Genomic DNA, 55,374 nt, shown 5'->3' with positions numbered 1-55,374 from the left:
TGGCCGTCCACCCTCTCAGGCCGGCTACCCATCGTCGCCTTGGGGGTCTCTTACACCTCCAACTAGCTAATGGGACGCGGACCCATCTTAATGCGGATTGCTCCTTTCCTCACCCAAACATGTGTTCTGGGTGAGCGTATCCGGTATTAGCGCCAGTTTCCCGGCGTTATCCCGGTCATTAAGGCAGGTTATCCACGCGTTACTCACCCGTCCGCCGCTATGAGAAGTGAGATGTGAGAAGTTGGATGTGAGATTTTTATCGTTGCAATTCGGCTTGCCGAATTGCTTCTTATTCTCACTTCTAACCTCTCAACTCTCACCTCTCACCGCACGACTTGCATGTGTTAAGCACGCCGCCAGCGTTCGTCCTGAGCCAGGATCAAACTCTCCATTTATATCTGAATAATTTGATCTCGCTCGTTAATTTAGTCGCAAGCCGTAGGTCGTAAGTCGTAGGCTCCCGGTATTCCTCTTGGGTCTTTTTGGAACCTTTGAGTTTCCTTTCTTCCTCCGCCTTACTTCTTCGCCTTACGTCTGTTTGGAATACTGCTCGTTTTGCTTTCGCTTTGACGAGAGTCATGTGTTGGTCGTTTGCCGTAAGTTGTCGACCGTAAGCTTTCGTTCTTTTCTTACGCCCTACGCCTTACGCCTTACGCCCTATTTTCCATCCATCCACTGTTTAGTTTTCAAAGACCGTGTCGCCCTTTGGCGCGACGCAAACGTTATCCTATCATTTCTGCCGGCCCTGTGTCAACTGGTATTTTCTGGCCGGATTCGCGCCTTGCGTCGTAAAACCGACGTATATTTGCTGTCCCGGATTCTAATATTATCATGTTTATGTGTCTTTTGTCAAGTTGATTGAGCTTAAATTGTCGCCGCATATAAAACATTCCCGGAAGCAGGTACGTCCGGGAATGATACAAAAATTTTCAACTATGCTTGCTCGCGTGGTTTCATCAGTGGGAACAGCAAAACGTCGCGTATGGAGGATGAATTGGTCAACAGCATCACCAACCTGTCGATCCCTATGCCCATGCCGCCTGCCGGGGGCATCCCATATTCCAGAGCATTTATGTAGTCTTCATCCATCATATGCGCCTCATCATCACCCGCTTTGCGCTTCTCAACCTGCTTTAAAAACCTGCCTTTTTGGTCAATGGGGTCATTTAGCTCGGAAAAAGCGTTGGCCATCTCGCGGCCATAGATAAACAGCTCAAAGCGATCGGTCAAATCCGGGTTTTCTGCCTTGCGTTTGGCCAGTGGAGATATCTCGACAGGATAGTCCATAATAAAGGTGGGCTGGATCAGTTTGGGCTCAACGACCTCATCGAAGACCTTGTTCAGTACCGAACCCCAGGTGTCCGTCCCGTCCAGTTCTATTCCCAACCGGGCCTGTTTCGCCGCGCTGCGCGCCTCCGCGTCATCCTTAATCATATGGAAATCCAGCCCGGAGTGCAGCTTAACTGCTTCAAGCATGGGAATCCTTGTCCACCCCGGAGACAGGTCGATGACCGTGCCCTCGTACTCAACCTTTGTTGTTCCCATAACCTCTGCGGCAACAGTTGAGACCAGCTCTTCGGCAAGGTCCATCATGACGTGGTAATCGGCATAGGCCTGGTAGAGTTCGAGCATGGTAAACTCGGGATTATGCTTGGTCGAAATCCCCTCGTTGCGGAAGTTGCGGTTTATTTCGTAGACTTTTTCAAAGCCCCCCACCAGCAGGCGCTTTAAGTATAATTCGGGAGCGATCCGCAAGTACAGGTTGATGTCCAGCGCGTTGTGGTGGGTTATAAAAGGACGCGCCTCCGCGCCCCCGGCGATCGTCTGCATCATCGGGGTCTCAACTTCCAGGAAACCCTTGCGATCCATAAAAACGCGTATAGCCCGGATGATTTTACTCCTGGCTTCGAAAACTTCTTTTACGTTTGGATTTACAATCAGGTCAACGTAACGCTGCCGGTAGCGCAGGTCGACATCCTTTAAGCCGTGCCATTTCTCCGGCAACGGCCTTAATGACTTGGACAATAGCGTAAATTGCTCCACTGCTATAGTAATCTCGCCCATACGCGTCTTGAAGACCTTGCCGCTCACTCCGATAATATCGCCAATGTCCAACTTGCCGAAAAGCTCGTAAGCTTCCGGCCCGATATCATTTAATCGCAGATATACCTGTATTTTTCTGGAGCCGTCCTGGATGTGGGCAAACGTGGCCTTGCCCATACCCCGCCGGGACATAATACGCCCTGCCAAAACTACACTCTGGTCTTCAAACTCAGCAAAATGGTCGAGGATTTCGCCTGCCTGGTGCGTGCGTAGGAAACGGCCACCATAAGGTTCTATGCCTTTGGCGCGGATCTCGGCAAGTTTCTCACGGCGTACCTGCATTAATTCATTCAAATCCTCTTCCGGTTTCTCAAGCGCCTCACACATATCCTTTTTTTGTTCCGACATATATTAAAATCCCCCGGTTCCTAACGCAAAATGTCCACAATTTGGTATTTCAACTGACCTGCCGGTACGCTAACCTCTACGATATGGTCTTTGGGTTGCCCCAGGATGGCCTTGCCAACCGGAGACTCGTTTGATATTTTATTGGCGCCGGGATTGGCCTCAACTGAACCGACGATGGTATAGGTAAATTCGTCCCCACTCTCAAGGTCTTTTAAAAGCACTGTGGATCCGATCGATACCACTCTGGTATCCAGGTTTTCATCATCAATAATTTTCGCGTTGCGCAGCATTTTTTCCAGGGTCAGTATGCTGCCTTCGATGAACGCCTGCTCATTTTTGGCGTCCTCGTACTCTGAATTCTCGCTGATGTCCCCGAAGCCAATGGCCTGTTTAATTCTCTCGGCAACCTCTCTCCTCTTTACTGATTTGAGCTGTTCCAGTTCATCCTCCAGTTTTTTAAGACCTTCCACCGTGAGGATAACTTCCTTTTCCTTCATAAACATTATCTCCTTATTCATGTATTAAGGCATGATAAAACAAATATATGTTTAAACCCTTTATTTATGCGATACCATACAAAAAGGCCTATACTACACTCAAAGCACTGCAAAAGAAAATATCCTGCAGTGCTTGCTATGTACCGGAACAAATACCCACTACCCCAATCCCCGTGGCCCAAGTGTGTCCGGGTTCTGTGTTAATTTTGTCCAACCTATTCCGGCATCGATATAAAAATAAAAACAATGAAAAACCATTGCTAGAAAAAACAGTTTATATTGGGACCCCCCCCGGAGCCTTTTCCTAAACATTATAAAAAGACAGACCTGCTTTGTCAAGGCCATCTCGCTCTATATGAATTTATTTTGCCCGGCACGCTGTTTAATTTGTTCTATTTCCTGGTTGGTCATGGCCCGGCCAAAGCTGCGAAAGCCGCCCAGTTTAAACCCGTGTTTCCTGGCTAAGACATCAATTTCTTCAACCTGCTCGATCGTAAGTTCACGGCCCAGGGTATAGCTCTCATAACGCTTTTCAAGAGACAAAATCATGGTCTCGGCCATACAGGCGTAGGCCGTGCGGGGTGGAAAACCAAAGTTGAGGTTGAACTCCACATCTCCGGGAATCTCAACTACACCGCCCTCTATGACCAGGACATCATCCCTGAGTTCGGCCACCCGCGCCGAGACATCACGGGGTCTGGCCACGTCGCAGACCACCGCTCCGGGCTTGAGGTCCTCCGGCTCGATTACCGTGTCAATAGAGCTGGTTACCGTAATGATAACATCGGCGGAGCGAAGAGCTTTGCTGGTATCCGAGGTCACCTTCACAGCCAGGCCCGTGTCGTAAAGGATTTTACCGGCCAGTTCCTCCAGCTTGCGCTCATTCCTGGCCACCAGGGTCATGCTTTTGGCATCCCTGGCCAGGATCAGGGCGCAAATCCGGCCGATAGCGCCGGTGGCCCCCAGAATTACCACGTTAGAGCTTTTTAAATCATGGCCCATGGCTTGAGCCGCCGACCTGGTGGACTCAATGGCCGTAGCTACGGTGTAGCTGTTCCCGGTAGTAACCGGTATCTTCAGCTCTTTGGCCACTGTCACGCCGGCGTCTCCCACCACCTTGGTGAAAGCGCCCAAACCCAGGATCTTGGCGCCCAGTTTTTCCGCTACGTGCCCCCCCTGGATAATCTTTTTTAACACATATGCCTGGGGAAGTCTCATCATCAGGTCTGCTGTGAGGGGACAGGCGATGAACCAGCCTTCCGTTTCAGCCAAAGAAGAGCGTACACCTGTGATATGGGCTACATTCATCGACGGGAGCATGGCAAATGCCCGTTCAATAACCCGGTCGGGAACAAACCTGGCAAATTTAAATTTTCTGCTGACATCTCCCGCGTGCATAGGGTGAATCATAAAAGCGAAGTTCTGCAGGTGGGTCCCCTCCTATCCTTTAATTGCCCGAACCAGTTCAATTATGTTTTCTGTTTCAACATACTTATCTTCCTGGATGGGCGACTCGCCAATCTCAAAGCCCACCACTTCCTTGTCCAGGACCGCTTCGATGATCTTGATCCTTTTGTTGGAGCCGATCATCACAACCTGGTCAAAGGAATGCAGCATAGCTATCGTTTCCATGATTGAGTCAAAAAGGGTTAACCCGCTCTTATCTCTTAGATACTCCCAGCGCTCCTTTTCGGACATGAGAAAGATAAGATCTACACCTTCCCCTTCCAGCGCCTCACGGACTTCCTCCTTGTTTAAAATTGGAAAGCCAACCACGGCCAGGCTGCGGCCCTTCCTGATTTCGCCCAGACTCTCAAGGCGGGATACAAGGGTCCGGTCCACCCCCAGGCGGGTTGCCACCTCAGTCTGTGATAGACCCTTTGCCCTCATTATGAGGATTTCATTCACAGCCTGGTCAATCTTGCGCCGGCTGAGTATTTTCTCTCCCAAGCGGATTAAATCCAAAGCTTATCACCTGATTTGGTCGTGAGTCGTGGGACGTGGGACGTGGGTATATACTGCATTTCTTCAGGGTCAAAGATTACTGCATTCCTTTAGTGCCATATGTAATGAATTCGAACCTTCAAAGAAACACCTTAATAATATACCATCCGGGGTGGATTCATGTGCACAAAATTGTGTACATACTAGATTTTAACAGAAAAATAAGCCCTCTCGCAAGGGCTGACAAAAATTTTATCTTTTTTTTTTGAAAATAATTCATTAATTATCGACATTTTCCTCGAATAAGACAAGAATACTGCTGATTTCCTCCCGGGACCCGGCCTTATTTATCAAATCTCTCAACCTGGCTGAACCGCGCATTCCTCGTGTATACCAGGCAGCGTGCTTGCGCATCTCCCAGACTGCCACCCTCTCCCCCTTGAACTGAACGAGAAGGTCCAAGTGCCTCTGCGCCATGGCGACCTTCTCTTCAGGTTTTGGCTCGGGCAGCAGCTCACCGTATTTTAAAAAGTGCACAGTGCGCGAGAACATCCAGGGATTGCCGAGGGCGGCCCGGCCGATCATAACCGCGTCGCACCCTGTCTCTTCCATCATGGCCAGGGCATCTATCGGGGACCAAATGTCCCCGTTGCCGATAACCGGGACCTTGACTGCCTTTTTAACCGCGGCAATTGCTCCCCAGTCAGCCTTTCCGCTGTAGAACTGGGAACGGGTCCGCCCGTGTACGGTTACTGCCGCGGCCCCCGCGTCAACCACCGCCCGCGCCAGTTCCACCGCGTTAACCGATTTTTCGTCCCAGCCCTTGCGCATTTTAACAGTAACAGGAACTTGCACTTTATCTACCACCGACTTGACAATTTTCGCAGCCTTTTCTACGTCCTTCATCAGGGCGGAGCCTTCTCCGTTCCGGACGATTTTGGGTGTCGGGCAGCCCATGTTGATATCTATCAAAGAGGCCCCGCAACTCTCAACGATTTCCGCGGAGCCGGCCATATAGGCGGGGTCGGAGCCGAATATCTGAATGCTTACCGGCCTGGACTCCCCGGCAATATTAAGGATGGCGCCGGTTTTAACGTTTCCATACAAAAGCGCCTGGTCACTCACCATTTCGGTGCAGACCAGGCCGCAACCAGCCTCTTTAGCTAAGATGCGATAAGCTTTGTCGGTAATACCTGCCATTGGCGCCGATATAACCGGGTTCTCCAGTTGAACGGAACCGATTTTCACCGCGTTGTCAAATTCCTCTCATAAATTAAGATCAAGCCGGTCAGGGTCAGGAAAGAATCTACTTTTTCAATGGTTGCGCTGGACTCGGCAATGAGTGGAGCCAAACCCCCGGTAGCAATAACCATAGTATTTTCACCAAGTTCCTTTTTCATCCGTCTGGTAATCTCGTCGACCTGGCCGACAAAACCGTAATATATGCCGGCCTGCATGCTGCTGACGGTGTTTCTGCCAATTAAAGCGGACGGCTTTGCTATTTCTACCCGGGGTAGTTTGGCGGCTCTCGCAAAGAGGGCTTCCGTTGAAATGCCGATACCTGGCGCTATAGCTCCACCCAGGTATTCCCCCCTGGCGTTAATAGCGCAGAAGGTCGTGGCCGTCCCAAAGTCGACGATAATCAAAGGGCATCCGTATTTTTCAATCCCGGCCACGGCATTGACAATGCGGTCGGCGCCCACTTCCCTGGGGTTTTCGTATTTCACCGGAAGGCCGGTCTTAATGCCCGGCCCTACCACCAGGGGGCTTATGTTGAAAAATTTCCGGCACATTTTTTCCAGGGTATAGGTCAGAGGAGGCACCACGGTGGAAATAACCATGGCGTGAATCGATTTCATTTCCAGCCCTGCGATGTCAAACAGCTCTTTGAGCATAACCCCGTACTCGTCCGAGGTGCGATGGCGGTTAGTGGACAGCCGCCAGTTTGCTACGAGTTCACGATCCTTATAGACACCCAAAACAATATTGGTATTACCCACATCAAAAACCAGGACCATACCTGTCCCCCTCCCCGGTACATCTTAACCAATTTTAGCAGAGAGCCCGGCTGCGGCGCAAGAAGCTCCAGGCGCAAATATCAAATATAATACATATCCGCCTCTTTAGAACGGCGTATGCGCTCCGCATCATTGCACAAATCAGCCAGGTTGATCTGAGTAAGCACGTCTCTCAAAGCATCCCGCACCCTTTGCCACAAAACACGTGTTACGCAGGTATTCGACCAGTCGCATAATACCTGCTCATCCTCGTTAACGCATTCGGTTAGGTCCAGCGGCCCCTCTACGAGCCGGATGATGTCCCAAGCCGTTATCTTGTCAGGTTCTTGACTCAGCAGGTAACCGCCCTGAGCGCCGCGGACGCTGCGCACCAGTCCACCTTTCCTCAGGGAAGTCATCAACTGCTCCAGGTATCCTTCCGATATACCCTGATTTTCGGCCACCTTAATGAGCGGAACCGGCTCTCCCCTCTCGTAATGCCGGGCAAGTTCCACCATGGCCCTCAGGCCGTAACGGGCCCGGGTTGAAAATCTCATGTCGCACCCCTCCGTCATCATTCCCGACCTTGCTGATTATATCTATTAACATGTTTCATCTTTGTTCGGATTTAGTAGTAATTTGCAGGTAAAGGTCGTAAGGCGTAGGTCGTAAGGCGTAAAATATATTTAATATATAGCTTGTCGTGAGGCCTTACAACGGCCTGCGACAGCTATTGCTCCCGCCGGCGCCGCTTCATGCAAGTAATGCCTAAAAAGGTGAAGCGGAACGCAACTCTTCTATGATCGGGCCAATGGTCGCCAGAAAATATTCAACGTCCTCCTCCGCATTATCCCGTCCCAGTGTCAAACGCAGGGAACCATATGCCAGATGAGGCGGAATACCCATGGCCAGCAGCACATGTGACGGCTCCAGGGAACCCGAAGTGCACGCCGACCCGCTGGAGGCGGCGATCCCTTTCAGGTCCAGGTTGTGCAGCATGGACTCGGCCTCAATATGTTCAAAACAAAAGCTGGCATGGGTGGGCAGTCGCAGCACAGGGTGTCCGGTAAGTTGAACTTCCTCAACACTACCGGTTACACCGCTGATCAACCTGTCCCGTAGTGCTTTTAGACGGTTGCTCTCTATTGCCTGGTCCGCTACAGCCAGTTCAACCGCCTTGCCCAGGCCGATGATGCCGGGGATGTTTTCGGTGCCGGCCCGCCGCAGCCGCTCCTGCGCTCCGCCGTGCAGGAGCGTTTGCTTCCAGAGGGTCCCCTTGCGGATATACAGCGCTCCAATACCCTTGGGCCCGTATATCTTGTGAGCGGATATTGTCAGCAGGTCGCAGTTCAGGTCGTTGACATCGACCGGTATTTTACCGAAGCTCTGCACGGCGTCAATGTGAAAGATAATACCCCGCTCCCTGGCAATTTTACCGATTTCAGCCGCAGGCATAATGGAGCCTACTTCGTTGTTGGCGTGCATGATAGTAATCAGGGTGGTCTTGTCGGTAATGGCGTCCCTTACTGCTTCCACACTGACCATACCGTAGCGGTCAACGGGCAGAATCGTAGTCTCAAAGCCCTGCTTGCCCAGCGCCTTGACGGTGTTGAGCACGGCGTGATGTTCAACGGCGCTGGTAATAATATGGTTGCCTTTTTTGAAGTTGGTAGCAGCTGCCCCGTGTATGGCCAGGTTGTCGGCTTCGGTCCCCCCGCTGGTAAAGACAATTTCCTCACGGTCGGCGCCGAGGGCATGCGCTACCTTTTCCCTGGCCTCTTCAACCGCTTTTTTGGCGGCGTAGCCGAAAAAATGGTGGCTGGATGGATTGCCGAAGTTGTCACCAGTTAAGAAGCGGTATATCTCATCGGCGACACGCCGGTCAACAGGTGTGGTACCGCTGTGGTCAAGATAGATCCTGGGCAATGGATGACCCCCTCCGATACTAAGACTGAAGTCTTTAAGGCAGAATTAGCCCAATAATATCAGATTTTTTATATTTCAATCACCTGAAACCGTATCACATTACTAGGGTATTGTCAACCAAGGCCATAAAAAAAGCGGGTGCGATTTTAAGCCCGCCCGCTTTTTTTGGGGAAGCGCTCTATGTGCGCTATCCGGACAGGCCATCCGGGTATTTTTCGGCTCTTATCAGTTATTCCCGGCCATGCCGTAAGCTTTTAACCTGCGGGAAACGGCCCTGGCCAGGATCGCGGCCATGGCCGCCTTAACCAAATCCAGGGCTATAAATGGGGTAAAGCCCATGGTTAAGACCTGGGCCACGGAAACCGTTTTGCCCATATAAAACGTTAAAATTGCGTAGAGATAGGGCAAACCGACCAGGTAATACACAACTATGCCTGCGGTCATGGAGAGGAAGTAGCGTAAAAAACCACTCTCCTCCTTGTTTCTGAGCAGTATCCCGATAACGTAGGCACACCCGGCAAATCCCGGCAGGAAGCCGAAGGTGGGCTGCAGTACATAGGCCGGCCCGCCAAAGGGGGGGGTGGCAAAAACAGGCGCCCCGATTAAACCCAACAGGATATATACAACCATACTCAGCGCTCCCAGCTTGGGACCCAATAGCCCGCCGGCCAGCATAGCCATCAAAGGCATAAGGCTGAAGGGGACTACTGAACCGGCGTAGCGCACCAGCATGGCCGCCACCACGGCCAGAGCGGCAAATACGGCAGTCATGGTAATGTCACGCGCGGAAAACTTGGACATCGGCACTCAACTCCTAAATTAATTGGTTGATAAAGGTTCAAAGCGTCGTAGGGCGTAAGTGGGACGTGAGACGTGAGACGTTGGTATGTGCTGCATTCCTTTGGGGGCTTCTGTTATTTGAGGAAATATGCTATATTACACCCTGCGGCCCGGGACATCTGATCTTAGCATGTTAAATCAAGGGGCTGTGCTTTGAATAACATTTCAGGAATAACATTTCAGAAAATCGTTAACCTATTATTATTCATTGGTTTACCAAATGTATAAAAATTTTTTTATGTTATCCTTAGCGACACCTCCCCTGACACCAGCCTTTGAATTTCTCCGTTGGGGAGGCGCAGGAGCAGGGCTCCATCCACGTCGATATCCTCCGCCCAGCCTTCCCATGATTTGTTTAAAGTATGGATGCGCACAGGACAGTTCAGCGAAACCGACATCTCCTTCCAGGATGACAATACCGGCCCAAAACCCTCGTCCAACCATAGAGTATACCAGTGTTCAAAGGATTCCAGGCAGGCGCGTGTCAACTTAGCGCGATCTACCGGGCGCCCGGTCTCAATTTTCAGCGAGGTAGCAGTATCTCTAAGCTCAACCGGGAAATCCTCCAGCTGCTGGTTGGCGTTGATGCCCGCCCCCAGGACCAGGTAGTTGACACGGTCCATCTCCGCGTTTAAATCAGCTGAGATCCCGCACACTTTTTTGCCGTGCGCCAGCAGGTCATTGGGCCATTTGATGCCCGCCACAACCCCGGTTTCCGTCCTGATCGCCATAGCCAGCGCGACAGAGGCCACCATGGTTACCTGGGCAACCTGAGCAGGGTTGACCAGAGGCCTCAGAACCAGCGATAAAAAAATCCCCTTGTACCTGGGCGAAGACCAGACCCTGCCCAACCTGCCCCTGCCGCCGGTCTGTTCCTCGGCTACCACCAACGTTCCTTCCGCACAGCCTCTTTGACCTTCTTCCTGGGCAATCTTGTTGGTGGAGGAAATGGTGGAGTAGTAAAATATTTTGTTTTGGCCCATAATCCTGGTTGAGAGTCCTTCCTTGATTTCCTCCGGATTGAGCCGGTCAGGCGTACCGGTCAACTGGTAGCCGACTCGCGGCCGTGCCTCAATCTCATAACCGTCTTCCCGCAAGGCCTGGATGTGCTTCCAAATAGCCGTACGCGTAACCTGCAGGCTTTTGCATATTTCTTCACCTGAGACATACGCGCCGCAATTTTTTTTCAGTAAACGCAAGACAGCCTCTTTCAATGGTACACCTCCATATAGTCGTGGGACGTGGGTCGTGAGACGAGGGTATGTTTTAGCTAAAATATAAGCTGTCGTAGGGCGTAGCTTATGCCGCATTCCTGAGGGCAATGTGCGAATGAGTTCGCTCCTGCACTGGATGTATTACCTGTGTACATTAATTCTCATGTATGTAGTTTAACCTACATACATCCAAACGTCAACCGCAGGGAGTATATTGGTTTACCTTTGCCGTTTAACCATTCTACCCCGAAAATGCAGGTGCGAATTCATTCGTAGAAAAGTTACTATAGATGCCCAAGTTCGACGCTGGCACGCCGTGTGCGATTAATGGCGCCCGCGTCCCCAAGTTTTTACCCGCTACCGGCGCCACGTCAGCGGCGTGGATATCTAACTGTCAACAGCTTTTACCTCGTGCAGGTCCAGGCTGATGTCCAGGGCTTTTACCGAATGGGTCAGCGCCCCCACTGAAATCAGGTCAACGCCGGCAGCTGCCGCGGCCCTGACATTTTCCTCGCTGATCCCGCCGGAGGCCTCGACCAGAGCCCGTCCGGCAATGATTTTGACGGCCTCCTTCATTTTCTCCGGCCCCATATTGTCAAGCAAAATGATATCCGCTCCTGCTGTCAGGGCTTCGCGGACACCGGCCAGGTCCTCTACCTCAACCTCAATCTTGACAGTATGGGGACTGCCCAACCTGGCGGCTTTTACAGCAGGCCCGATACCTCCCGCCACTTTAAGGTGATTGTCTTTAATCAGGACGCCGTCGTAAAGACCAACACGGTGGTTATAACCGCCTCCGGCCCTTACAGCATACTTCTCAATGGCCCGCAAGCCAGGAGTTGTCTTTCTGGTATCTACAATACGGGCGGAGGTTCCCTCCACAAGGCTAACCAGGCCGGCCGTCCTGGTCGCTATACCTGACATGTGCCGCAGAAAATTCAGAGCCAGACGCTCACCGGTGAGTATCGCCCTGGCCTGCCCGGCAATTTCAGCAAGTATACTGCCCGGTCTCACCTTATCGCCGTCGCGCGCCAGAGCCTTAAACTCAAAAGCCGGATCGAAACGGCGGAAGACCAGCTCCGCAATCGGCAGTCCGGCGACCACCCCGCCTTCTTTAGCCATAATGTAACCGTAAGTCGCGGCATCCGGGGCAACGATGCTGTTGGTGGTCAGGTCGCCGGCGCCAATGTCTTCACGCAGGCTGCGATCAATCAGTTCCTCCAGATCAAACAGGTTAAGTTCCAATTTTACGTCTCTCCTTAAATCTGGTATCTTTGTTTTAAGAATTTAACCGTAAAGTCCTCCAGAGATGTTTTCTGGGGGTCAAAACCGGCGACCAGGGCTTGCGCGTATTCATGGTCGAAAATATAAACACCTTCCCCCACATCCCTGGTAATCCCCTTGCGAACACTGAGGTACCGGGCAAAACCCTCCGTGAGGTTCTCTTCAATCCAACCATCCCAGGTATAAGGGACATCCTCCTTGAATCTCGTCATCAGCTTCTCATCTTTTTTCAGTTTTGCATTCAAGTATTTGAAGGTCATATTCCCGGTAAAGGTCCGGAAGTAGGGAGTTGAGAACTCGTGAAACGGCACCGACCAGGTTTTCTCGGGCGGGCTGTTCCACTGGATGGTGGTAAGTGAGTCTTTATCACGATAAAAACCGGCGCCGCCGTAAATCCGCATATTCATAAGCAGCTCGATGTTTTCAGGCTTTTTCTTGAGCTTAATGCCGGTTTCCTTTTCCATAAAGGCGATAACGTCAAAATCCTTTTCCACCAGGCTGTTCGTCTTCTGGGCTTTCCGCTGAAGCAGCGGCTTGACCTGCTCGTAGTGAGGCAAGGCATAGTTGGCGCCGTACCAGCTATAAAAATCGACCAGGGTATTCCTGTTTTTGCTGAAATAGCGGTCCTCTTTGATAAATTTAAGGATCTCTTCCAGGTCCGCTCCCTGCTTGCCCTTCTGGATCAGCCTGTCGGCCATGGGCTGGGGATGGTAATCATCCATGATTTCTTTGAGTTGGGCACGGCGGCGTTCATCCATGCTTTTGTAAGTGCTATAAAGCCAGTTGTAGTGCGACGCGTAATCGGAGTCGCGGTTCGCCTGTTCCTTCAGGCCTGCCCACATGGCGGGGTCCTTGACGTTGGCCCGGTAAATCTCCTCCGAAGACTCAAAAATGAAGATACTGAAATCTTCAGGTTTAATCACCAAGGAGCGTACCGATTCCGTATCCGAATCCCAGAGGTCACATCCGGGCATAAGCAACAAGGCCGTACCGCAGAAAATCAGCATTCCCAGGACCTTTAGAATCCTTAGCTTCACGACAATCACCTGCTCTAGTGCAAAGTTGTCCCCACAGTCGTACCAGCATGTCTCTCTTTGGTTATTTTACCCATTAAAGATATCGATCATATACTGTTTGGTAATATTCCCAATAAAGGCTTTTATTTTAGCGGGGGATTCTATACAATTTTACCAGACTTACCAGGCAATAAATAGTATCAACTTAACTGCGCTTGCGTTAATAATTATTTTCGCCGGAGGCCTAAAGGATATCAACCTGCATCTAAAGAATTAGCATTCCATTGCTGTTTGGCGGCGGCAGAATAAGAACAGTTTAACTGAAAGGAAGCTCGTATCTGTGATTAAATTAAGGGAGTTATTGATGCTGGCCGGGATTATGAGTGAAAGGCTGCGGGACCAGAAACCTGATCAAGCGCTCCTATTGCGCTGTCTGGAGCCGCTTTGGCCGTATATTTATCCTTATGGGACGATATCCTACCTGAAGAAACATACCGGCTGCAGCACCGGGGAAATTGACCAAAGACGAACAAAAAAGATGTTAAGAGCTCTAAACGGCTCCAGGCGCATATGGCAAAGTTTTATTATCGGCCTTTGTTACACCTACCGGGAGCGGCACAGCCTGGGGAGGAACCGCGCCCGCCTGGCTCAAAAGGCGATCCGTCTGGAAAAGGCCGTGTCCGCCAGAGAATTGGGAGAGCTGGCCGAGCAGTTTCGCCGGCAGGCGCAGCAATACGCCCGGGTCGTGCAAGAGACTCCCCCCGGGCTTTTTGACCCGGCAGAGGCGGACAACCGGATCAGGCTGGCCAAAACTATCTGCAACGAAGAGAACATACCCCGGTTTCTACTCCTTTGCCGCAGCCTTGATTGTGAAAAACTGCTGAAGTTGGCTTCTCCGGATATACTGAAAACACTGAAGGGCAGGTATGACAACCCAACCCCCCTGACCCTGGCCTTCGACTTACTCCAGGAGCATATCGCTTTAAACGATGGACTCTGGAAACAATTCAAGGCAGTATTGGCAAGCGCAGGCAAGCATAACGCCAATTAATAGGGAAAAATCAAGAAGGCCCCCTTGAGCGAATCTCAAGAGGGCCTTCTTGATTTTTCATCCCCTGCTGATAAACATCGCGGCAATAGCGTCTATTAAACGTCTATGGTAACATTCACCTCTGAAGTAAGGCCTGTTTTGCCGGTGACAGTGATTGATATTTGGCTTGTTCCAAGCAAGCTCAATATCGTTTTTAACCCGCCAAGGCTAATATCCTGTTCTCCAACCAGTTCGTCAACTGAGACGGAGGCAACCCCCTGGTTGAAAGTTATTGTTTTGGTAACTCCCAGCAAACTGAGGCGGGCTTTATCAGCGTCACTGGAAGCGTTAACAGTTATTTCGGTGAATTTGGAAGCATCGGTATAACTGCCGCCGGTCAGGTTAATGTTGAAGCTGTTGTTGGCGCCGGTTACGGTAACCGGGCTGCCGTCCACCACAAAAGTTACCGATTCGACTACCGGAGCTTCATCTGCGCCACCGCCGCCGGCGCCGCCCCCGCCACCGGCGGCAGGCTGCTCAGCGCTGGTTTCGGTGGCTAAAGGTACGTTATGCGGCCCGGCATGGCCCACTGATAAATTATCCTCGATTTTGACCGTTTCACTACCTTCCTCGCCCGAAACAAAGCGTACCAGGTAGTTCCGGTCGGGTACCAGCGCTACCGAGTATTGGCCGTTAACATTTGTACTTGTAATGAAGGTGGGGTTGGTGGTAAAAGTCAGAGTAGCGTTTTTCACGGGGTTACCGTCCTTATCCTTCAACTCGCCGGTCAGCACGGCAGCGGCCTGCAGTTCAAGATTAACGACGGTAACTTGATCTTCATACACCTGCACATCACTCCGGTAGGCGACTTCCTGATCGGTAACTGCAGTCAAATCGTAGGAGCCCGGTTCCAGATCCAATTTAAAAGTACCGCCGGTATCAGTTTTTGCTATTTCCAATACTTCATAACCGCCGGCAGCATAAACTCTTACGACCGCATTTTGCACGGCCGCATTTTTATAAACCGCCTGGCCTTCAATACCGGTTTCTTGAACCGGTGGAGTAAATTCCAGCGCCCGCTCCAGGGAGACAACCGCTTCAGCCCTGCTGATATTTTTTTGCGGCTGGAAAGTGTGATCCGGCATACCAACCATCAACCCGTCCCGGACAACCGCGCCTACGCTGCCGTGGGCCCACTGTGCAATCAGGCCGGCGTCCTTGATTTGATCAAGTTCCCCGGCAGCCGGCGCAAGTTTTAATAATCTCACTAAAATAGCGGCCGCCTCCTGGCGGGTGATGCTGAGCCCGGGTCCAAAGCTGCCGTCGGGATAACCGGAGATATACCCTGCGGCGGCTGCGGCGGCCACTTCACCGTAATACCAGGTTCCAGGCTGAACATCCGCAAACCGCAGGCCGGAGGCCGCCGGCTCCACGGCGAAAGAGCGGTTGACCAGCGCCACAAATTCCGCCCGGGTAATCTGCCGGTCGGGCTTGAATGTCCCGTCTTCATAGCCTGCGACCAGGCCCTGCTCAACCCATTTGTTTATTTGCCCTGCGGCCCAGTGGCCCTGCAGGTCGGAAAACCCGGCCGCAAAGGCGTAACCGCCGGCGGTAAAAAGCAATAATAATGTAACTATTGCCACACTTGCAGCCTTTTTGCCCATTATTACAGTACCTCCTAATTTATATTCGCAATGCTGGTGGTATCTATTATCGGGCCGCGTGCAAAAGCCGGGAAAAAAACCGCGACCGCCTTAATGGCGTGCGGTTTTCTTCCTCAAAAAGAAGCTATTTGCTAATGTTAATATGTTTCATCTATTTTAGCGCGTTGACGATTACCGTGACCGCCTCCGCCCTGGTGGCATTGGCCTGAGGTTTAAAGGTGTTATCCGGATATCCCTGGATGATGCCTGCTTCCACTGCCGCGGCGACCGCATCCTTCGCCCAGTCGGAAATGCTTGCGGCGTCACCAAAAGGTGTTCCGTCGGATACAGCGGCAAGTTGCGCCGCTCTGGCGATCATGACCGCCATCTGCTCACGGGTAATTAAATCGTCCGGGCCAAAGGCGACATCATTATAACCTTTGATGATCCCGTAAGAAGCTGCCGTTGCAATGAAGTCCTTCGCCCAATGGCTGCCGGTATCGGTAAAGACTTTGCCGCTCTGCGGAGCCAGGCCGAACGCTTTTACCAGCACGGTTGCAAACTCAGCCCTGGTAATATTATTGTCCGGCTTAAAGCTGCCGTCGGGATAGCCGGTAATGGCGTCCCTGGCCACCAACTGTTTGATGTTATCCTCCGCCCAGTGGCCGGCAATATCGTTCAGGGATACGACAGGCGGTTCTTCTTCTTCTTCCTCCTGCATAGCCAGCACCGCGAACTTGGTGAAGTGGTCTATGGTTACCGAGATGGTATTGTCGGAAACGTCGCCGCCCAAGTCGACCCAACTGCCTGCTGTTTCATCGTAGTATGCCGCTATCGGTTTTTCGCCCGGGTCCAGAGCGGCCGGATCGAATGTGAAGGTGAGTGTAACGCCCGGCTCATTGAACGTGTAGTTCGACTTTCCGTCTATGCTCAACGCGTATACATCACCAAGCAGCCTGAATCCGGAGGGAACCGCCGGTGGTGTTGTGACTACTCTTTCCAATAAGACTTTTACAGTTGCTGTGCCCTTCAGGGCGCCGGCAGGAATTTCCAGTTTCACCGCGTCGGCCAGTTCCACCGTGCCTCCTTTAGAGGGAACGATACTAACGCCGGGGAGAGTGCCGCCGCCACCGCCACCGCCAACGCCACCGCCGCCTCCTCCGGAACTGGTGGGTTTGTACACTATAAATGTGGTGAAGTGCTTGGTCCAGATCACCAGGTCGGCTCCGACGTCCAGCTTGCCGTCTTCTTCGTCGCCCAGTTCTGCATTGGCTGCCGCCTGTGAGTCGGCGCTGATTATTCTGGTGATGGGTACGGGAGCATTATTGCCCCGTTTATAAGCTACCGATTTTCCGGCTTGCCCCGGGATAAGGAGCCTTACCGCCTGATCAAAAGTCAATATGCCGTCGGGCAGGCCTATTTCCACCACCGCATTGACAGTACCGTTGCTGATGCTTTCGCTGCTGTTGAGCTTAACTGTAGGCAAGGTGATACTGCCGTCCCAGCCGGCAGGTCCTTTTAAAACCGTACCTTGCGGGATCTGCATGGCTATAGTGCCTTGTACAGCGCCCTGCATATTTGATATGACCTGCGCCTGCACAAAGGGGAAGATAGCTTCATTGGTGGCCGGATCAACACTGGCCGCCTGTATTTTCGCACCGGTGACTCCTGCGGGAACAGTAATGGATACAGGTGTAGTGGCATCCTCCAAGGTTATTGTTCCGCCGGTTGCCGGTGCGGGTAAACCTTTGGGTCTGATTACTGTCAGGGTGTAACCTTTTTCAGTTTCACTTTGCGCGGTTACCGCAACAGTGATCACAGTACTGGAACCCTCGCTCAGCGAAACATCCCCTGAGGCAGTCCCGCTCGCTACAACGGTACCGTTGACCTTAATCACGGCAGCGGCGTCAGCCGCCGTTGGGGTCACGTTAATCCTATCGACACTGCTGTCCACAACAACCGTATACGCGGTGACGGCCGGGGCAAAGGCCGGATCTAATTTGCCGCTGCTTACTGTAAGCTCGCTCAAGTCGGCGTTATCGCTTACATTTCCGATGGTAACAAGGATATCTATCAGCTGCTCCTTCTCTTGAAGGGTCAGGCTATCCCTTAGCGCTTCAACATTAGCCCAATTCAACCCGTATCTGGCCGCAGTTTCAGCAGATATTCCCGTATCTTCGGTGAAAATTGCCTCGAGCTCTGCTTTGGGAATGTCGCCGAACGGGTTAAACGACAATTCCGCAACATCCAATGCGGTCTTAACGACATCAAAGACTGTAAGTCCTTTAGCCACAAGAGCGCTCTTTAATTCTTGACTAAAACTAGCTTCAACTGTATTGCAAAAACTCACCAGCTTGGGTATTCCACCGGTTTGCAGTTCTTTGATTTTTTCCGGAGTATTTAGTTGCGTCATCACGCTGGTGTAGGCGGATACAATCTGTGCGTTCGTCAGACCCAGGTTTCTGAGCAGTTGTTTCTGTTCGCTATTAAGTATATCCGGTATCGTGCTGCTGTCGATGATGATCCTCTTACCGATATCCAGCGCATCTTGCACCTGCTGCGTACTCAATTTCTGAAATTTAGCGATAAGCGCAGCAATGTCTCCCAAATCGTCTTCGCCAATTGCAGCGTTTGCGACAGGGACATTGCATGTTATCACCGTGCTCAGAAAAAAGATACTCGCCAAAACAAACGATAAGAACTTGAGCTGAACTTTTCTCAATTTACAAACCTCCTTTGAAAAATTTATAGCTATCAGCCCACAATCTTCTATAAGTAACAAATCCTGATGCTATACAACCACCACGTTGTAATTGTCGTACTGTTGGGAGTGGTTGTCATGGTCACTTTGGCTCAGATGGCCTCCCCCCTTTCATATCCACACTTTAAATTGATACAACTATATGGTAAAATATTGAAAAACTACGGTAATCAAGCTGCCGTAGCTAAATGCTTTAGGCTCACAGAGCTGCATCCCTGAATTTCAAAAATATTTATCTATGTGAATCATTTAGTAATTCAACATTAAGAGATAATTTCCCTTCCCTAACTTTAATTTTCGTAATGTATTTTGCAAGCGCATAATTATCCTTTTAAAAAACAAGTCCCTCCCCGGCAGTGGACGGGAAAGGCGCCGGCAAGGGATTTTAACATTCAAGGGATATTATAGTAATCCTAAACCGATTGGAGGGTGGTCAAAGTGGCTGACGCGATAGACAAACTGGTACAGGTTGCCGCACTCTTTGACCTTGCGGAGGCACATATACTGAAAGGGCTGCTTGAGAGTGAAGGGTTGGAAGTTTTTCTGTTCGACGAGCAAGCGGCCGCCTTTACCCCCATTGTGGTCGGGGGTGTGAGGCTGATGGTGAGGGAACCGGATCTGGAACGGGCGAGGGAATTGCTTAAAACCAGACAACAATAAAAACCACAAGCGTTCTGTATGTATTTTCAGGTAGTTGCCCACACCTCCGGCGGCGCCACGTATTATGAAAACACCAGCCGATGTAGGCGCCATTTCAATCGCACACGGCGCTCGCGCCGGACTTGTGTGGCTAATGTGTAGGTTGAACACTGTACAGTGATTTTCAGGATAAGTGTTGTGCTGCGCCCCGGCGCTGCTGTCTACTGCTGAGCCGGCGCCGGTTCTTCAGGGTTTCTTGACCTGGGCGGACGGGGTCCGTAGTACTGGTAGTAGTGACATTCAATCCGCCCGTTGTACAGTTTTCGCTTTTTATCGGCCCTTTTGCCAAAAAACCGTTCAAAGCCGGGGTGGGCTGTAAGCACATAGCAAGACCAGGTATCCATCTTTTTGAAGGAGTTACCCAGGTCGCGATAGAGTCCCTCAATCTCGCCCTTGTCCCCCATGCGTTCGCCGTAGGGGGGATTGCAGATCACACACCCGTAAGGCTTGCTGGAACGTAGTTCGGCGGCCGCCAGTTTTTGAAAGAAGACCTTGCCCTCCAGGCCCGCCTGCCGGGCGTGAAAGCGGGCCAAACCCAGTACTTTGCTGTCGATATCAGAGCCAAGTATGTGTAAGGAGCGATCTGGAGCCGCCAGGTCACGGGCCTCCTCTCTGGCTTTATTCCAAAGGGCGGCTGGTACAACAGGCCATTTTTCAGCAGCAAACCGCCTCCCCAGCCCCGGCGCGGCGTTCAGGCCGATCAGCGCCGCTTCGATCGGTATGGTGCCGGAACCACAGAAAGGGTCGATCAGGGTCCTCCCCGGTTCCCAGTAACTCAAGAGAACCATTGCCGCCGCCAGGGTTTCCTTGAGGGGAGCCTGGCTGCCGAGCGTCCGGTAACCCCGTTTGTGCAGCCCGGCCCCGCTGGTGTCAAGAGTCAAGGTAACGACGTCTTTCAGCAGGGCTGCCTCAATGGTGTACCTGGGGCCGTTCTCGGGAAACCACTCCCGCCGGTACCTCTGCTTCAGCTTTTCCACTACCGCCTTCTTGACAATGGCCTGACAGTCCGGGACGCTGTGCAGCTGTGATTTGATTGATTTCCCCTCAATCGGAAAGGCGGCGTTTTCCGGCAGCCAGTCCGCCCACGGCAGCGCTCTGGTCTGTTGGAAGAGCGCTTCGAAACTCCGGGCCTGGAATTCACCCAGCTTAACCAGTACCCGGTCTGCTGCCCTGAGCCAGAGGTTGGTCTTGCAGATAGCCGCTTCATCCCCGGTAAAGGTTACCCGGGCGTTTTCCACTTTGACGTCCTGGTAGCCAAGATCTCTTACTTCCCTGGCCACCACCGCCTCCAGCCCGAAAGTCGCCGTAGCGATTAACTCTATCTTGCTCATTCAACTTCTCCGGTTAGCAATATTCTTTACAACCATGCCGCTATCGCGGCGCCACGTATCATGAAAGTGTATCACCTGGAAGTAACTATTCAGTGAACCCGGCGGTGGAGGCATGGTGTTATCAACGCTCACTCCAGTGCTCCGCGCCGGCATCACCACGGCTCGCTTCGGACCGAACTAGCGGCGCTGCAAAGGCGGCGGTAGACTGGTTATGAATAAAACCTGTTCATATTCATCCCATCTGCAAGTAAATTACACCTTGTTGGCGCCACCGGCTACCTTCTGAAAATAATATGCTTCTGCCAGCGCTGATTGCACTCCGGATAATCAACCCGGTAGTGCCCACCGCGGCTCTCCCGGCGTGCCAGGGCGGCTTCCGCCACCAGTTCGCCGACCTGGAGCATGTTTTTCACTTCCATCCCCTCCGCGGTTTCCTCACTGTGACGCTGCAGGCGGCTCCAGTAGTCAAAGAACTCTAACGCTTCCATGAGGCCGCGGTTGCTGCGCACCGGCCCCACCTTTTGGCCCATCAGCACCTGCAGCTCCCGGCGCAGCGCTGCGTAATCGATCTTGTCCTGTTTAAGCAGCCAGTCGCAGCCAAACTCCAGCCGCCTGGGCCGGTAGTCTTTCAGGAACTTTCTGGTTTCATTCACTATGCGGCCCCCGAATACCAACCCGTCCAGCAAGGAATTACTGGCCAGCCGGTTGGCCCCGTGCACGCCGGGGCAGGAGCACTCACCGCAGGCGTACAGCCCCCTGATACTGGTTTCACCCACCAGGTTCGTCTTTACCCCACCCATCATATAGTGGGCCGCCGGGGAAATCGGAATGCGATCCACGGTAATATCAAGGTTGTACTGGGCACAGGTCCTGGTGATGTTCGGGAAACGCGCTCTAATTACCTCCGGATCCAGGTGAGTGACATCCAAATAAACCTGGTTTAAGCCGGTTGCAGCCATTTCCTTTAAAATAGCCCGGACCACAACATCACGCGGAGCGAGCTCGGCCAGATCATGATAGTCGGGCATAAAGCGATGCCCCTGAGAATTCCTAAGATATGCGCCCTCACCGCGTACCGCCTCGGAAATCAAGAAACGGGGAGCGCCCGGTAGGTATAAAACTGTCGGGTGAAACTGGATGAACTCCATGTCCATTACTTCGGCGCCGGCCCGGAAGGCTATTCCGATACCGTCCCCGGTGGCAACCTCGGGGTTAGTGTTGTGTTCGTAAAGGCGGCCCAATCCGCCGGTGGCCAGGATTACCACCCGGGCCCGAAAGACCTTGAAGGTCCCGCTGGTCCGGTCTAAGGCGAGAACACCGTAGCAGGTATTTTCGTTAACCAGGAGGTCCGCCACATAGTGGTTCTCCAGCACCCTGATCTTATCATTTGCCCGGACCTGCAGGGTCAACACCCGCTGGATCTCAGCCCCGGTAGCGTCCCCGCTGGCATGCAGAATGCGCCGTTTGCTGTGCGCCCCTTCGCGGGTGAGACAGAGGCCGTGGCTGTCGCTGTCAAAATGCGCGCCCATTTCGATCAGTTCACGGACCCGGTCGGGGCCTTCGCTCACCAGAGCGGCCACCGCCTCCGTATCACAAAGTCCCGCTCCCGCCACCAGAGTATCCTCCCGGTGCAGGGCCGGTGAATCCGAATCCCCCAGGGCGGCAGCTATCCCGCCCTGGGCCTTTTCGGTGCCGGTATCCATCATGTCCAGCTTGGTAATTACGGTCACCGAGCCTCCGGCGGCAGAGGCCGCCAGGGCAGTATACAACCCGGCGATACCGCTTCCCAAGATAAGGTACTCATCGTCCACTTGAGGCAGTTCCCGAGTGTCAAAATTCATTATGTATTTTTCGGGCACGATATATCCCCCTCTTATACCACCGACAGCATTCGCTCAAGGCATAGCGCCGCCTTCTCGCGTATATCTTCCGGAACGCTAACCCTGGGCTGAAGGGTCACCAGGGCACGGTGGACACTTTCCAGGGTTGTCTTCTTCATGTTGGGACAGACCATCTTCGTGGAAGCCATGTAAAACTTTTTGTCAGGGGATCCTTTGTGCAGCTGGTGCAGAATACCTGATTCTGTCCCGACAATAAACTCCCGGGCGCTGTTCTCCCTGGCGAAGTTAATCATTCCTGTGGTGCTGGCAACCTTGTCCGCCAGGGCGACAACCTCAGGCCTGCATTCCGGGTGGACCAGCGCCAGCGCCTGCGGGTGCTCTGCCTTTGCCTTTTGGATATCCTCGACGGTAAGGCGGTCGTGGACGTTGCAGCAACCCTCCCAGACAGTCATTTCCCGTCCGGTTTTTGAAGCTATGAACCTTCCAAGATTTTTGTCCGGCACAAAAAGGACCGGCTGATCCGGCGGCAGGGACGCCACAACCTTAACCGCGTTAGCCGAAGTGCAGGCGATATCGCTCTCAGCCTTAACCTCAGCCGAGGTGTTCACGTAACAAACAACAACGGCGCCGGGCATTTCCCGCTTTTTTCGTTCCAACTGAACTGCGTCGACCATATCAGCCATGGGGCAGCCGGCATGCTCCTCGGGCAGCACCACGATTTTATCCGGGGAGAGGATCGACGCGCTTTCAGCCATGAAGTGGACACCACAAAAAATAATGACCTTCGCGTCGGTTGCGGCAGCCTGCTGGGAGAGTCCCAGGGAATCTCCCACAAAATCTGCCACCTCCTGGACCTCAGGTCTCTGGTATACATGCGCCAGAATCACCGCGTCACGTTCTTTCTTGAGACGCCGGATTTCATTGGAAAGCTCCTGCACAGTGGCTTGCCCCGGCATTTAAGCTTCAATCCTTTCTGTATTGGGTGGCTTCTGTGTTTCTTCCCATTGTATCCACCCTTTTCACCGCTTGTCAAGCATTAGGGCTGAGGCGGAGAGATTTCGCCATGAGCTTCAGCTTCTTTGATTGCTATAACCTTGTTTTTACCGTCAACCATAACGACGGCAGGTTTGAAGGACTGCGCTTCTTGATAGTCAAACAGGGCATAGGCAATGATAATCACGATATCACCCGGCTGAGCCAGACGGGCGGCGGCGCCGTTTAAGCAGATGACCCCTGAGTTGCGGGGGCCCTTAATCACATAAGTTTCAAAGCGGGCGCCGTTGTTGTTGTTGACCACCGAGACCTTTTCATTGGGCAGGATGCCGGAAGCTTCCAAAAGAGCTTCATCTATGGTGATACTCCCCATGTAATTGAGGTTGGCCTCAGTGACTGTGGCCCTGTGAATTTTCGACTTAAACATTGTTAAAAACATGCTTCAAACCTCCAAAATAGCGTTGTCGATCAACCGCGTCCGCCCTATTTTAACTGCCAGGGCCAGCAGGGTCAAGCCCTCAATCCGCTCCAGCGGCTCAAGCCCGGGATAGGAGTACAGTTCAACGTAATCGGGTTCCGCCAGCGGTTCGGCCTGGATCATATCGATAACCAGTTGGCGGATTTCCGCCGGATTCCTCTCCCCTTCCCGGAGCGCCTTACGGGCTCGCTCCAGTCCACGGGAGAGAACCAGGGCGGCGTGGCGCTGCTCCGGCTCCAAATACAGGTTGCGGGAGCTCATGGCCAGACCGTCCTGCTCCCGGACCGTGGGGACGATTACTACCTCCAGGTCCATGTTCAGGTCAGCGGTCATCCTCTTGATAACCAGCGCCTGCTGGGCGTCTTTTTGCCCAAAGTAAGCGTAGTCCGGCTGAACAATATTGAAGAGCTTGGTCACAACCGTAGCCACACCGCGAAAGTGGCCGGGACGGGATAACCCGCACAATTTGTCCGTAATCCGCTCAACGTCGACGTAGGTACAGTAGCCCTGCGGGTACATCTCCTCCACCGGGGGGTTGAAGATAGCCGCCACCCCGACTGACTCGGCCATCGCGGCATCGCGCTCCAGGTCACGCGGGTACCTCCCAAAGTCCTCAGTGGGACCAAACTGGGTGGGATTGACAAATATACTGGCGATAACCATATCACATTGACTCTTGGCCCGGCGCATCAGCTCCAGGTGTCCCTCGTGCAGGTAGCCCATGGTCGGGACAAGTCCGATCACCCGGCCCCGGACCCTGGCCTGCCGGACAAATGCGCGAGTCTCGGAGATGGTGTGAAATATCTGCATTGTTTTATGAACCTCCAGTTTAGTCGTGGGTCGTGAGACGTAGGACGTGAGTATATGCTGCATTCACTTTTGGGTCAAGATAATGCCCTTGATGCCTGTTTGACACTGGACTCCAAAATACCTGCATATTTTACCCAAAACAAGAACTTTTTTTCAGGGCAGTTCCATATGCCGCCATCGTGGCGCCACATATCATGAAAATACCAGCCGAGGCGCCATTTCAATCGCACACGGGGCGCCAGCGCCGAACTTGTATGGCTAATGCAACATTTGTGCGAATGAATTCACACTACAATTTTAGTCGTTGGACGTGGGTCGTGAGACGTGAGTATATTCTGCATTCCACCAGGGTCATAAATATGCTATGATTGCTAAATAGTACTAGTTGTATTTAATACACACGGTGCGCTTATCACGTCCCATTTCCCACGTCCCATTTCTCGTCTCAGTAAAGTTTCTTGAGTACTTCATCCGACATGGTAAAGCTGTGTTCGGGGCCGGGGAAATTCCGTGCAACCACTTCCTCCCGGTACTGCTGGAGAGCATCGACTACATGTTCCTGCAGGTTGATGTACTTCTTTACAAATTTAGGTGTGAAGCGGGGGTAGAGACCAAGCACGTCATATATCACCAGTACCTGACCGTCACAGTAGGGGCCGGCTCCGATACCGATAGTGGGAATCTGCAGCTTTTCGGTAATAAGTTTGGCCAGGGGGGTCGGCACACATTCCAGGACCAGACAGAAAGCGCCGGCTTCTTCTATCGCCAGGGCATCATCAATCATCTTCCTGGCTGCCGCGATGTCCTTGCCCTGGACCTTAAAGCCCCCCAGCTGGTTGATGGACTGTGGGGTTAGTCCCAGGTGGCCGCACACCGGAATACCGGCGTTGACAATAGCCCGTACAGCCTCCGCGATTTCCTTGCCGCCTTCCAGCTTGACCGCTTGCGACTCTGTTTCCTTCATAATGCGGCCGGCGTTGCGAACAGCGTCCTCTTTGGAAACCTGGTAGGAGAGAAACGGCATGTCGGTCACCACCATCGTCCGGCTGATCCCGCGGCAGACTGCTTTGGCATGGTGGATCATGTCATCCATAGTCACCGGGAGACTGGAGTCATAACCCAGAACAACGTTGCCCAGAGAATCGCCCACCAGGATCATATCGATCCCCGCGTCGTCGACGATTTTAGCCATGGAATAATCGTAAGCCGTAAGCATGGTGATGGGTTTGCCTTCTGCCTTCATCTGCTTGACAGTTGCCGTGGTAACTTTGTCCTTGCTCATTATTATGCCTCCTTGAAAATTTGTTCCAGTATTTCTCCCTGATCCGCGTTGATACTGCCCTTTTCCAGCGCTACCCCAACTGTGTACAAGCCTAGTTTGCGATAAAGTTCCAGTTCCAATCCGTCTATAGGCTTTAAAACTTCCAGGTGTCCCTGCAGGGTCGATCCATCTCCCCTGGCCACGGGACCGGTCAGGGCCTGCGCCGGGCCAACCCGTCCGATGTTGTTTATGGTGCCCTTGACAAGGGGGTAAAGGGCTTCAAAGGCCTCCTGCCTGGACAGGCCGAAACGGCCGTACAGCCCGGTCGCCAGGTGCATCAGGGACACCAGGTAGTTCGAGGCGATGCAGGCGGCGGCATGATAAAGAGGCTTGTCCCGCGCTTCAATCGAAAAACTTTTGCCGCCCAGATCCTTGACTATGAGCTGGGCATAAGGCAACGCCGCCGCGTCACCCTCCAGGGCAAAATACGACCCCGGCAGGTTTTCCATAGCCGTCTTCACATCTGCAAAAGACTGGAGGGGATGCAATGAAGCAGCCAGAGCGCCGGAGCGGCGCGCCGCGCCCACCTCGCCGGCGGCATGCGCCCCGCTGGTGTGAAAGACCACCTGGCCGGGCTTAAAACCGCCCCGTTCATTAATCTCGGCGGCAACCTGGGCAATGACGCGATCCGGCGTGGTAATAAACACCACGTCCGCACCCGGAGTAATCTCTTCCGGCCGGTCGGTGGCCGGCACACCCAATTGCTCCGCTGCCCGCAGGGCCGAACTGATGCTTCTACTGGCGATCCCGGCTACCGGATAACCCTGTGCCCCCAGCAGCAGGGCCAGGGCCGAACCAACCTTGCCCGCCCCTACCACCGCTATCCTGGGCTTGTCCAAACTCATACCCCCCCTTCTCAATTGTGAATCATTTTCCATTATTAATAATTTCACAAAGACAAACAAAAAAACCCTCCGGCCAACCCGAAAGGCATAATTTTCATCCTCCCGTCTCGGTCCTCCCGGCTCCAAGCGGTACTGTAAATTTGTAATTGCGGCAACTTTTTCTTCTTCATTCGCGGTGTGGTTCTTTTTGATACCACCCTGGCAGTTCCATTTTAGCACAGCAGCTGCTGTCAGGCAATTGTTTTACCTTAATTAATTGAGAAATTATGCCCGCAGCCGTTTCTTATATATGTGCAAACCATATCAAGCCTCAAACCAGGTACTCAACCTTGGCTTCCTGAAAATATTCTCCGACCAGGCTGTTAAAATAATCACGTATTTCCTGCATCAGCTCCGCCGGATAGACATATTTGCCATACCCGAACTGCCCGTATTTAAAAGTCCTGGCTTCTTCGTCAAGGTCCAGGCTGGTGCCGGGATAAACCTCCTGGATGGTTCCCTTGGCCCTCCTGGTAAAACGGTGAGTAATCAGCTCAAAGGTCAGGCCGGGCGGACAGCCGCCAAGAGCAGCGGCAGCCGATTCAAACATAGCCCTGTAGTCTTCCCGCCAGTCCCCGGAGATAATAATTGGGGCTACTAAAAAGCCCAGCGGGTAGCCGGCTGCCGCCACCTTGTTGGCTGCGGACAACCTTGCAGCAAGCACGGGCGTTCCATGCTCGTACTGCCTGATAATCGATTCAGTATTCAGGCTGAAGCGAAAGCGGGTATGCCCCTGGTGCGGGATCTCCAGCAATGAATCAATGTCGGTAAACTTGGTGACGAACCGGAAGCGCCCGTACTCCTGAGCGCCGAAAAAAGCAATGGCCCTGGCCAGCAGCCCGGCATACGGTTCGACAGGGACCGGGTCGGAGGTTGCCGCTCCTTCAAAAACGGTGACCTCCGGCTTTTTCTGCTCAATATAGCCGCGCGCCCCCGCCAGAATCTCATCTACATTCACATAAATACGGACGTAGGGCTTGCGGCCGAGGTTGGTCATCAGGTAGCAGTACTCACACCTGCCCGGGCAGGAGGTGGCCAGGGGCAGCTGAAAGTGAGCTGAAGGGCGGCAGGTTTCAAAACTCTTGGTCCGCCTTACTCCTACCACCAGGGTCCTCTTTCCCTCCACAAACCCTTCCGCGCGCGTTCTGCCGGGAATGGAGGTTACCCGGTTGTGGGAAGAGGTATAGCCGATTGCCACCCTTTGTTCCTGGAAGTATCTGAATAGTTTTTCCCCAAGGGGATACTGCAGCGCTTCCTTCTCAAAAATCACCCTTTTCGGCATAAAGGGCACTTCATTTCACCTTCATTTTTTCTACTATTATTATCGGGACGGCGGAGAAAAAAACTGTAAACTTAGACCGGCAAGCAACATCTTGCGAGGATTTCAATGTTCAATAATAAGTTGAGTCCAGTTTCTCTATCGACTGCGACCTTGCCAGTTCCCCTGCCAGTTCCACCGCTGTTTTCCCCTGCAGGATCAACCCCGGAGCCAGCTCCGCCAGGGGCGCCATGACAAAAGCCCGCCCGGTCATGCGGGGGTGGGGCAGGGTCAATGCGGCGTCACAGATCTCGCTGTGGCCATAGAGCAGCAAGTCCAAATCAATCGTGCGCGGTCCCCAGCGAATGGTCCGGACACGGCCAAGCTCCTCCTCGGTTTTTAACAAGGCCGCAAGCAGCCGGTGAGGCTCCAAAACGGTAACCACTTCGGCAACGGTGTTGAGATACCAGTCCTGGACAGGTCCACCCAGGGGAGCCGTTCGGTAATAAGACGCCACTCTTTTTAACTGCAGACCGGGTATAGAGCCAAGCAGTTCAAGCGCTTTTTCCAGGTTGGCTCTTTTATCTCCCATGTTGCTCCCAAGGCCGATATAGGCCGTATGCTCCGTTTGATCCTCCGGCATCCGTACCCCCCCATAAAAGTCCAATATATAAATTCCTAACGCTTAAGCAGCCCCATCATGAAAACACCATTTATGCAGGCGCATTTCAATCGCACAACGGCGCGTCAGCGCCGCGTCCTTCTGATTTCCACTGCCATCCAGGCAAAGTGGCCGGGCGCCGGCGCCTGGGGTTTTTTGACCCGGACCGTAGACGCGGCCACCGGAAACTGTTCCAGCACGGCGGAAGCAATGGCTTCCGCGACCGATTCAATGAGACGGCGAGGGGCGCCTTTGACCACCGACTCCACCAACTCAAATACCCTAGCGTAATTTATGGTAAGCTCCAGGTCGTCCGATTCCCCGGCCGGCCCCAGGTCCAGTTCAAGTTCCAGGTCCACGATAAAGCGCTGCCCTAAAGTCCGCTCCTCAGGCATGACTCCATGGTACCCGTAAAACTCCATACCCTGCAGGATGATTTTATCCATGTATGATGCTCCTTTACTTAAAGTGGCGCTAGAAAGTGCGTACTTCTGAAGGAACAAGCCGTAAGGGCGTAGGGCGCAAGGCGTAAAAACCGGAGGAAGGTGTAACTGGACGTGGGTCGTGGGTCGTGGGACGTGAGACGTGAGTATATATCCTGTATTCCTTTTGGGTCGAAGAGATGTAAGAACAAATTTGCAAATATAAATTACGGAACTCAAAACCCGTCCCCTGTCTCACGAAGATTAGAAATCTCTAAGGTGCGATTTCAATCGCATACGGCGCGCTAGCGCCGAACTTGTGTGGCTAATGTAACTTTTGTGCGCACCTGCAATTTTAGTCGTTGGACGTGGGTGTATTCTGCATTCCACCGGAGTTATAAATACAATGTTATGATTGCTAAATGGTACTAGTTTTTTAACACACCTGGTGCGCTTCTCACGTCTCACGTCTCACGTCTAATGATACGCCCTACGCCTTACGCCTGACCGGTAAGGAATGCAGTATAAGCTTATGCCTTACGCCTGACCGGTAAGGATTGCAGTATAAGCTTACGCCTCTTACCTCTCGCCTCTCACAATGGCGTCCGTCATCCTGGCCACCCGCGCCATTTCCTTGACGTCATGGACACGCACCAGGTCTGCCCCGTTCAATATAGCTGCGGCAACGGTAGCCGCCGTTCCTTCCAGGCGCTGGTCGACCGGCAGGTCAAGCACCTTGCCGATAGTGGACTTACGGGACGTCCCGACCAGAATAGGCAGTCCCAGGCAACGTAGTTCCTTCAGGCGCCGCAGCAGTTCCAGGTTCTGGGCCGGGGTCTTGCCGAAGCCAAAGCCCGGGTCAATGATTAATCTATCCCGCGCCATACCCGCTTCCACAGCCAGGCGGACGCTCTCCTGGAAATATGTTACCAAATCCCCGGTCAAATCACGGTAAGAGGTCCCCTGCTGATTATGCATCAGAACCACAGGCGCCCCGTACTCTGCCGCCAGTCCGGCCATGGCCGGATCTGAGCGCAAAGCCCACTGGTCGTTGATAATATGCGCTCCCGCCTCCAGCGCCCCCCGGGCTACCGCCGGCTTGGTCGTATCAATGGAGACGGGTACCGGCAACGAGCCTACAAGCCTCCGCAGCACAGGGATGACCCGGGCCAGTTCTTCGCCCGCCTCAACCTTAACATAACCCGGCCTGGTGGATTCCCCACCCAGGTCAATGACGTCCGCCCCCTCGTCGACCATCTGCGCCGCCCGCTCCAGCGCCAGGCCGGGGTCGTAGAAGCTGCCCCCATCGGAAAAGGAGTCGGGGGTTACGTTCAGGATACCCATCACCAGGGTTTTAACCCCCAGTTGCAGTATTTTGCCTCGACAATCCAGGCCACGGGGGCGCAACCCTTCCTGCCCTTCCAGGACTTCCCGGATACGGATGGCAAGAGCCTTGAGGCCGAAGGGCTGCGCCTCGAGCTTGGCCAGAAAATCATCGTATTGCCGCAAAGTACCCATCAGCAGCACTTTGGTTTCAGACACCGAGCAATCCACCACACCCCTGGAAACGGCCGCTTCACCGCCTTTTCCCAACAGTTCCTGCTTGATGATGTTGGCCTGCCTGGGCTGTACACCGTCCAGCATGACCAGCCGGTGGACAGCCTTGGGCGCCATCCACCGGCGCCCGGCGGGGTCCGCCCCCACCGAGGCAATGGCCTTGAAAGCCTCTTCTTTGTTGTCCACCATGATGCTGTATACAGTGATTGTCAAGTTTTATTCCCTCCCGAAAGTGAAAGGCTTCCAATTGGAAAAATTATAAAACGGCTAATTCTAAAAAGCAAATTAAAAGAAAAGGACCCGCTCTTGAAGCGAAAGTCCCTTCAGTTTCCTTCTCTAGTTGGCCGCGTGAATCAGAATTACCGGGCACGGCGCATTGCGGCTGACCTTACTGCTGACGCTACCACTCAGGAGCCCCGGTATTTTCCCCAGGCCCCTGCTACCCATGACAATTACATCATAGCCTTCAATCTTTGCTTTCTTACATACCTCATGGGAAGGTTTTCCGGTCGCAACTGCTATGTCAATCTTGACGTCCGGGCTTGAAAAACTTCTCTTTATTTGGTCCAGCATCAACTTGGCCTTGTCCTTATTTTCTTTAATAGAATTGGTACGTTTAAAACCGTCCGCTCCCCCCGCTTCACCGTCGTCGGAAGGCGCTTCAGGCACCACATGAAATAATGTCATAGAAGCCTTGGCAGCTACTGCCATTTTGTAGGCATGCTGCACTGCTGAGTTTGACTGTGGGGTATTATTATAAGGAACCAGAATTTTGTGATACAGTCCTATCACCCCGCTGTGATAAGTAATCTACTAATTCTCTAATACTTTTACAGCGTTGCGGCTCAATCCTTCCCAATAATAATTATATACCAAAATGTTCTATTTAAAGAAGAATTATTTTAAAAAAACTTTCCCTGCTACTTTATCCGAGTATTAGAAAAAGGGCGGAATATCCGCCCCTATTCATAAATCCACCTGTCAACATCGCGGTTGTATGAGAATAGCTCATCCTCTCTGAAAAAGAGGGAGATTTCCCGCGCGGCGCTCTCCGGAGAATCGGAACCGTGGATGATGTTTCTCCCGGTATCTATGCCGTAGCTGCCCCTAATCGTGCCGGGCGCCGCTTTGAGAGGATTGGTCGCGCCCATCATTTCCCTCGCCGCGTTAATCACGCCGCTGCCTTCAAGGACCACGGCCACCACCGGGCCGGAGGTGATGAAATCCACCAATCCCGCAAAAAATGGTTTGCCGGCGTGTTCTCCGTAGTGTTTTTCCGCAGTTGCACGGCTGATTTGCAGCATTTTCAGGCCAATAATCTTAAAACCCTTTTTCTCGAAGCGGGAAATAATTTCACCGGCCAGGCTGCGCTGCACGCCGTCAGGCTTGACCATAAGATATGTACGTTCCATGTTTATAACCCCCCCAAAATTTTTCTCCTTCTTGTATTGTAACCTTTTATGAAAAGAATTACCTTTTGGATCACCACCATCTCAAAAGGTCGTAGGGCGTAAGGCGTAGGGCGTATCATTAGTCGTCGGTCGTGGGACGTAAGAAGCGCACCAGGTGTGTTAAATAAACTAGTACCATTCAGCAATCATAACATTATATTTATAACTCCGGTGGAATGCAGAATACACCCACGTCCAACGACTAAAATTGCAGGTGCGAATTTATTCGCACAAAAGTTACATTGGATGCCCAAGTGCGGCGCTAACGCGCCGTTGTGCGATTGAAATGGCGCCTACAACGATTGTTTTTCATCTTCTGCTGCGCCGCGTCAGCGGCATGGTTGTATTATGAAGAATAATAGGAAAGCAGCAGTACGTGTAGGACAAGACAGCGGGAAGCGTCCCATTGCTTTGCCGGCGGTTTTTCGTGAGAACACCCGCGGCTTTTTAAGCTGCGGGTGTTTAAGGAACTATTCGATGCGGTCCTTTCTTTCTTCCTCGCCGGCCTGCTTCATCAGTTCCGCAAATTCCCCAGCTTCTATGGTTTCCTTTTCAAACAGCGTCTTGGCCACCAGGTGGAGTGTCGCCAGGTGCTGTTCAAGAAGATCCTTGGCTTTATTGTAAGACTGGTCGATGGTCTCGCGCACCTCAATGTCGATGGCGTTGGCCACTTCTTCACTATAGTTGCGGTCCCTGGACAGGTCGCGGCCGAGGAAAGGCGTGTCTGTTTTGCGGCCGTAAGTCATCGGCCCCAGGCCGCTCATGCCGAATTCCATAACCATCTTGCGCACGATGTCGGTGGCGCGCTCCAGGTCGTTTTGGGCGCCGGTGCTGATCTCTTTAAGCACCAGCGCCTCGGATACCCGTCCGCCGAGAAGCATGGTTACCTGGTCCAGAAGCTGCGACTTGGTCGCATAGTAACGATCCTCTTTGGGAAGCAGCAAGGTGTACCCGCCGGCGCGGCCTCTGGGAATAATCGAGACCTTGTGGACGGGGTCGGTGTTCGGCAGGAGGTAGCCCACCACGGCGTGACCGCCTTCGTGGTAGCAAACCAGCCATTTCTCCTTTTCACTGATTACCTTTGATTTCTTTTCAGGACCTGCGATAACCCGCTCGATGGAGTTTTCCATGTCGGCCATGGTAATCCTTTTGCGGTTCTGCCTGGCCGCCAGAAGCGCCGCCTCATTGGTCAGGTTGGCCAGGTCGGCCCCGGTAAAGCCCGGTGTGCGCCGGGCCAGGACATCAAGGCTTACCGCCTCCTCCAGAGGCTTGCCCCTGGTGTGGACTTTGAGTATTTCCTTGCGGCCGTTTACATCGGGGGCGTCCACCACGACCTGGCGGTCAAAGCGTCCCGGCCGGAGAAGCGCCGGGTCTAAAATATCCGGACGGTTGGTGGCTGCCAGGATGATGATCCCTTCGTTGGGCGCAAAGCCGTCCATTTCCACCAGCAGCTGGTTTAGTGTCTGCTCCCGCTCGTCGTGGCCGCCACCCAGGCCTGCGCCGCGCTGGCGTCCAACGGCGTCAATCTCGTCGACGAAAACGATGCAGGGAGCATTTTTCTTGGCCTGTTCAAAAAGGTCGCGCACCCTTGAAGCGCCGACACCTACAAACATCTCTACAAAATCCGAACCGCTGATGCTGAAGAAAGGCACACCCGCCTCACCCGCGACGGCTCTTGCCAGAAGTGTCTTGCCCGTCCCCGGAGCGCCGAACAGCAGCACCCCTTTGGGAATTTTAGCGCCAAGCTCCTGGAATTTCTTGGGATTCTTTAAAAATTCGACGACTTCCTCCAGTTCCTCTTTAACCTCATCGGCGCCGGCCACGTCGGAGAAGGTAACCTTCTTCTTTTCGTCGTTGTGGAGCCTCGCCCGGCTCTTGCCAAAGGACATAACCCGGTTGCCGCCGCCCTGCGTCTGCTGCATCAGGAAGAAGAACAGGACGATAAAGAGGATGATCGGCAGCAGCGTAGTAAGCAGCCCGGTCCACCACCCCGGTTGCGGAGGCAGCTCGCTGTTCCACTCAACTTTTTTCTCCTTTAACAGTTCATAGAGGGCGGAATCATTGGCAGGCCCCTTTGTTTCAAAACGGATACCGTCAACTTTCTCCCCGCTGATGATATTGGTCAGGCCCTCAGCTTGGATAACCACCTTCCTGACCTGCCCCTGCTTCACGTCCTCGTAAAATTGGTTGTAGGTTATCGGTGTGGGGATATCCTTGTTGGGCGTCGTATATTTAATCAAGGCAATGATAGCCAGAACAATCAGCAGATAAATACTAAGGTTTTTCACAACCTTATTCAAGCACGACACTCCTCTCCGGGGACTGGTCAGATCAAACCATAATGATTATTTTACCACATATTATAAGTCATTTCAATTTGGACGGAATTTGTCAAGGCTCAATTTTCAGGCGTAAAATACGTTTGGTCGTATGGTCAACTTTCCACCTTTCACCGGCCCGTAAGCCCGGCACCCACACAATAGCTTCAGGCGTCCCGACCAGTGGAAGGCGATCCCTTTGTGCTTGTGGAATTTTTTGTTTTATGAAAAAGTCCTTCAGCTTCATTCCCGCAGGCATCCCAAAAGGATGAAAGACATCTCCCGCCTTACGGCGGCGAACGTAGAGCTGTTTAGGCAGCTTATCCCAATCCAATACTGCTTCATTCGGCGGCAGCTTTTTGGGATCCGGCCGAAAATCAAAAGGGACAAGCTCCGCGTACACAGTCCGGTCCAGTTCCGGAATATGGGTTGTGCCCGGGATGACGAGTGGATGCTGGTAGTAAGGCGCCCCCGTTCTCTCCTCTTCCCGCATTAATTCGAGAAACCGGTAGGAGCGAACAGCTTCCACACTGCCCGGCAGGATCGCGCTCGACCCTGTTCTACCCCCTTCGATTAACCGGATGACATCCTCAACGTGTTGAAAGGAAAGGGTCCCTTCATGTCCGGCCAGCGCCGCCCAGGCCATGCGGATGACCCTGCGCCTGACAGCCAGGTCCACTCCGGCCAGGTCAGCCAGCCTGAGGGTCAAGCAGCCTTCAGACTCACCCGCCAGGGCGCCGAGGTAGGCCTGCCTGGCCCGGGTTTCAAAATATTCGTCTTCCTCCCGGCAGAGCTCGCCCAGCCTGAGCAGAGCCGGCACAAGAGCCGGATTGTATTCTTTTTCCAATAAAGGAATCAGTCTATGCCGCACCCGGTTCCGGAGGTGAACCTCCTTCATATTTGATGAGTCGGTACGGAACTTGAGTCCGTTCTCGGCGCAGTAGCGCTCAATCTCAAAACGCCTGAGGGATAGCAGAGGCCTTACATACCCCCCCTGCCGAACGGGAGGGATACCTTTCAGGCCTGTTGTTCCAGACCCCCTTAGGAAATTAATTAAAATGGTCTCGGCCTGGTCGTCAGCCTGGTGAGCCAGGGCCACCCTTTTGGCGCCGCATTGACTGGCGACATCGCTGAGAAAACTGTAACGCACCTCCCTGGCAGCTGTCTCTACTGAATTTCGGCGCTGTTCGCGGTAAGCCAGCACATCGATCGACTGAACTGTTGACGGCAAACCATAGCTTTGCGCCAGGCCGGCTACAAAACGAGCGTCCTCTTCTGATTCCTCCCCACGCAGCATGTGATTCAGGTGGGCGATATGCAGCGATATTTCCAGTTCATCTTTAAGCAGATATAACAGGTGCAGAAGCGTAACCGAATCGGCCCCTCCGGAGACTGCAACCACCACTTTAGATCCGGGTTCTGTCATCCGGTGGCGGGCCATGTCGTTACGAACCCTGTCAAGCAAGTCCATCTTCTCCACCACCTGCGGGAAGTTCCCGAATAAGGCAGCTCCCCTCCTTTTATATCTATTCTAAAGCTGTTAAGCAGCTTTAATACATAGAGCCTATTTTTACCACTTGCTAAAACAAGATGTAATTCAACAGCAGCAAAGTCTTTTCCTGCCCCAAGGTAAAATAAGTGTTCCCAAAACTGAGATAAACTAAAAGCCGGGAACTTTCCCGGCTAAATTTTGACCTGGCTGAAGTATCTAATTGTTAATAAACTCAACCATATGGATGGGAAGCTAATGCTGCATTTTTCCAAAGTAGTTTCATGGACTTCTACAGAAACTGTTGCTGCATTTCTATGGGGTTAAGTTCGAATGAATTCGCACCTGCATCAAAAGGCCTGTCCGAAATGTTTTCGCAGCAGTTTGTCTTGCGCATTATGCCCGGTTCATGCACGCTAATTCCGTTTGGGAGCCGTTTCCAACCTGGCCACCAGGACGGTCATGTCGTCGGGCGCCCTGGCGGTTCCTCCAGCGCTGGTATGCGCCAGCTTTAAGATTAGCTCAGCCATCTGTTGCGGCGCCATATGAGCCACATCCTCCAGGACCCCGGCCAACCAATCCTCACGCTCTTCCGGCCCCTGGTAGGCGTCCAGCACACCGTCCGTGACCATCACCAGCACATCTCCAGGCTGCAATTTCTTGCTCATGGAGGCCACTTCGATATCCTCAACAATTCCGACCGGTAAGGAACTGGCCTTAATCATTCCTACCTCCCGCCCTCGCAGCACAAAGGTCGGCACGGCGCCAATTTTCACAAAATCCGCCTGGCCGGTATAGATGTTGACCACCGCCAGGTCCACCGTGGCGAAACTTTCTCCGGGTGAGCGAAGCGCCAAAATTGAATTGACCGTTTTAATGGCCAGATCCTGGCCAAAACCGGATTCCAGCAGGTTACCCAACAGGGAGATGGTAATACCGCTTTCCAGGGCCGCGCGCGGACCCACCCCCATACCGTCGCTTAAGACCAGCGCCAATCGACCCCTTTTGAGATTAAAAAAGGCATAACTATCCCCGGAAATCAAGCTGCCGTTCTTACCGCTCCGGGCGACCCCCAGAGCCAGGCGGCACTTCAAATCCGGGTAAAAACGCAAGGTGCAGACAGTATCCCCTTCCTGCGCCAGGCAGGCCGGGGTGGCCTTATTGACGGGCTGTTCCAGCAGGGAGGACAACAGAGGCCCAATAACATTGGCGCATTTCATCATCCCGCCGCAGGGGGCATGGGCAAGGACCACCTCACTGGCGCCGCTTTCCCTGGTGACAACTGACAGGCGCTCCGGTTGAATACCTGCTTCTTTTAGCCTCCTGCGCATACGCGGGGCGATCTCCCCGGCATCCAGGTCCAATTCCAATTCTCCAGGCAGGCTTGCCATTACCCCGGCAATACCCTTCAGTTGCTCCGAAACAATATCCCTGCTCTCCAGCAGGCGTTGCGACCAGTAGCGATTGAGATTGTAGGATTCATAGAGGCAGTTAAGGGTTATGGCCAATTCTTTGGTACGGGAGCAGCGCTTCTTCAACTCGGCGGAGAAGTTATCCGGGCTTATTTTGCCATAGATCTCAATATGGGCAATCAGATCCACCAAGCCCTGGTAGGTCTTGTAGAAATCCCTCTCCCAGCAGGTACGATGAAAAGTGCAGTCACTGCAGACCTTTTCACCGGTCAGGCGCAATAACTTCTGCAGGCTCTGCTCCTGTGGAGTATGACCGACCGTAGAGGAAACCTGCTCAAAGGAGCGCGACAGCTCATAGAACACACGCGACCAGTTTTTTATGCGCTCCTTAAACATTTCTTTGAGCTGGCTGCCCTCCTGCTGGTGCGGGCGAGACTGTTCCGAAATCCCGAGGGTAGTTTGTAGCTTCTCAATAGCAGTTGCAGGGAAGAGCAGGAACAGAAGCGCGGCAATCCCGCTTTCGGCGAGGATCGTGACCAGGCTGGTGTAATCCGTCAAATAAACTGAAAGGATAATATTACCCAGAACAAACCCGGTGGCGGCACCGGCCTTGCCGAAGCTTTTGCCAAGCCCCGCCAGCAACCCGGCAAAGGAATAAGCCCCTACCACGGCCGGGGCCACCACGTAGGCCAGGCCGGGGATAATTCCCACCACCGCTCCCGCAGCCGCTCCGGCTCCCGCTCCCCCGGCCGTGCCAGCCAGCAAGATGGTTAGACCGCTTAATACCCCCTTGAAACTCACCAGACCGAGCTTGAGGTCACCGGTTCCGGCCACGAGCCCTCCAAAAAGCAGGGCTGCGCAAAATATTTCTTCACCGGTAAGCGATCGCCCGGAGCCGGCCTTTTTTTTCAGAGCGGCCAGAGCGTAGTTCATAACCCCGGTTAGCAACGCGGCAAATATGGCTTCAAAAAGAACTGCGAAATAGAGGTAGGTAGACGCGGCGGAAAAAGCCACCAGGGTGGTCCTGACAATGACCGTAACAGCAAAGACCAGCGCCGGCAGGACCAGCCACGGACGCTTCACCTCCCCCGGCACGACGCTGGTTAACAGCCAGGTCCCGAGGACAGTCAGGCCCGTACCGGCCAGAGCCGGCCCCTGGCTGATCGTGGCCAGACCCAGGAGCACCGCCGGTACCGACAGGATACCGTTGCGGCCGAAAACACGGATAGAAGCCGCCACAAAAGATGCCGCGAAAGGAATTAAATCGCCCAGCAGCACGGCCCGTCCAAGCAGGATACCGGCGGCGCCAATCGCCAGAGCCACCGGGGTAAAGCCTTCCCCGGTCCCGGCCTTAAAAAGGTGAGGCCTCTTATTTGGGTTTTTGGCCAGTCTCTCAGCCCGCTTTTTGTTCTGTTCTTGACCCGTACGACGGTAGGGATAAATGTCGATGTTTTCGAACAATTGCTCCAACCCCTAATACCAAATCCATAAATATAATTATAGCGCATAGGGTTGGAAATATTTGTAGTAAATGGTATATTTAAACTACTTTCTTTCGACTTCTTCCAGGATCAGGCTATGAAGAAGATCCCACTCACTGACTGTCAGCCGGTCAACCCCCAGCCCTTCCATAACAACTTTAACAATAGTAACACCTGCTACAATAACGTCCGCCCGTCCCGGCTGCAGCCCTGCCACCTTCTTACGCTCAGCAAGCTCCATACCGGCAAGCCTTTCAAGAATTCCCGTTACATCAAGGATTGACAGACTAAAACCGTGTACCCGCTCCGGGTCGTATATGGCAAGTTCCTGTTGAATCGCCGCCAGAGTAGTAACCGTCCCTCCCACACCCACGAGAACGGCAGCTCCGGCCTGGCGCGCCCTGTTTAAGTGCGGGTGGAAAGCGGCGGCAACCTCTGCCGGGGAGAATCCACTCAAGGTCAGCCGCACGGACCCCATGTTTACACTGACTGTGTTGAGCCCTTGGGGCTCCATCCAGCTTAATTCCGTACTGCCGCCACCAACGTCCAGCACAGCTGTTGATCGCTGTTCCATGGGCAGTCCGCTTACTACGCCCAAATAACTATAGGAGGCTTCCTCTGTCCCGCTCAATACCCTTATTTGCAAACCAGTTTTCTTCTTTACCAGTTCCAGGAAGTCCGCCCGGTTGGCTGCATCCCGTACCGCGCTGGTAGCAACTGCCACCACCGTTTCGGCGCCCAGGCGTACCGCCTCATGAAAAAAACCGGCGACTGCGTCGGTCGTCCGGGCCATTGCGGGGGGCAGAAGCTCCCCGCTGCCGATGCCTTCCCCCAATCTGGTTATGGCCAGATTGGTTGCTACAGTCCGCAGATGCCCGTCCGACTCTTCAGCAACCAGCAGTCTGGTAGAATTCGTTCCAATATCAATAGCTCCAACCCGTTTCACCTTCCACACCTCCGGAAAAAGAGTTGTTCGAAAAGCTTATTATTTCAACAACAAAAGCAATTCCCCTGTTGAGAATTGCTCCCTAGCTAAGTAAATATGGATGGGCTCTAATCTGCTTTCCGGCCTGAGCCGCGCCCTCCCCTTTTAGCTTCCGTGCTCCTTTTTAAAACCTGCAGCCGTTCTTCGCTATCTTTCATGAACTTGGCCAGCTTATCCTCAAAGGAAGCCTGGAATTTTTTCTTGGGCGCGCGTGCCGAAGGATTGGCCTGCTTGATGGAAAGCCCTATTTTTCCCTTTGGATCAACCGAAATAACCTTTACCATTACCTTGTCGCCGGCCTTTAAAAAGTCGTGCACATCTTTCACATAAACTTCGGCAATCTCCGAAATGTGGACAAGTCCGGTCGCACCGCCAGGCAGTTCAATAAAAGCACCGAAATTGGTAATACCGGTAACAACGCCCTCTACGATGCTCCCCAACTCTATCGGCATAACTGAGAATATTCCTCCTCTAAACCTACAAAAACCTAGTGTAATTATATGCGAGATTAATGGAGAGTGTCAAGAAACATCTGGGTTTAACGATGAATTTAGTCTGCGGCGGGAGTGGGTCCGGATGGGACCTCAAGCTGTTGCAATTCTGTCCCGGGAGCTACCGTCAGCACCCTTGTTTCACCCTGCTTAACCAGCCCCAGCTTCTCCCTGGCAGTTTTTTCAACATAGGCGTCGGTCTGTACAGCCTGCAGTTCCTGACGCAGAGCCATGTTCCTCTGCTTGAGTTCCTCCACCTCCTGCTGAATGCTGAGCACATCCTTCTGCATGGTGGTAAGCTTGCTGAACTGGGCGCCGAAGGAGACCGCCAGGTAGCCCAGAACCAGGATAAAAACCAAGGAGGGGAACTTCGTTTTAGAGAGTTTTTTAGATTTCCGTCTGACCGTATGGCTATCCGGCGCCATCTTTTCCGACTGGGGACGATATGTCTCCTCTAATATTCTTGCCGGCGCGTTCATGCTTTGTCCTCCTCTTCCTCATCTGACCCGAAGATGCCCAGGTTGTTGCCAGGGATAACGATTACCACCTCATAGCCTTTGGTCCTGGCCCGGTTATACAGGGTGGCGACGGTACTCGGGCTCAAGCGGAGCTGTTTGGCAATGTGGTCTGCGGAATAACCCATTTCCTTTAAAGTTACAACCTGCCGCTCCCGGAAACTGAGCCTTTCCGCCCCTCTTATTTCAATCTGCATAACCCCTGATCCCTGCCCTCACCCTACGCTCATCCACATAATGACTACAAAATTAGTACATACTTTCTACGCCGCCAAAAATATTCCTGCCCTGTGTATTTATTTTTTTATTTTTTATCCCAAAAATGACTAATGCCGGATTGGAGCATTGTCCGGTCAGGCGTAGGGAGTAAGAAAACAGTAAAGCCGGGGTGGTATCCCCGGCTTAACCAAGAAATATATTATGTTTCGCTCCCAGGGGTTATTCGGTAGTAAATCTCCAGTCACTGCCATTGAGCCCTGCAAAGTCCACGCCGGTGTCTTCATCCTCCAGATAACCGGCTTTGATTGTTACCTCAAACGTGCTGTCTCCCTCCAGGGTGTCCTCCAGGGTAATGGTGAGGGTGTCCCCGTTAATTTCCACCTTGTCTATATCAACGTACGAGCCATCGGTTTTGTTGTAAACCCTGACCGCCCCAAGCAGGCTCTTTCCTGATACGGCACTGATATCCCCGCTAAAGCTGGCCTCCAGAACATCGGTAAGGTCAACATCAGCGGCGCCGTTCCGGGGGGTTAGTGTCTCGATATAAAAGGAATCTACCGTGGTGAACTGCCATTCGCTGCCGCTTATTCCTACGAAGTTCTCTCCGGAATCCTCCGACTCGATAATCCCCGAACTGATGGCAACGCGGTAGGTTTTACCCTGCTCCAGCGAATCTTCCAGTGTGATTGTTAAAGTGCTGCCGCTAATCGCAACCGTATCGATGTCAACATATTTCCCGTCGGTTATATTGCGTACGGAAATACCATCCATGACGTCATCGAGGTCTTCGATCGCACATATGTCCTCATTAAACTCAACAGTCAACTCGTTGGTATCCGGGTCAACGCTATCGCTCCCCTTCCTGGGGTTAAGCGATTCGATTTCCAGGTCGGAAACGTCATCGTCTCCGGTGGCAAACTGCCAATTGCTGCCGCTTAAACCTGTAAAGTTTTCTCCGGATTCCTCCGACTCAATAATCCCTGAACTGATGGTGACACGGTAGGTTTGGCCTTGCTCCAGCGAATCTTCCAGTGTGATTGTTAAAGTACTGCCGCTAATTGCAACCTTATCGATGTCAACATATTTCCCGTCGGTTATATTGCGTACGGAAATACCATCCATGACGTCATCGAGGTCTTCGATCGCTCTTATATCCTCATTAAATTTAGCAGTCAACTGATATGTGTCCGCGTCGACGCTATAGCTTCCATTCCTGGGGCTGAGCGTCACAAGCTGCAGGTCAAGGCTGTTATCATCATTGTCGCTGCCGTTGTCCTCGGCCAGCATAATCCGGTACAGCACCATGGCCAGTTCAGCCCTGGTCACCGCCTTGTTTGGTTGAAAGATGTTGCCGGGATAACCAATCATATAACTGTTCGCACACATCCCCCCGACATAAGGCCTGGCGTAAAAGGGGATCTCGTCCGTATCCTCAAACGCTAGCCGGTCATCCACCTCAAGTCCCATAGCCCTTGAGGCCCAAACCGCCACCTGGTACCTTTTAGCCGCCTGATTGCCGTTTAGGTCATCAAGCTCGCTCTCTTCTATAATCCCCTCGTCAAGGGCAAAATCTATACAATCTTGCATCCAGAAAGGGAACCCGTCGTATGAAGACTGGCCTGAAGTGGCTGTGGAAACTTCGAAGCCGGCGGCCCTGGAAATCATCATGATAGCCTCATTGACGGAAACAGATGAATTCGGCCGGAAAGTCTGGTCAGGGTAACCCAGGATGATGCCGTAGGAAGCCATCACCTCGATTGGCTGTTTGGCCCAGTGTGAACCGATATCCGTAACAGTGACAGGTTTGTAGTTTTTCTTTACAAAAAATTTCTGATTGTTTTTCTCCTTCCAGGGCGCCGCCTGGGAGGCAGTCGCAAAACCAAGTACCATTACAAGCGCCAGTAAAACCATTAAAACTTTTTTAAACATTATTAGAGCCCCCCTTAATTTTTTTAAGGAAAAAGTTATTTACACCAGCAAAATACATGTTGCCCCCTTTCTTTCCAGTGTCTCTTTCCAGTGTCTACATGTTAATACGGTTCCCTTCCAAATATTCAGGGGTTTGTTTAAAGCCTCCAGCGTGATTTATCCTGGTAAATTGAACCAGAAAATTATCGGATTGCGTAAGATTCCAACAGGTTCTGGTTATACTACAACCAGTCAACAATCTTTTTTAGTGATGAGGTGTGTGGTATGCGGGCATTCAATATGAAATGGGTTTATAGAATACTGGCAGGCGGGCTAATACTGTCTGGATTGCTCTTTTACTTCAGCCTGCCTGCCGCAGTTTCTGAAACTTCCGTAGCAGGCGGCGGTTTTATTCGCCTGCACGTTTTAGCTAACAGCGACAGCGAGGCTGACCAGGCGCTGAAGCGTAAAGTCAGGGATGAAATCATCCAGGTTATGGCTCCGGAGTTTTTGGCCTCCGGGGATATCGAATCGGCCAGACTGACCGCACGGTCTAACCTTGACCGGATTGAATTGATCGCCAGTCGCGTAATAAAGGCGGAGGGCAAGGATTACCCCGTTACGGCGGAACTGAACACTTTTCCTTTCCCCACCAAGCATTATGGCGCATTCATTCTCCCCGCAGGTGATTACGAGGCGGTGCGGGTGGTTATCGGGAACGGAGAGGGAACAAATTGGTGGTGCGTCCTCTTCCCGCCTCTCTGCTTTGTGGATATGACCAGAAATGCAGCCATCGACACACCAGCAATGAGTTTTCCGTCCGTCCCTTCAAAACCTGATATTCCCGTAAGCAAACAAACGTCTCAGACCCTGGACGTTCAAATAGCCGGGGACACAAACGGCAAACCGGAAGCATATATACCGGATGAACAGAAGATGGAAAACTACAATACTCAAGCAGCCGGGGATGTAAATTTCAGGGCTGGTGACGAAGAAGACGATTGTAAAGTAATCTTTTCGTTCAGACTAATAGAATGGCTTAAAAGGCTGTAGGATTCAGTCGTCGGTCGTCAGACATCGGACGTCGGAATATACTGCATTACTTAAGGATCAAAGACAATGCCCTTGCTGCCGATTGGTATCTGGGTCTTTAATCAATACACATTTTTAACCAAAACAAGGATTATTTCTCTGTGAAGTTCCACACGCTGCTGTCGCGGTGCGGGCGGCGGGTAAAACTAAGCGATGTGGGTGTGATTTCAATCTCACACGGCGCGTTAGCGCCGACTTGTTGGTACTAGTGTTACATTTGTGCGAATGAATCCACCCCGCATTATTGGGGATATGCTTCGTATGCCGTTCAGCCCGGGTTTTGATTAAACCCGGGCTTTTGACATGGCCGCCGGGCTGCGACACTTACCTCAATATGTCTCCCACCCGGTTTTCACAAGACCAAAATTTCCCCTTGCCGGTCACAACCCGTAAATACCATACATAAGCTGGAAGTGAGAAATCATGCCAATAAAGGAGGTCATTTCATGCTGCCGCAAAACCCGCAAGAGCCGCCCGCCGGCCCGGTTCCCGCTGTCAAGGGCAACGATAAAAAAACTGAAGCGCCGTTTGAAGTCAAAAGCCAAACAGCCGAAGACCTGCAGGCTGAAGGTTTGTATCCGACCGCCCGCCTGGCCCAGGCCTATGTGATCTGGCAAAAATATGGGCGAACATTTACTCCGGCCGAGGCATTGGAAAAAGGCACTCTTTTTCCAGACCTCTATAGACCTTATCCTTATTAACGAGGAGAGAGAAAGATGGACGAAAGATTGGCCCTACTTAGGGAAATCCAGGAACTTGAATTTGTTTTGATTGAGCTGAATTTATTCCTGGACACGCACCCGCAGGATCGCGCGGCGCTCAGGGACTACGCCGCCGTACGCGATAAACTCCTGCCGGCTATCAAGCGGTATGAAGAAATTTATGGGCCCCTGACACTTTTAAGCCCGACTCTGGTTAAATGCCCCTGGCAATGGATCGAGGGGCCATGGCCGTGGGAAATTGAATACGCCTAAAGAAAGGACTAAAAAGCTATGTGGATGTATGAAAAGAAACTGGAATACCCTGTCCGCGTATTTAAAAACGACATCGGTATGGCCAAGTTCCTGATGGCCCAGTACGGCGGGCCGGACAGTGAACTTTCCGCCGGGGTCAGGTATCTAACCCAGCGCTACTCCATGCCTACCAATATGGCCAAAGGGCTTTTGACCGATATCGGCACTGAGGAACTGGCCCACTGGGAGATCATAGCCACCATGATCTACAAGCTGGTCAAGGGCGTGCCGGCCAAGCAGCTCAGGGAGGCCGGCTTAGGGGCGCATTTTGCCGAACACGACCGTGCCGTTTATCCGGCCGACGCCGCCGGCGTCCCCTGGACGGCCGCTTACGTCCAGGCCACCGGGGACCCGGTTACCGACCTGCATGAAGACATGGCGGCAGAACAAAAAGCCAGGACCACCTACGAGCACCTGATCCAGCTCACCGACGATCCCGGCATAAAAGACACGCTTCGTTTCTTAAGAGAAAGAGAAGTGGTTCACTTCCAGCGGTTCGGGGAATGCTTAAACGACGTACAGGCATGCCTGGAATCAAAGAAGTTTTATTAAAGACATTAAACGCCGCATCAATTTCTTCGCGGCGTTATTTTTTTTAACCTTGTTATCTACGCCGTTAATAATTTCTTAGTATATATTCTTTTAACATGGGTTCAACAAACCTGTATTTACCACGGCCTTCTTTTTCAATGATCGCACTCCTTGAAAGGATATCAATCGCTCTTTTTATATCGTTTGGATTGTTCTTTTCCTTGTAAATTACCTCCCCTAGAGCAAGGCGTCGAAGAACCTCCCTTACTCGAGACCTCTTACCAACATCATCCAATATTTCGTCAAAAACTGGAGTCAGAGTAATTAAGGCTCGCTCATAAGCAATTCTTACTATTTCGCTTGACAATTTCTTCTCATTGGCTTCCAGTAATGTATAATAAGCCTCTGTACATATTAGCATAGTATCCTGTGGGTGCCCCCCTGCCAATTGGACAATTTCTGTTAAAACATAATCGCTGTTTACGTCAATACTTCTTTCATAAAATTTACGGGTAATATAGCTCATCCAAGCTTCTTCCGGTATTTGCGGGATGGGAAGTACCGCGGCAAAGCGATAAAAAGCGTGCTTCTTTCCTGCAAAAAGAGATTGCATCATACTTTCTTTTGAGCCAAGAAAAAGGTATGATACTTTCTTTTGGTGCTGAAAATAAGAACGCATAACCTTGTATATATCTAACCCGCCGATTTGCCCGGCGTCCTGGAACTCATCAAAAACCATCACCATCCGCTTATCATCTCTCTCAGCAAGAAGTTCCGGTAGATTGAAAGCGAATTCCAGAATTGTTTCATCGTCCATTTCCTTCTTTGGAAAACCAATATTAAGTTCTAAATCCTCTATCTTGACTGCTATTTTTGCAGAACCGGCCAACAGCTTCGCTCGATCCCAAACAGCATTTAACGTTTTTCTTATTCCAGTTCTGTTTTCAAGACAACTATTTATAATTGATTCAGCTATGCTTCTTCTGCTGGATGTACGAAAAAAATCCACAGAAGCCACATAGAACCCCTTTTTCTTCAGCCGGCGCAATACTTCAAAGGCAAGAGAAGTTTTACCAATCCTACGGGGTCCAGCGAGCATTATGCTTTGACCTTCCGCCAATCTAGTTTCAAGAGATGTAATAAAGTCATCTCTGCCTACGATATCTTCTTCGGGCACCGGCCCCCCCAGCGGAAAATGCATCTAAGCCCCCCCAATTAATATTACAATAATGGTAATATTATATCACGTATTATGTAATATTATAAGCCGGCTATGTAAACCTATGGAACTATTCATAAAAAGTCCGCTACGTCCCAAATCAAAGCTTCATTCTACGAAAATTATTTCCTTTCATCCACCCCAAATTAGAGGCGGCTTGGAAAAGCTAAAAATATAGGTATTATTAAAACAATCAAGGCCAATCCCAAATTAGGATTGGCCTTGATTTTATTGATAGCTCTTTTATATATTTCTACCCGCCAGGATTAAATCCGCTGTTTTAAAGCCTTGTAAACCTTTTCTTCGGTCAGAGGTATCTCGTAAAAGCGAATCCCTGTGGCGTTATAAACCGCATTGGCAATAGCCCCCGCAGTCGGCACCAAACCTGTCTCACCCACACCCTTGGCGCCGTAAGGGCCCGTCGGGTCGCTGGCTTCTACCACAATGGCGTCTATTTCAGGCGCATCCTCCGCTGTGGGCAGCATGTATTTATGCAGGCTGTTGTGCAGCTGTTTTCCTTTAGCGTCATAGAGGATTTCCTCGCTGGTGGCGTAACCCACGCCCATCAGTACACCACCCTCGATTTGCCCTTCCACGATAAGGGGGTTGACCGCCTTGCCCACGTCATGAGCCGCGGCAATCTTTAATACCTTGACCTGGCCGGTTTCCGTGTCCACTTCGACCTCAGCAAAATGGGCGTGCCACGGCGGGGCGTTCCCCGGAACAATCCGGCCCACCCCGATAAACTGTTTGTTGCGCAGGTGCGCGTGGTAAGCCAACTCCCGCAGGCTCACACTATTTCTATTTTCACCGGTTTGACATACGCCGGTTCCAGCGCACTGCCCGCCCAGTTCCCGGCCGGCGATATAGATAACGGAATCCTTGATATCCAGTCTTTCAGGCGGGACATTTAAGAAATCACCGGCATATTCGAGGATCTGTCTGCGCGCGTCATTAGCCGCCGCCACTACAGCGGTTCCAGCAGCGTAACAGGTCCTGCTGGCGTGGCTGCCGATGTCAAAGGGTGTGGTTGCGGTATCGGCAAAAGTCAGGCTTACTTCACCGAGTCCTACGCCGAGCGTTTCGGCGGCTAATTGCGGCAGGGTGGTACTGGTCCCGGTGCCGATATCGGGAACGCCGGCGGCTAAATGAATGGACCCGTCCTGCTGCACAGTGACATAAGCGTTATCATAGTCCACGCAAAACGGCCAGGCGTTGCTCACGTGGGTTCCTACTCCGGCGCCGATACCCTTAAGTTTCTTGGCGCCTGGCTGGTTCAGATTGCTCCGTTTTTCCCAACCAATGCTTAACGCTCCTTTTTCAATACACTCAGCCAAACCGGTTGATTGGCAGGGATAAGGCAAACACCAGGGGTCGCCAACCTGCATAATATTTTTCAAGCGCAGCTCCAATGGATCCATTTCCAGTTTTTCGGCGAGCATATCCACCGCCGACTCAATGGCAAACATAGCCTGGGGATTGCCGAACCCGCGCATGGCTCCCGCGGGGGTGGTATTTGTATAAACGCTGTGGCCATAATAGGACTGGTTGGGGACGCGGTAAACAGCCAACCCCATCGCTCCCAGCACGCCCGGCGTTTCACATCCAAAGCTGCAGTAAGCGCCGGTATTCAAAATTCCCTTCAGCTCCATTGCATGGAAGGTCCCGTCTTGCTTGGCGCCCAGCTTGACGCTCACATATCCTCCATGCCGTGTATCCGAGGCGATAAAATCCTCTTCCCTGGAATAAACAACCTTGACCGGTTTTCCGGCCAGCTTGGCCAGCGCCACAGCAATAGGTTCGGCTTTCGCGCTCAAGCCGATGCGCACACCGAAGCCGCCGCCAACATAAGGCGGGTTCAATACCCTGACCTTGCTTTCGGGGACCCCAAAAACATTGGCCAGGATAATCCGGGAGGGGTGCGGTGTTTGAGTAGTCGACCAGACCGTGATTTTTCCGTCAACACCGACCTGCGCCACAGCGGCCTGTGTTTCCAGCTGGGCTTGCTTCTGAACAGGCAATTTAAAACGTCCTTCGAATACTACATCGCTTTCTTTAAAACCCTTGTCTACATCGCCAAAAGGGATCTTGACTACTTCTCCGGGGATATTTTTACCGGCGCCGCAGCTAGGGTGGATATCGGGCGCTTCCGGCTCCATTGCTTCCAGTGGATCAAATACAGTCGGCAGCTCCTCGTACTTTACCCGAATCAATTTCAGCGCTTCCTCAGCCACCTTTTCACTGACTGCCGCCACAGCCGCCACCTCGTCACCCACGTAGCGCACTATGTTGTCAAATATATACTGGTCCAGGACCGGTTCAAGCGCCGGCACGGTAAAAGTCATTGTGGCGGAGGTGTTGAAAATTTCCCTGGAGGTGTTTTGATAGGTAGCCACCGCCTTTACCCCGGGAAATCTTTCAGCTTCAGTTGTGTCAATACTGATAATCCGGGCATGGGGATAGGGGCTGCGCAGCACCTTTCCGTACAGCATGCCGGGCAAGTAGAAATCGGTGGAAAAGGTGGCTGTTCCGGTGGCCTTTTCAGCGGCATCCAGCCTGCGAACATTTCTGCCTACGACATTATTTTTTTTCATTACTTCGCCTCCTTTACCGGCTTTCTCTGATTTGTTTCGCGGCAGCCGACACCGCTGTTTCTATTTTGACGTAACCCGTGCAGCGGCAGATATTCCCTGATACAGCTTCCCTGATATCTTCCCGGCTGGGGGTCAGGTTCTTATCAAGCAGGGCTTTCGACGACATGATCATCCCCGGAGTACAGAAACCGCACTGTATGGCTCCATGATCCATGAAGCTTTCCTGCAGCGGGTGAAATTTATCCGGACTCCCGATCCCTTCGATGGTTTCCACCACCGCGCCCTCGGCTTTTAAGGCGGGAACCATACAGGAGTTGACAGCCTCCCCGTTCATGATCACCGTACAAGCCCCACATTCCCCTTTGCCGCAACCTTTCTTGGTTCCGGTCAGGAGCAGTTTATCCCTCAAAACGTCAACCAGCATATCGGAAGGCGCGACTTCCACTACAGTTTTTTCCCCGTTGAGAATAAAAGACAGCATTTTGACGCTCATGATTGACCTCCTTATTATAATTAAGAGTTGGCTTTCGCTTGAGCAACGGCCGACTCCAGGGCGCGTCTGACCAGAACCGGCAGGACCTCCAGGCGGTATTCCCGTGAACCTCTGAGCGCGCTGTCCCTGGGGTTGGCCTGGGCAATAGCCGCACCGGCCGCCTTTTCAATTATCTCCGAAGTTACCCTGGCGCCTGTTAATATTGCTTCCGACCCGGTCGCGCGCACCGGTTTTGTCCCGACCGGAGCCATGACGATGCGGGCCCACTCAAACTGCTCACCGGACAGGGAAACCACCACTGCCACATTGAGCATGGGCAGGGCCAGCGCTTTACGTTGTTCCAGGCGTTCAAAAGCTGAGCCCTGGTTCTTTAACAAGGCAGGAAATCGAACCATGGTCACCAGTTGGGAGGCGCTGTCCACAGCGCTTTTTCCGAGACCGGCATACAGGTCTTCCACCGGCAGGTTCTCCTTTGCCGCCGGCGACAGGATTTCAGCAACCGCGCCCAGCGCTGTCAGGGCTACCGCCGTGTCGGCGGCAGGCTGCGCATTCAGCACATTCCCAACCACTGTGCCGGAATTGCGGATTTGCAGGGAACCCACCGATCTGGCCGCCTGGGCCAGGACGGAAGCTTTTTCACGAATCAATTCGGACTTGGCGGCCTGGTTATGGGTTACCGCGGCGCCGATCCGGATCATGCCATTCTCCACCGTGATTTTGTTCAACCCAGCAATCCGGGTAATGTCGACCAGCACCCCGGCTTCTTTTTTGCCGTCTGCAAGGTCCAGGAGCAGGTCGGTGCCGCCTGCGATAACCCTGGCCTGCCCTTTGCCGCCCTGCAAATAAGACAAGGCCTCCTCTGTTGTTTTCGGAATTAGGTAGTCTTGCAGCATGAAAATACCTCCTTTAAATGAGATTCAGTTTGGACAGTGCCTTATGAACACGTTTCCGGCTAACTTTTTCACCACCCCCCGGTAGAGAAGAATTAAACTAGCAATTCAAACAAATCGGCTTCATCGGAATCACTTGCTTGACAGAAGATAATTATGGATGGATCTGGCCGCGGTGCGCCCCGCGCCCATGGCCAGGATGACCGTGGCGGCGCCGGTAACCACGTCGCCGCCGGCGTAAACCCCCGGCTTGGAGGTAGCGCCGGATTCCGGGTCGGCGGTGATATTGCCTCTCCTGTTGACCGCCAGGTCGGGCGTGGTCTTGGAAATCAGCGGGTTGGGCCCCGTGCCGATAGCCACCACCACCGTGTCCACCTTGAGGATAAATTCGGAGCCTTTAACCGGCACCGGACTGCGCCTGCCGGAAGCGTCCGGCTCGCCCAACTCATAGCGCAGGCATTCCATACCGGTTACCCAGTAGTCATCGTTATAGAGGATCCTGGTCGGGTTGGTAAGGAATTGAAACTTAACGCCTTCTTCCTCGGCGTGCTCAACCTCTTCAAACCGCGCCGGCAGCTCCACCCTGGAGCGCCGGTAGACGATCCAGGACTCCTGCGCCCCCAGACGCAGGGCCGTGCGCGCGGCGTCCATGGCCACGTTGCCGCCGCCTAATACGGCCACCCTTTTACCGGCAAAGATGGGGGTGTCCGTTTCCGGGAAGCGGTAAGCCTGCATCAGGTTGGAGCGGGTCAGAAATTCATTGGCCGAGTACACCCCGCAGGCGTTTTCGCCGGGTATCCGCATAAAGTTGGGCAGGCCGGCGCCGGTACCGAGAAAGACAGCGTCATAGCCGCTCTCCATCAGTTCATCTATAGTGGAAAACTTGCCGACAATAGCGTTGACCTGAATATCGACCCCCAATTTCTTGAGGTTGTCGATTTCCGCCTGGACGACTGACTTGGGCAGGCGGAACTCGGGAATGCCGTACATCAGTACCCCGCCCGCGATATGCAGGGCTTCAAAGATGGTTACCTTGTGGCCGAGCTTGGCTAGATCGGCGGCGCAGGTCAGCCCGGCCGGGCCGGACCCCACGATGGCGACTTTCTTGCCGGTAGGAGATGATGTTTCCGGAAGCTTTACCCCGGCGGCCAGTTCCCGGTCAGCCACATACCGTTCAATCCGGCCGATGCCCACGGGCTCATATTTCTTGCCCAGGGTGCAGTACTTTTCACACTGATTTTCCTGGGGACAAACCCGCCCGCAGACGGCCGGCAGGGCGTTGGTTTCCTTGAGTTTTTGGCCGGCCCCGGCAAAGTCCCGTTCGGCAACCTTTTTGATAAAAGCCGGGATGTCTATATCAACCGGGCATCCCTGCCGGCAGGGGGCGTTTCTACACTGGATGCAACGCTCCGCCTCGGCTATAACGGCCTCTTCACTGTAGCCCAAGGCTACTTCGTTAAAGTTTTTGGCTCTAATCACGGGGTCCTGAGCCGGCATGGGGTTCTTTTTAGGGACAATAGCTTTTTTTGCTTCTTTTTCTGAAGCCATTACACTTCACCCCCGCATCTGCACTGATGATGATGCCTGGTACCTTTTTCCTCATACAGGTCCAGGGAAACTTTTTCCTGGTGCTTATAGATCACGGAACGGCGGGCCATTTCAGCAAAATCGACCTGGTGGCCGTCAAACTCCGGGCCATCGACACAGGCGAATTTGGTTTCTCCACCTACGGTTACCCGGCAGCAACCGCACATACCCGTCCCGTCAACCATCAGGGGGTTGAGACTGACCACGGTCTTGATCCCGTAATTTTTGGTCAGGTCACATACCGCCCGCATCATGGGCAGGGGCCCGATGGCCAGACAAAAGTCTATCCCTTCTTCCTCGATCAGCTCCTTGAGCAAGTCGGTCACGAAGCCCTTGCGTAAGTAAGAACCATCGTCGGTGGTCACTCTCAGTTCACTCGATGCGGCTCCCATGCGGTCTTCCCAGAAAATGAGGTCTTTATTACGGGCCCCGATAATGCTGATCACTTCATTACCGGCTTCTTTAAGTGCCCTGGCTATGGGATGAACGGGCGCTACGCCCACTCCACCGCCGACACAGGCAACCCGGCCGTAATTCTCAATGTGGGAAGGGACACCCAGCGGGCCGACAAAATCCTTGAGACATTCCCCTTCTGTAAAGGTCGCCAGTTCTTTGGTTGTCCTGCCCACCTCCTGGAAAACACAAGTAATGGTTCCTTTCTCCCGGTCAAAATCCGCTATGGTTACGGGAATCCGCTCACCCTCGTCATGGATGCGCAGGATAACGAACTGACCGGCCAATGCTTTTCTGGCTACCAGTGGCGCATGAATTTCAATCAGGTTGAGTGTAGGCGCCAGTACTTCTTTTTTTACGATCCTGTACATGAAACATTAACCCCCCTTTGCTAATGCTTTTTAAGTGCAAAGATCATGCCAGGTTTTGTGAATATTCGCACAATATAAGACCTCTCCAGTGAGAGGCCTTATATTACTGCATTTTCCTGTTATTGAGAAGTGTCTTAATTTATAAAATTCTTTTCGTTAAATTACTACAACACATCAATCAGCGACGAAAAAACGGCAGCCGGACGAAAAATCGGCCGGCTGCCGTTAAGGAACTTACTCTCTGCTCTTTTCATTTCGGTGATAACGCAAAACCCTGGGAGTGATATTAAGCGCTTTTGCAGCTTCAGTCCGGTTATTGCCGGTCTTGACCAGGGTTTCTTCGATAACCCGTCTGGACACCCAGGCGGCCTCTTGTTCCAGCTTCTTCTCGAGCTCCAGAAAATCTATGCTCCCTTTGCTTAATATTACCTTGAGAAGCCTCTGGCTCCAGTCTCTTAGCGCCTCGTCAATGTTGGTATTCGTACCCAAATGCTCTGCGAGAAAATCCTCCTCCCCGTAGAGAACAACATGCACGGGCAGACACTCCGGTCCAAGCAGGTCGCTATCCCTGAGAGCCAGGGAACGAGCCACCACATTTGACAGTTCCCTGAGGTTGCCCGGCCAGAAATAGTTCTGCAAAAGGTTCCTTGCCTCGTTATTAAACCTGACAGTTAAATGCTTCTCTTCTTCCGGCAGGTTTTTTTCGATGAAATAGTCGACCAGAGGCAAAATATCCATACGTCTTTCACGTAAAGGCGGAATATGCAAGTTGACTACATCAAGCCGATAAAGCAGATCCTCCCGAAAAAGTTTATCTTTTACGGCATCCCGCAGGTTTTTATTGGTGGCAGCCAGCACCCTTACATCGGTTTTCAGCGGTTTTTCACCGCCAACTCTGTAAAATTCGCCGCTCTCCAAAACACGCAGCAATTTCACCTGGATTGAAGGCGAGGCCTCACCGATCTCATCAAGAAAAAGTGTTCCCTTGTTTGCTAATTCAAAAATACCATGCCGGACTCCCTGGGACCCGGTAAAGGACCCTTTTTCATGTCCGAAAAGTTCGCTTTCCAAGAGCGATTCGGTAAGCGCCCCGCAGTTAACACTGATAAAGGGACTGCCGGAACGGAGACTGTTGGCATGGATAAACCTGGCCAGGACCTCTTTACCGGTCCCGGTTTCGCCTTCAATTAAAATAGCAATCTTGCGGGTGGCTACTTTTTTACCCAGGAGCAACAGGTCCTTTAAAGGGCTGTCAGCAGCCACGACAATGCCGAATTCAGTAGCCAGTTTGTGCAGTTCATCGCTGATAAACCATTTTTTATTATAAATAGACTGCAGTGCCCGCTCCAGCAGTAGGTCCAGTTCCTCCAGCTCATCAAAAGGCTTGTCGATATAATCAAAGGCTCCCAGCTTCATAGCGTCTACAGCGGATTTGACCGTGCTGTACCCGGTCATAATGATTACCACAGAGCCGGGATTATTATCCTTGATTTCTTTGAGCAAGGTAATACCGTCCGTATCCGGCAGCTTTAAATCCACCAGAGCAAGATCAAAGGATTTTTTAGATAGAAAGGCTCTGGCTTCTGAACCGGAGTTAGCCACCGCCACCGGGTAGCCTTTTTCTTCCTGAAAGTAATAATGAAAAAAAGCGCCGACTTCAATCTCATCATCAATCACCAGGATCTCCGGCTTCTTCATGGCTGTCACCCCAAATCTCGTTGAATATATTGTTACACCGGAATAATCAAGGAAAAGACGCTGCCTCTGTCAACCTCGCTGGAAACCTCAATCCTGCCGCCGTGGGTTTGGGCAATACCCAGGCTGACCGAAAGGCCTAATCCGGTGCCCCTGGTTTTCTCCTTGGTTGTAAAAAAGGGGTTAAAAATCTGGTCGATGATACTCTCGGGGATTCCCTTTCCATTATCTGCTACCTGTGTTTCAACCACCGTGCAGCCTGCTTCCGCGTCCTCTCTCATGTCGGTGCTGATTTCAATCCTGCCGTCA

Annotated in this window: 49 protein-coding genes and 1 rRNA gene (1 of these 50 cut by a window edge); 6 read left to right on the top strand and 44 right to left on the bottom strand. The window is 52.5% G+C overall.

The features are described from left to right. The 13 genes from Psfp_RS03755 to Psfp_RS03695 form a co-directional block, all read right to left on the bottom strand. Window positions 1-395: ribosomal RNA gene (locus Psfp_RS03755) — 16S ribosomal RNA — on the bottom strand; the annotation flags it as partial. A 538-nt stretch (window positions 396-933) separates the two neighbouring features. Beyond that, the gene (gene lysS / locus Psfp_RS03750; protein WP_134217212.1) at window positions 934-2,451 is read right to left on the bottom strand and encodes a lysine--tRNA ligase; all 1,518 of its coding nucleotides are present in this window, start codon (window positions 2,449-2,451) and stop codon (window positions 934-936) included. 20 nt (window positions 2,452-2,471) lie between these two features. Next, window positions 2,472-2,948 (bottom strand): transcription elongation factor GreA, encoded by a 477-nt coding sequence (gene greA / locus Psfp_RS03745; RefSeq protein ID WP_134217211.1) that lies wholly within the window; start codon window positions 2,946-2,948, stop codon window positions 2,472-2,474. 351 nt (window positions 2,949-3,299) lie between these two features. After that, on the bottom strand, window positions 3,300-4,376 hold the full coding sequence (locus Psfp_RS03740; RefSeq protein WP_134217210.1) for a shikimate dehydrogenase: 1,077 nt from the start codon (window positions 4,374-4,376) through the stop codon (window positions 3,300-3,302). Between the two features lie 12 nt (window positions 4,377-4,388). Then, window positions 4,389-4,913 (bottom strand): helix-turn-helix transcriptional regulator, encoded by a 525-nt coding sequence (locus Psfp_RS03735; RefSeq protein ID WP_134217209.1) that lies wholly within the window; start codon window positions 4,911-4,913, stop codon window positions 4,389-4,391. A gap of 258 nt (window positions 4,914-5,171) precedes the next feature. After that, complete coding sequence (gene dusB, locus Psfp_RS03730; protein ID WP_134217208.1) at window positions 5,172-6,140, bottom strand: tRNA dihydrouridine synthase DusB; 969 nt, start codon at window positions 6,138-6,140, stop codon at window positions 5,172-5,174. Continuing rightward, a complete protein-coding gene (locus Psfp_RS03725; RefSeq protein ID WP_134217207.1) occupies window positions 6,137-6,910 on the bottom strand; it encodes a type III pantothenate kinase in 774 nt (257 codons plus the stop codon). Before Psfp_RS03725 ends, dusB begins: the two co-directional genes overlap by 4 nt. An 80-nt stretch (window positions 6,911-6,990) precedes the next feature. Beyond that, entirely contained in the window at window positions 6,991-7,446 is a 456-nt protein-coding gene (locus Psfp_RS03720) for an Rrf2 family transcriptional regulator (protein WP_134217206.1), read from the bottom strand. 211 nt (window positions 7,447-7,657) lie between these two features. Then, window positions 7,658-8,815 (bottom strand): cysteine desulfurase NifS, encoded by a 1,158-nt coding sequence (nifS, locus tag Psfp_RS03715; protein WP_134217205.1) that lies wholly within the window; start codon window positions 8,813-8,815, stop codon window positions 7,658-7,660. A gap of 225 nt (window positions 8,816-9,040) precedes the next feature. Further along, window positions 9,041-9,616: a biotin transporter BioY gene (locus Psfp_RS03710; RefSeq protein ID WP_134217204.1), complete on the bottom strand. Its 576-nt coding sequence runs from the start codon at window positions 9,614-9,616 to the stop codon at window positions 9,041-9,043. Window positions 9,617-9,891: 275 nt separating this feature from the next. Further along, window positions 9,892-10,869, bottom strand: coding sequence for a biotin--[acetyl-CoA-carboxylase] ligase (locus tag Psfp_RS03705; protein WP_243120458.1), 978 nt, complete (start codon window positions 10,867-10,869; stop codon window positions 9,892-9,894). Window positions 10,870-11,256: 387 nt separating this feature from the next. Further along, window positions 11,257-12,114, bottom strand: a complete 858-nt coding sequence (gene nadC / locus Psfp_RS03700; RefSeq protein ID WP_134217202.1) for a carboxylating nicotinate-nucleotide diphosphorylase — start codon at window positions 12,112-12,114, stop codon at window positions 11,257-11,259. Between the two features lie 14 nt (window positions 12,115-12,128). Beyond that, on the bottom strand, window positions 12,129-13,190 hold the full coding sequence (locus tag Psfp_RS03695) for a hypothetical protein (RefSeq protein ID WP_134217201.1): 1,062 nt from the start codon (window positions 13,188-13,190) through the stop codon (window positions 12,129-12,131). A gap of 319 nt (window positions 13,191-13,509) precedes the next feature. On the opposite strand from Psfp_RS03695, the gene Psfp_RS03690 reads away from it, so the two are divergent. After that, window positions 13,510-14,220: a hypothetical protein gene (locus Psfp_RS03690; RefSeq protein ID WP_134217200.1), complete on the top strand. Its 711-nt coding sequence runs from the start codon at window positions 13,510-13,512 to the stop codon at window positions 14,218-14,220. 95 nt (window positions 14,221-14,315) lie between these two features. Here the strand turns inward: Psfp_RS03690 and Psfp_RS03685 are convergent, their stop codons facing one another. Beyond that, the gene (locus Psfp_RS03685) at window positions 14,316-15,863 is read right to left on the bottom strand and encodes an S-layer homology domain-containing protein (RefSeq protein ID WP_134217199.1); all 1,548 of its coding nucleotides are present in this window, start codon (window positions 15,861-15,863) and stop codon (window positions 14,316-14,318) included. 151 nt (window positions 15,864-16,014) lie between these two features. Further along, window positions 16,015-18,564 carry an S-layer homology domain-containing protein gene (locus tag Psfp_RS03680; RefSeq protein ID WP_134217198.1) on the bottom strand — a complete coding sequence of 850 codons (2,550 nt, stop codon included), beginning with the start codon at window positions 18,562-18,564 and terminating at the stop codon, window positions 16,015-16,017. Between the two features lie 477 nt (window positions 18,565-19,041). Here Psfp_RS03680 and Psfp_RS03675 point away from each other — a divergent pair, with 477 nt between their 5' ends. Further along, a complete protein-coding gene (locus Psfp_RS03675) occupies window positions 19,042-19,263 on the top strand; it encodes a DUF2007 domain-containing protein (RefSeq protein WP_205079458.1) in 222 nt (73 codons plus the stop codon). Window positions 19,264-19,463: 200 nt separating this feature from the next. Here Psfp_RS03675 and Psfp_RS03670 read toward each other — a convergent pair whose 3' ends face one another. The 21 genes from Psfp_RS03670 to Psfp_RS03565 all read right to left on the bottom strand — a co-directional run bounded on the left by Psfp_RS03670 (window position 19,464) and on the right by Psfp_RS03565 (window position 43,148). Further along, complete coding sequence (locus Psfp_RS03670) at window positions 19,464-20,633, bottom strand: class I SAM-dependent RNA methyltransferase (RefSeq protein ID WP_134217197.1); 1,170 nt, start codon at window positions 20,631-20,633, stop codon at window positions 19,464-19,466. A gap of 275 nt (window positions 20,634-20,908) precedes the next feature. Then, window positions 20,909-22,492, bottom strand: coding sequence for an L-aspartate oxidase (gene nadB, locus Psfp_RS03665; protein WP_134217196.1), 1,584 nt, complete (start codon window positions 22,490-22,492; stop codon window positions 20,909-20,911). 14 nt (window positions 22,493-22,506) lie between these two features. After that, window positions 22,507-23,430 (bottom strand): quinolinate synthase NadA, encoded by a 924-nt coding sequence (gene nadA / locus Psfp_RS03660; protein WP_134217195.1) that lies wholly within the window; start codon window positions 23,428-23,430, stop codon window positions 22,507-22,509. Between the two features lie 80 nt (window positions 23,431-23,510). After that, on the bottom strand, window positions 23,511-23,906 hold the full coding sequence (panD, locus tag Psfp_RS03655) for an aspartate 1-decarboxylase (RefSeq protein WP_134217194.1): 396 nt from the start codon (window positions 23,904-23,906) through the stop codon (window positions 23,511-23,513). Window positions 23,907-23,909: 3 nt separating this feature from the next. Then, entirely contained in the window at window positions 23,910-24,755 is an 846-nt protein-coding gene (gene panC, locus Psfp_RS03650; protein ID WP_134217193.1) for a pantoate--beta-alanine ligase, read from the bottom strand. 445 nt (window positions 24,756-25,200) lie between these two features. Next, entirely contained in the window at window positions 25,201-26,037 is an 837-nt protein-coding gene (gene panB / locus Psfp_RS03645) for a 3-methyl-2-oxobutanoate hydroxymethyltransferase (RefSeq protein WP_190239999.1), read from the bottom strand. A 2-nt stretch (window positions 26,038-26,039) separates the two neighbouring features. Continuing rightward, entirely contained in the window at window positions 26,040-26,921 is an 882-nt protein-coding gene (locus Psfp_RS03640; protein WP_134217191.1) for a DUF2520 domain-containing protein, read from the bottom strand. Window positions 26,922-27,231: 310 nt separating this feature from the next. Further along, window positions 27,232-28,242 (bottom strand): spore photoproduct lyase, encoded by a 1,011-nt coding sequence (gene splB / locus Psfp_RS03635; protein ID WP_192895252.1) that lies wholly within the window; start codon window positions 28,240-28,242, stop codon window positions 27,232-27,234. Between the two features lie 109 nt (window positions 28,243-28,351). After that, window positions 28,352-28,861 (bottom strand): 2-amino-4-hydroxy-6-hydroxymethyldihydropteridine diphosphokinase, encoded by a 510-nt coding sequence (gene folK, locus Psfp_RS03630; RefSeq protein ID WP_134217189.1) that lies wholly within the window; start codon window positions 28,859-28,861, stop codon window positions 28,352-28,354. A gap of 104 nt (window positions 28,862-28,965) precedes the next feature. Then, the gene (folB, locus tag Psfp_RS03625) at window positions 28,966-29,325 is read right to left on the bottom strand and encodes a dihydroneopterin aldolase (protein WP_134217188.1); all 360 of its coding nucleotides are present in this window, start codon (window positions 29,323-29,325) and stop codon (window positions 28,966-28,968) included. 555 nt (window positions 29,326-29,880) lie between these two features. Beyond that, entirely contained in the window at window positions 29,881-31,071 is a 1,191-nt protein-coding gene (gene folP / locus Psfp_RS03620) for a dihydropteroate synthase (RefSeq protein ID WP_134217187.1), read from the bottom strand. 123 nt (window positions 31,072-31,194) lie between these two features. After that, window positions 31,195-31,650, bottom strand: a complete 456-nt coding sequence (locus Psfp_RS03615; protein ID WP_190240004.1) for a universal stress protein — start codon at window positions 31,648-31,650, stop codon at window positions 31,195-31,197. Window positions 31,651-31,820: 170 nt separating this feature from the next. Beyond that, on the bottom strand, window positions 31,821-32,270 hold the full coding sequence (gene ndk, locus Psfp_RS03610) for a nucleoside-diphosphate kinase (protein WP_134217185.1): 450 nt from the start codon (window positions 32,268-32,270) through the stop codon (window positions 31,821-31,823). A 509-nt stretch (window positions 32,271-32,779) separates the two neighbouring features. Beyond that, a complete protein-coding gene (gene ftsH / locus Psfp_RS03600; protein WP_134217184.1) occupies window positions 32,780-34,609 on the bottom strand; it encodes an ATP-dependent zinc metalloprotease FtsH in 1,830 nt (609 codons plus the stop codon). Window positions 34,610-34,700: 91 nt separating this feature from the next. Continuing rightward, a complete protein-coding gene (gene tilS, locus Psfp_RS03595; RefSeq protein ID WP_134217183.1) occupies window positions 34,701-36,098 on the bottom strand; it encodes a tRNA lysidine(34) synthetase TilS in 1,398 nt (465 codons plus the stop codon). Window positions 36,099-36,532: 434 nt separating this feature from the next. After that, window positions 36,533-38,989 (bottom strand): stage II sporulation protein E, encoded by a 2,457-nt coding sequence (spoIIE, locus tag Psfp_RS03590; protein WP_243120456.1) that lies wholly within the window; start codon window positions 38,987-38,989, stop codon window positions 36,533-36,535. 84 nt (window positions 38,990-39,073) lie between these two features. Beyond that, a complete protein-coding gene (locus tag Psfp_RS03585; RefSeq protein WP_134217181.1) occupies window positions 39,074-39,955 on the bottom strand; it encodes a Ppx/GppA phosphatase family protein in 882 nt (293 codons plus the stop codon). A 107-nt stretch (window positions 39,956-40,062) separates the two neighbouring features. After that, complete coding sequence (locus Psfp_RS03580; RefSeq protein ID WP_134217180.1) at window positions 40,063-40,446, bottom strand: S1 RNA-binding domain-containing protein; 384 nt, start codon at window positions 40,444-40,446, stop codon at window positions 40,063-40,065. 98 nt (window positions 40,447-40,544) lie between these two features. Continuing rightward, window positions 40,545-40,964 (bottom strand): septum formation initiator family protein, encoded by a 420-nt coding sequence (locus Psfp_RS03575; RefSeq protein WP_134217179.1) that lies wholly within the window; start codon window positions 40,962-40,964, stop codon window positions 40,545-40,547. Further along, on the bottom strand, window positions 40,961-41,197 hold the full coding sequence (locus Psfp_RS03570; protein WP_134217178.1) for a sigma factor-like helix-turn-helix DNA-binding protein: 237 nt from the start codon (window positions 41,195-41,197) through the stop codon (window positions 40,961-40,963). The genes Psfp_RS03575 and Psfp_RS03570 overlap by 4 nt, the downstream gene beginning before the upstream one ends. Before the next feature lie 241 nt (window positions 41,198-41,438). After that, entirely contained in the window at window positions 41,439-43,148 is a 1,710-nt protein-coding gene (locus Psfp_RS03565) for an Ig-like domain-containing protein (protein WP_134217177.1), read from the bottom strand. A gap of 264 nt (window positions 43,149-43,412) precedes the next feature. On the opposite strand from Psfp_RS03565, the gene spoIIR reads away from it, so the two are divergent. The 4 genes from spoIIR to Psfp_RS03545 all read left to right on the top strand — a co-directional run bounded on the left by spoIIR (window position 43,413) and on the right by Psfp_RS03545 (window position 45,784). Then, complete coding sequence (spoIIR, locus tag Psfp_RS03560) at window positions 43,413-44,180, top strand: stage II sporulation protein R (protein WP_243120455.1); 768 nt, start codon at window positions 43,413-43,415, stop codon at window positions 44,178-44,180. A 485-nt stretch (window positions 44,181-44,665) separates the two neighbouring features. Then, a complete protein-coding gene (locus Psfp_RS03555; RefSeq protein WP_134217176.1) occupies window positions 44,666-44,920 on the top strand; it encodes a spore coat associated protein CotJA in 255 nt (84 codons plus the stop codon). A 15-nt stretch (window positions 44,921-44,935) separates the two neighbouring features. Continuing rightward, the gene (locus Psfp_RS03550; RefSeq protein WP_134217175.1) at window positions 44,936-45,193 is read left to right on the top strand and encodes a spore coat protein CotJB; all 258 of its coding nucleotides are present in this window, start codon (window positions 44,936-44,938) and stop codon (window positions 45,191-45,193) included. Between the two features lie 18 nt (window positions 45,194-45,211). Beyond that, window positions 45,212-45,784: a manganese catalase family protein gene (locus tag Psfp_RS03545; protein ID WP_134217174.1), complete on the top strand. Its 573-nt coding sequence runs from the start codon at window positions 45,212-45,214 to the stop codon at window positions 45,782-45,784. Window positions 45,785-45,848: 64 nt separating this feature from the next. On the opposite strand, the gene Psfp_RS03540 is transcribed toward Psfp_RS03545, so the two are convergent. The 8 genes from Psfp_RS03540 to Psfp_RS03505 form a co-directional block, all read right to left on the bottom strand. Next, window positions 45,849-46,964, bottom strand: coding sequence for an ATP-binding protein (locus Psfp_RS03540; protein ID WP_134217173.1), 1,116 nt, complete (start codon window positions 46,962-46,964; stop codon window positions 45,849-45,851). Between the two features lie 284 nt (window positions 46,965-47,248). Continuing rightward, complete coding sequence (locus tag Psfp_RS03535) at window positions 47,249-49,576, bottom strand: molybdopterin cofactor-binding domain-containing protein (RefSeq protein ID WP_134217172.1); 2,328 nt, start codon at window positions 49,574-49,576, stop codon at window positions 47,249-47,251. A gap of 13 nt (window positions 49,577-49,589) precedes the next feature. Next, a complete protein-coding gene (locus tag Psfp_RS03530) occupies window positions 49,590-50,069 on the bottom strand; it encodes a (2Fe-2S)-binding protein (protein WP_134217171.1) in 480 nt (159 codons plus the stop codon). Between the two features lie 20 nt (window positions 50,070-50,089). After that, entirely contained in the window at window positions 50,090-50,962 is an 873-nt protein-coding gene (locus Psfp_RS03525; RefSeq protein WP_134217170.1) for an FAD binding domain-containing protein, read from the bottom strand. A 129-nt stretch (window positions 50,963-51,091) separates the two neighbouring features. Continuing rightward, window positions 51,092-52,507: an NADPH-dependent glutamate synthase gene (gene gltA / locus Psfp_RS03520; protein ID WP_134217169.1), complete on the bottom strand. Its 1,416-nt coding sequence runs from the start codon at window positions 52,505-52,507 to the stop codon at window positions 51,092-51,094. Next, window positions 52,507-53,370: a sulfide/dihydroorotate dehydrogenase-like FAD/NAD-binding protein gene (locus Psfp_RS03515; RefSeq protein ID WP_134217168.1), complete on the bottom strand. Its 864-nt coding sequence runs from the start codon at window positions 53,368-53,370 to the stop codon at window positions 52,507-52,509. The genes gltA and Psfp_RS03515 overlap by 1 nt, the downstream gene beginning before the upstream one ends. Window positions 53,371-53,604: 234 nt before the next feature. After that, entirely contained in the window at window positions 53,605-55,068 is a 1,464-nt protein-coding gene (locus Psfp_RS03510; RefSeq protein ID WP_134217167.1) for a sigma-54 dependent transcriptional regulator, read from the bottom strand. Window positions 55,069-55,100: 32 nt separating this feature from the next. After that, window positions 55,101-55,374, bottom strand: partial view of a sensor histidine kinase gene (locus Psfp_RS03505; RefSeq protein ID WP_134217166.1) — the end only. Its footprint extends 1,424 nt past the window's final position; the window shows 274 of its 1,698 coding nt (coding positions 1,425-1,698); its start codon lies beyond the right edge, outside the window; the stop codon is at window positions 55,101-55,103.

This window comes from Pelotomaculum sp. FP (genome assembly GCF_004369245.1).
In the GTDB taxonomy this organism is placed as follows: Bacteria; Bacillota; Desulfotomaculia; order Desulfotomaculales; family Pelotomaculaceae; genus Pelotomaculum_C; species Pelotomaculum_C schinkii.
Note: the sequence above shows the minus strand (reverse complement) of the source record. Positions and strands in the feature narration are given on the sequence as shown.

Excerpts from the sequence above, each read along its gene's own strand:
- lysS (WP_134217212.1), bottom strand. The coding sequence starts at position 2,451 with ATGTCGGAACAAAAAAAGGATATGTGTGAGGCGCTTGAGAAACCGGAA.
- greA (WP_134217211.1), bottom strand. The coding sequence starts at position 2,948 with ATGAAGGAAAAGGAAGTTATCCTCACGGTGGAAGGTCTTAAAAAACTG.
- Psfp_RS03725 (WP_134217207.1), bottom strand. The coding sequence starts at position 6,910 with ATGGTCCTGGTTTTTGATGTGGGTAATACCAATATTGTTTTGGGTGTC.
- Psfp_RS03720 (WP_134217206.1), bottom strand. The coding sequence starts at position 7,446 with ATGAGATTTTCAACCCGGGCCCGTTACGGCCTGAGGGCCATGGTGGAA.
- Psfp_RS03710 (WP_134217204.1), bottom strand. The coding sequence starts at position 9,616 with ATGTCCAAGTTTTCCGCGCGTGACATTACCATGACTGCCGTATTTGCC.
- Psfp_RS03685 (WP_134217199.1), bottom strand. The coding sequence starts at position 15,863 with ATGGGCAAAAAGGCTGCAAGTGTGGCAATAGTTACATTATTATTGCTT.
- Psfp_RS03670 (WP_134217197.1), bottom strand. The coding sequence starts at position 20,633 with ATGAGCAAGATAGAGTTAATCGCTACGGCGACTTTCGGGCTGGAGGCG.
- nadA (WP_134217195.1), bottom strand. The coding sequence starts at position 23,430 with ATGCCGGGGCAAGCCACTGTGCAGGAGCTTTCCAATGAAATCCGGCGT.
- panD (WP_134217194.1), bottom strand. The coding sequence starts at position 23,906 with ATGTTTTTAACAATGTTTAAGTCGAAAATTCACAGGGCCACAGTCACT.
- panC (WP_134217193.1), bottom strand. The coding sequence starts at position 24,755 with ATGCAGATATTTCACACCATCTCCGAGACTCGCGCATTTGTCCGGCAG.
- panB (WP_190239999.1), bottom strand. The coding sequence starts at position 26,037 with ATGAGCAAGGACAAAGTTACCACGGCAACTGTCAAGCAGATGAAGGCA.
- Psfp_RS03640 (WP_134217191.1), bottom strand. The coding sequence starts at position 26,921 with ATGAGTTTGGACAAGCCCAGGATAGCGGTGGTAGGGGCGGGCAAGGTT.
- splB (WP_192895252.1), bottom strand. The coding sequence starts at position 28,242 with ATGCCGAAAAGGGTGATTTTTGAGAAGGAAGCGCTGCAGTATCCCCTT.
- folK (WP_134217189.1), bottom strand. The coding sequence starts at position 28,861 with ATGCCGGAGGATCAAACGGAGCATACGGCCTATATCGGCCTTGGGAGC.
- folB (WP_134217188.1), bottom strand. The coding sequence starts at position 29,325 with ATGGATAAAATCATCCTGCAGGGTATGGAGTTTTACGGGTACCATGGA.
- ndk (WP_134217185.1), bottom strand. The coding sequence starts at position 32,270 with ATGGAACGTACATATCTTATGGTCAAGCCTGACGGCGTGCAGCGCAGC.
- tilS (WP_134217183.1), bottom strand. The coding sequence starts at position 36,098 with ATGGACTTGCTTGACAGGGTTCGTAACGACATGGCCCGCCACCGGATG.
- Psfp_RS03580 (WP_134217180.1), bottom strand. The coding sequence starts at position 40,446 with ATGCCGATAGAGTTGGGGAGCATCGTAGAGGGCGTTGTTACCGGTATT.
- Psfp_RS03575 (WP_134217179.1), bottom strand. The coding sequence starts at position 40,964 with ATGAACGCGCCGGCAAGAATATTAGAGGAGACATATCGTCCCCAGTCG.
- Psfp_RS03570 (WP_134217178.1), bottom strand. The coding sequence starts at position 41,197 with ATGCAGATTGAAATAAGAGGGGCGGAAAGGCTCAGTTTCCGGGAGCGG.
- Psfp_RS03565 (WP_134217177.1), bottom strand. The coding sequence starts at position 43,148 with ATGTTTAAAAAAGTTTTAATGGTTTTACTGGCGCTTGTAATGGTACTT.
- spoIIR (WP_243120455.1), top strand. The coding sequence starts at position 43,413 with ATGCGGGCATTCAATATGAAATGGGTTTATAGAATACTGGCAGGCGGG.
- Psfp_RS03555 (WP_134217176.1), top strand. The coding sequence starts at position 44,666 with ATGCTGCCGCAAAACCCGCAAGAGCCGCCCGCCGGCCCGGTTCCCGCT.
- Psfp_RS03550 (WP_134217175.1), top strand. The coding sequence starts at position 44,936 with ATGGACGAAAGATTGGCCCTACTTAGGGAAATCCAGGAACTTGAATTT.
- Psfp_RS03545 (WP_134217174.1), top strand. The coding sequence starts at position 45,212 with ATGTGGATGTATGAAAAGAAACTGGAATACCCTGTCCGCGTATTTAAA.
- Psfp_RS03540 (WP_134217173.1), bottom strand. The coding sequence starts at position 46,964 with ATGCATTTTCCGCTGGGGGGGCCGGTGCCCGAAGAAGATATCGTAGGC.
- Psfp_RS03535 (WP_134217172.1), bottom strand. The coding sequence starts at position 49,576 with ATGAAAAAAAATAATGTCGTAGGCAGAAATGTTCGCAGGCTGGATGCC.
- Psfp_RS03530 (WP_134217171.1), bottom strand. The coding sequence starts at position 50,069 with ATGAGCGTCAAAATGCTGTCTTTTATTCTCAACGGGGAAAAAACTGTA.
- Psfp_RS03525 (WP_134217170.1), bottom strand. The coding sequence starts at position 50,962 with ATGCTGCAAGACTACCTAATTCCGAAAACAACAGAGGAGGCCTTGTCT.
- gltA (WP_134217169.1), bottom strand. The coding sequence starts at position 52,507 with ATGGCTTCAGAAAAAGAAGCAAAAAAAGCTATTGTCCCTAAAAAGAAC.
- Psfp_RS03515 (WP_134217168.1), bottom strand. The coding sequence starts at position 53,370 with ATGTACAGGATCGTAAAAAAAGAAGTACTGGCGCCTACACTCAACCTG.
- Psfp_RS03510 (WP_134217167.1), bottom strand. The coding sequence starts at position 55,068 with ATGAAGAAGCCGGAGATCCTGGTGATTGATGATGAGATTGAAGTCGGC.